The following is a 56764-nucleotide window of genomic DNA, read 5'->3' as shown; positions in this document are numbered from 1 at the left end:
GTTAAAATGCTGTGCTGCTTTTCGCACAGACATTTCATCTCGAATCATAATTTCTATGACTTTGTCTTTAAAATCTTTTGAATATCCCATATCTCTATTGTTCTATAGTTTTTAGGATTTGGCTATACTTTACTGTTACTGGCATTCATATTTGCGAACCTTCACCCCAGCGTACACCGGTTTTATATCAAGCTGGCGCTTCAGCACGCGGACAACAGTTTGCTAGTCAAAATGCGGAATGTGTTTTCATCTCGGCACCGACTCAAATTGCAGTAAAAAAACTGGCCGATGGTATTCGGCATAATTTAGTGAAAGAAGGCAAAGATCCGAATTCTGTTCTGATCTATACCATGCTGGCCATAGTGGTTGATGAGACCGATGAAAAAGCCCAAGCAAAATTCTGTGAATATCAGCAATATGGCAGCTATGATGGTGGTTTGACGCTTGCTTCGGGCTGGTCAGGTGTCGACTTTTCGCAGTTTAAACCAACAGATCAAGTGGAATACATTCAAACCGATGCCATTCAATCTATGCTGCAATCTTATGTAGAGGCAGATCCTGATAAAATTTGGACGATTGAGGAAATTGCAAAATGGACCAGTGTCGGCGGTAACGGACCTGTTATTGTCGGCTCTCCAGCAACCGTGGCAGACCGTTTACAGGAGTGGATTGAGTACACTGGTATCGATGGCTTTAACTTAGCCTACATATTGGCGCATAAGAGTTTTGAAGATATTGTGGAATACGTGGTACCAGAATTACAACGTCGTGGTGTATATCAAACAGAATATGCTGACGGAACCTTGCGTGAAAAACTCTTCGGCCAAGGCGCGAAATTGCCCGACAACCACCGTGCGGCGCAATACGATATAAAAATCACGCTCAAGTTGCGAACAAGCATCAACACCTTGAAATGGCTTAAGCCGCTTTTTTAGGCAAAAAAAAACAGCAGATGATCTGCTGTTTTTTGCTTTCAGGCTAAGCGATATAGCTGGTTTGGGCCAGTATAGAAGCTTTTACCATCTAGATTCAGGTTAAATGTCTCGCCTGTTTCTAATTCAATCATTTGCCCAACATCAACCCAAATTAAACCAGCATTGGTATTTTGTTGACGTTTCAAAGGCACCAGTTTTACATTAATTTCGTCGCCATTTACGGCTTTGGCAGTTTGCCAAGTATTTAAAATATTCAAAAGATTTACTCAACATGTGAGCTTTTTGTGACAGAACAAAGAGATTAATCAATCGGGTTTGGAATAATAATTCTGTAGTTACAAAGATATGATTCAAGTCAGAAGCTTGAATACAGATAAATCACAATCAGCTAAATAAAAAAAGATAAGCAGGAACATTACCCGCTTCGAGTTAAGCAGAAGTATACAATATTGCGCTTTGATTAGCAAAAGTAGGGCTTATATATACTCTAAGCCACTACTTTTGCTAAAATTATTGAATTAATTTTTTTAACCAACGAGTAAATTAATTACCCACACAGTAAATAATATAACCAAGGCTGTACCACTTAGTAACCACCTTCTGTTTTCATTACTTGGGTATCGGTTTTATACTTCGATAAAAGCTCTCGTAACGAATTCATGAGCACACTGGTATCGACACCCACGGCAACAAATTCTGTGCCTAACTCGATATATTTCTGAGTCACATCATGTTGTGTCGACAAAATACCTGCGGCTTTACCCGCCTTACGTATGCGCTGAATCGCATCAATCACGGTTTTTTGTACTTCAGGATGGTTCGGATTCCCTTGATAACCCATGGTCGCCGACAAATCCACTGCACCAATAAACACCCCATCGATGCCATCAATTTTCAGTATTTCATCTAAGTTTTTAATCCCTTCAACCGACTCAATCTGAATCAGTAAACAGATATTTTCATGTGCATTTTCATAATAGTCAGGAATACTGTTCCAACGTGTTGCACGAGCTAAAGCTGCACCAACACCTCGAATACCTTCAGGTGGATAACGTACTGCCTTAACCATAAGTTGAGCTTGTTCAACAGTTTCGACCATAGGGATGAGCAAGGTTTGCGCACCGATATCCAAGAGTTGTTTAATCAGTTGCACACTCCCAATTGGAGGTCGAACTACGGCTTGCGAAGGATATGCTGCAATACTTTGCAATTGCGACAATGTCGTCCGCAAGTCACTTGGCGCATGCTCACCATCAATTAGCAACCAGTCATAACCTGCATTTGCAGCTATTTCAGTCCCATAAGCATCGGCTAAACCGACCCACAAACCAATCTGCTGTTCGGTTTTTAATTTTTTCTTGAAATGATTGGTGTAATCCATCGCTGCTGTCTCATGCTTAAACTATGATTAACTACAATTAATTAAACGCCTTTTGGCAAAAACTACCAATAGCATTTATCTATCTTATGATTTTATATAACTCTAATTCGCACTTCATACAGCTTAAATCTGTTAATTTTTAGCCAATGTGTACAGCATATACGACTAAGATCTATCTTTGGAAAATTTTCTCCTTAGACCATTCGGCCGTTTATCCGCTAAACTACAGCAAACTATATCTGGAGATATTCGATGGATCTGTTAAACGTATCAAAACAACGCTATACCACGAAAGCTTATGATCCTGCTAAAAAAATTCCGCAGGAACAATTTGAGCGTTTATTACAAATACTCCGTTTAGCACCATCTTCTATTAATATTCAGCCTTGGCATTTTTTTATTGCAGATAATAATGCAGCCAAACAACGCATTGCTAAAGCCTTAGTAGGAAAATATGCCTACAATGCCCCAAAAGTTTTAGATTCATCACATACGATTTTATTCTGTACTAAAGCAGACATCACTGCAGAGCATTTAGATAATCTTTTAAATCAGGATGATCGTAGTGGTCGCTTTAAAGATGACAAAGCCAAACAAGGTCAAAAAGACAGCCGTACAGGTTATGTCGATTATTATCGTAATGTAAAAGGTGATATTCAACGTTGGGCTGAAAACCAAACATTTATTGCTTTAGGTCAAATGCTTTTGGCAGCAGGCATTGAAGGTGTGGATGCAACTCCGATTGGTGGATTTGACGAAGCGATCATCTCTGAAGAATTGGGCTTAGTTGAACAAAACTTGATTCCTTCTGTACTGATGACTTTAGGCTATCGCAGTGAAAATGATTTCAATGCGAAATTACCTAAATCACGTCTAAATGCTGAAGAAATTTTTACACATCTTTAAGCTTTCCATAAAACCGACGAAAGGGGCAATTTTGCCTCTTTTTTGTCATTTCGGGACTTATTATTTAAACAATTATCGAGTATATTCTGCTCAAAATATACTCAGGTCTCTCCCTATGCCTACAGCTATAAAATTACCCATGAAATTTCATTGCGAAGCGTGCAATACGGTTTATTTACAAAAATATGCGGGCGATATGCTCCATAGCTATCCAAACTGCCCAAACTGTAAACAACCGGGTCAGTTACAAGGCACGATTGAAACTCAAGATTTCCTAAAACACCCCGTTGCAGTGGGTAAATGTTATTTTGAAAACACCTTACAACGTTTTCAACAACTCACACGTTAACTAAGCATCTAAAACTAAAAGCCCTCAAATCGAGGGCTTTTTTAATAACGACATATTTAGCAACAATGTGAAAATATAATATTTATAAATTGGTCTGAACTTTGCTGAATAATTTGAATCAGAACAACAAATCAAGCAGAGGTGGGACATGTCATATTTACTACAAATGCCGATGAAGTTTGAATGCGGTCATTGCCATCAAATGTATCTGCATACTTATCAATATACTGATCATCACTGCCCTGAGTGTCCAACCTGTCGAGATCAAGGACTGCTCATGGGCGTGGCTGAGTGGGATGATTTGCTACAACACCCGATCGTTTTTGCTAAAAATTATCTTAGACAGACATGGCATATGCTAAGCAAACCACACTCATGATCCCTGCAATCAAACCAAATACGGTTGCGACTCTCAATTTTTCTTTAAAGATGATGAGGCCCGCAACCACACCTAAAACCACGACCAAAATATTCATTCCAGCAAACACGATTGCAGGTGTGTCTTTAAGCAACATGTGGGCTTTCACATACAGTGCGATATTAGCAAAGTTTAAGAGACCTAAGCCCAATCCAGCGAGGATATTTTTGGTCTGCCCCAAACTGCCGTGTTGTACGATGTTATAAATACTCGAAAGTATAAATGCACAAATAAACACCAAATTTAAAGTCACTGCAAACTGCATGCCCAAACCTGAAGCAAATTTTAATAACACATCAATCAGTGCATAGCCTGCCCAAACGCTCAATAAAAATAAAATCCCCTGCTTTCCATCAATGCTTCCCTTACGCTGTGAAAATAAAATCAGCAACACCGCTAGTACACCAAGTGCAATACCAATGAGCTTAATGGCATTAAAATATTCACTGAAAATAAAATATGCTGCGCTAAGAGATAGCACAACAGATAAGCGCTGAGCTAATTCGGTTTTTAAAATACCCGCCGTTTGCAGTGAGCGTGCTAAGCAATAAAAAATCGTCGGCAGTAATACACCCAAAGCCGCAATTAAAACCCACGGTGTTTTATTGATCGATATATGAGCTAGATCCGGCTTAAACCATAGAAAACATAAAATACTCGCAGATGCATAATTCCATGTGATCATTTGTGCAGGGTTAAAACCACGATCACGACAGAGTTTTAGAATTACTGAAACGAGAACACTGCAAATCGCGGCAGCAAAGATCAATTCCATGACACGCTCTTATTCTTGAGTTGTATTTAAAGCAATTTTTCTAAGTTCAAATCAAAGAAAAGCCCACTTAATTGTGGGCTTTTCTTCAAAAATAATCTATCTCAAGACAAATTATTTATAGTGACTCACCATTTTCTCTAAAGAAATTGGACGAATCTTGTCAGCATTACCCGCTGTACCAAATGCTTCATAACGATCGATACAAATTTGTTTCATTGCATCAACAGTTGCAGAGAAGAATTTACGTGGGTCAAATTCAGCTGGTTTCTCAGCCATCATACGGCGCATAGCACCTGTAGATGCAAGACGTAAGTCAGTATCGATGTTAATTTTACGAACACCGTGTTTGATTGCGTCTACAAGTTGCTCTACTGGAACACCGTAAGTTTCGCCGATGTTACCACCGAATTCATTAATTACAGCCAACCATTCTTGTGGCACAGAGCTTGAACCGTGCATTACAAGATGCGTATTTGGTAACGCAGCGTGAATTTCTTTAATACGGTCAATCGCTAAGATGTCACCTGTAGGTGGACGAGTAAATTTGTACGCACCGTGTGAAGTACCCACTGCAATTGCAAGTGCGTCAACATTGGTATCTGCGACAAATGAACGCGCTTCTTCAACTGAAGTTAAAAGCTGAGAATGGTCAAGTACGCCTTCAGCGCCTACACCATCTTCTTCACCAGCCATACCAGTTTCAAGGCTACCTAAACAACCGATTTCGCCTTCTACTGAAACGCCACACGCATGTGCCATTTGAACAGTACGACGAGTTACGTCTACGTTGTATTCGTATGAAGTTGGTGTTTTACCGTCTTCACCTAATGAACCGTCCATCATCACTGATGAGAAGCCAAGTTGAATAGAACGTTGACATACGTCAGGGCTAGTACCATGGTCTTGGTGCATAACCACAGGAATATGTGGCCATTCTTCGATTGCTGCCAAAATCAAATGACGCAAGAACGGAGCGCCTGCATACTTACGTGCACCCGCAGATGCTTGTACGATTACAGGTGAATTTGTTGCATCTGCTGCAAGCATAATTGCACGCATTTGTTCTAAGTTGTTTACGTTGAATGCTGGTACGCCGTAAGCATGTTCGCCGGCGTGATCCAAGAGCTGGCGCAATGAAATAAGAGCCATAATATCCTCCCAGGTAATGCCGCATATTCTACATGCTCAATCATTTCAATTCAGCAACAAATAACACTATTTAAAAAAAATCCCTGCATTTGCAGGGACTTTTTAAATAAAGACAACAATCTTAGTGGGCTGCTGCTGCTGAAGCGGCTGTTTCAGTGTCAGCTGTTGCTTCGTCTGCAGGTGCATTTGCAATCTCAGCAGGAACATCTTGGTTCTTTTCATCCAATACTGGTTTATCAAGTTCATCAATGGCTTTTTGTTGTTCTGGCGTTGTTTGAGCATTATCTACGGCAACAGCAGATGCTTCTGATTCCGTTGGTGCAGACTCTTTTTTAGCACAAGCTGTCAAAGTTAATGGAGCAATTAAAAGTACAGCAAGTGCAAGTTTTAAGTTCATCGTTGTTTCCTACTACTGCGAATTAGGTGTTGCGATGAATTTTATTGCAGAAATATTGCACTTTGATGACGGCAAAATGAATGGTCCATAAAAAAAGGCTGACCAAAGCCAACCTTTTTTAATACTGTATTATCTTATTGATAATGCTTCATTAAGCACGTTCAAGAAGCACAGCTACAGCAGGAAGTGTTTTACCTTCGACGAATTCAAGGAAGGCACCACCACCAGTCGAGATGTAACCAATTTTGTCTGCAACTTCATATTTATCAATTGCAGCAAGCGTATCACCACCACCCGCGATCGAGAAGCCTTCAGATTCTGCAATCGCTAAAGACAATGCTTTTGTGCCTTCGCCGAATTGATCAACTTCAAACACACCTACTGGGCCATTCCATAGAATAGTTTTTGAAGTTTTCAAAATCTCAGCAAATGCTTTGGCAGTTTCAGGACCTACATCCAAAATCATGTCGTTATCTGTTACATCTTCAACTTTTTTCACAACAGCTTTAGCAGCAGCTAATGAACCGAGGAAGTCTGCAAAATCAATTTCAGCAGCATCAGCAACAACCACATCTGTTGGAAGTGGTACAGATACTTTTGCAGCAATGGCTTTTGCTGTGTCGATCAAGTCATTTTCACAAAGTGATTTACCAACATTGAAGCCTGCAGCAGCTAAGAATGTATTGGCAATACCACCACCCACGATCAATTGATCACAGATGCCAGATAGTGAAGTTAATACATCTAATTTAGTAGAAACTTTTGAGCCTGCAACAATCGCAACCATTGGTTTTGCAGGAGTTTTAAGTGCACGGCCTAGTGCATCAAGCTCAGCAGCAAGTAAAGGACCTGCAGCAGCCACTTTTGCACAACGTGCTACGCCTTCAGTCGATGCTTCTGCACGGTGAGCCGTACCAAATGCATCCATTACGTAAACATCACAAAGTGCTGCGTATTTAGCAGATAATTCAGGATTGTTTTTCTTTTCACCCACGTTGAAACGGCAGTTTTCAAGTAAAACCACTTGACCTGGCGCAACGTCAACACCGTCCAAATAGTCAGTGATCAGTTGAACGTCCTGACCCAACGCCTCTGTTAAATAAGCAGCTACAGGTGCTAGAGACTGTTCTGCTTTAGGCTCACCTTCAACAGGACGACCTAAGTGTGAATACACCATTACAGCAGCACCTTTTTCTACAGCTGCTTTAATTGTTGGCAACGCCGCACGTAAACGTGCATCGCTTGTAATCACGCCATTTTTAACTGGTACGTTAAGATCTTCACGGATCAGAACACGTTTACCCGCCAAATCAAGGTCAGTCATACGCTGAAAGTTCATGCATTACTCTCTTTTATTGATATCAAAACGCGACGATTTTAAATGATTATGCAGAAAAACGTTAGCTTCTTTTGCAGAAAAGCTATGTAGAGCCAAAGTTTTGTTATGATAGCGAAAAGCCTTATAAAGATTCAGCGCTTATGTCGATTCATCCAGACCCAAATATTAATCGTTTAAATGTTTTAGGCGAACCCTTGGCAAGCTGTTGTTTTGATCCGATTACCGGATATTTTAGAAATGGCTTTTGCCATACAGCAACAACAGACCTTGGTCAGCATACGATGTGTGCACAAATGACAACTGAATTTTTAAACTTTTCCCAAAAAGTTGGCAATGACCTAATCACACCTTTACCCGAAGTTGGTTTTCCAGGATTACAACCTGGTGACTTCTGGTGTATCTGTGTGACTCGCTGGGTGGAAGCGTATCAAGAAGGATTTGCCCCACCTATTAAAATACAAGCGTGTCACCAAGCGGCGCTGTCTTATGTACCGCTTGATGTACTTATGGAATATGCAGTGTAATGAGTACTCCCAAAATCATTTTGGCTTCGAGCAGCCAAACCCGTAAAGACCTGATGGACCGTTTACGGATTGATTATCACTCAATCGTACCAGATATAGACGAAACACCTCGCGGTGAGAACCACGCCGATGAGTTAGCGAAGCGACTGGCATTTGAAAAAGCTTCAGCGATTGCAAACCAACACCCAGACGCGATTGTGATTGGTTCTGACCAAGTCGCATGGCGCGAAGGCGCACCAGATATTTTTATCGGTAAACCGCTTTGCGATGAAAAAGCCATCAAGCAGCTTCAAGCCAATTCTGACAAAATCGTTTATTTCAGTACTGCACTCAGTGTCCAACAAAAATCGATAGGTTTTGAACAAACCCTTGTCGAGCACTATAAAGTGAAATTTCGCAAACTAAGCTTGCCTGAAATTGAACGTTATGTTCAGGTTGAACAACCGTTACACTGCGCTGGCAGTTTTAAATGTGAAAGTTTAGGGATTAGCTTATTTGAAGAAATGATCGGGCAAGACCAAACTACACTCATGGGTATGCCGATGATTAAACTCTGCAATATTTTGCGTGAGCTTAAGATCTTAGTCCCATAATTTTAAAATTATTATCTGTTACAGCATAATAAACACATCATTAGCTCTTTATGGGCTAATGATTAAAAAGTCACTTACTTATTTATTACAACCAAGAACTGAAAACATGAAAACGTTTAATTTAATTTCATCTAGCCTCATTAGCATTAGCCTTCTATTTTGTTCGACAAACGGTCATACCAATACAGTGAATCAAACTGTGACCAACTCTCAGCAATACAATAAAAACTTAGTCAATGAATGGGTTCAATATAAATTTATCTTTGCTGAATTAGAACAACAAGGCGCTGCAATGCAGGAGCAAATCATTCAACAGCTAGGGACTAAAACCAAAACCGGTGGTAGTAGCACGCCAGAACAACAAATCAATAAACTGGTTGCTCTAGGCAAACAAAAATTTGAAAGCATTCAACCACAAACAGTTGAAGTGAAAAAACTTCTAAAACTACAAACCGAAAATGTTGAAATGATGGCAAAAGTCATGCCGAATCATTTCAAATTAATGTCTGACAAAGAAAATACTAAAATTGACACCAATGCACATTTTGAGCAATTCATGAAATTTTCAGCGACAACGGCTGCTGCCAATAGCTATGATTTGGAGGTTGAAAAATTAGTCATGCAATATCTCAAAGACAATCCTTTAAGATAGTCTCAAGTTAATCGAAATAATTTAATGAAATAGAGCCTTGCTAAAAACAGGAATCTCAAGGGACAATATATCCATTGAAATTGTATGTATTTAGCTATGGCTCATTCTCTTGACATCCTCGGCGGTATCAGCGCTGAACAATTCCTTGCCGAATATTGGCAGAAAAAACCATTATTGGTTCGTAATGCACTCCCTGAAATTGCCCATATACTAGAACCCAAAGACATTCTTGAATTGGCTTTAGAAGATAACGTCACTGCACGTCTCATCAAACAAAAAGATCGTGATCCTAACCAATGGACAGTAAAATCTTCTCCACTACTTAAAGCTGATTTTCAAAAAATGCCGAAACTGTGGACTTTATTGGTTCAAGCTGTCGATCATTATTCTTTTGACCTAGCCGAGCTTTGGAAGCAGTTTTCATTTATTCCCCAATGGCGTCGTGATGACATCATGGTGTCGTATGCACAAAAAGGTGGCTCTGTCGGACAACATTTTGATTTTTACGATGTATTCCTCGTACAAGGCTATGGTCACCGCCGTTGGCAATTGGGTCAGATGTGTGATGCAGATACAGCATTTGTCGAAGGTCAACCACTTCGCTTACTGCCAGAAATGGACGTTCATTTTGATGAAGTGCTTGCTCCCGGCGACTTACTTTATGTGCCACCAGGCCTATCACACTATGGCGTAGCTGAAGATGAATGTCTGACCTATTCATTTGGCTTCCGCATGCCAAATGTCACTGAAATGATGGATCGAGTGACAGATAAATTCACAGACAATCCTCTACTTAAAAATCCATTAACTGATATTTTACGTGACCAAATCAGTGCGATTGGCCAAGTGACTGAAAATGAACTTGAGTATTTAAAAGAAAAATTATTTGAACAATTGCAAAATTCAACCGTACTTGAAGATGCAATCATGAGCTTAATGTCAGAACCTAAATATCCTGACAATATTCCTGAAGCAGAAGAAATCGGCACTGGTGATTTAGAGGAAGCTCTAGATCAAGGCTATCAACTCATGTTAGAACCTGCTTCACGCTTACTTTACACAGAGCAAGATGGTGATATTTTGTTTTGGGCAAATGGCGAAGGAGTCTGTATCTCAGACGAGTTTGCAGTGCATTTAAAAAACATTGCCGATGGTCAAAGTCTAGCGTTAGATGAGTCTTTATATGATGCTGATATCTTAGAAGATATTGCCATGCTGTTAAATGAATCTGTACTCATGCTCGTCCCAATAGAAGCAGAATAAAATCAAAATAAAGGGAGCGTCATGCTCCCTTTTTCTACTACTAGATATCATTATTTTCGCTTTCTACGATTTAAAAAATTTTCGACTTGATCAGCTTTTTTCTCCACGATTACACGATAAACCCATACAATCAATAACACCAATCCAATAAACCAAAGATAGCGCATTACACCGTATTGACCACCTTTGCCTTGCCAAATTTGTAATTCAATACTTTGAAACTCTACATTCCTTGACTCTAACAAACTCAGTTGACTAATCATACTATTTGGGTCGTTGGCAGCATTGACTGAAAAAGGCGCACCGTCCATAACAAAAATAAATTCTTGTCCTGCATCCAATGTTTCTAATCGTTCAATCTGATCAATACCTGCATCCATTTGCATAAGATTGCTTGAGGTTTGTTGAATAGCGGCATTGTAGTTATCAATTTGAAATTTTACAGATACCTCACCACTGGTCATTGCCCTACCTTTGACCAACAAGACTGCACGATATGGGTTTTGATTGGATGTCGCCGTGTAATCCACTGCAAAATTTTTAGTGTTTAATGTATTTGTATCGCTTTGACTTTCACTGAGTAATTGCTGAATTTCTTCGGTACTTAACACCGCATGCTGGAACAAAATCTGCCCATACTCACCTGGTTTAGGCGCATGATCCTGCGAACCACAAGCTGCTATAAAAGTGACACAGCAGAACAATGCAATGCGCTTTAGATGACTTAATATCGAATTGATCATCATTTTTATTATTTCAACATATTATTTTATGCAGCTGATTTTAAATTAATTTCTGTATGAATAATCGTACAGCCTTGCTGAGAATGAATTTTGAAATTTCCGCCTATACGCTCCACACGCATTTTCATGCTTCTCATACCGATACTCATGCCATGATTTGAAACACTCTCAACATCAAAACCGACGCCATCATCTTCAATAGTTAATAACAATGCGCCATTTTCGAACTGTGACAGCGTGACATTGACATGATTTGCTTGGCTATGTTTCACAATATTGGTTAGGCTTTCTTCAATCACTCGTATTAAAGTCAGACACTGAATTGCCGTTGGTTTGATCGCCCACTGCGAAGGAATACACCATTTGGCATTCATTTCCACTTCATCCATCAACTGACTAAAGCGATGTCGAACAGGTGCGATCCAGAGCAAAGGTGAATCTGGCACTTTACTGTCTAAAGAAGATCCACTATCAATAATTTGCCTTAAATCATCGCGCAATAATTTCAACATCGACAAGAACTGTCTGTTTGGAATATTACTTTCACACTGATCAACCAAGATCATCGAGCGCACAATGGATGCGCCCAGACCATCATGCAGATCATGTGATAATTTAATCCGTTCCTGTAAGCGTACATTACTCAGTTCAAGCTGATGTTTATCATTCAAGCTACTGCATAATTCATCACTGACTTTCTGAACTTCAAATGCCAAATCATCATTATATTTTTCAATTTTCTGTATATTCCGATTGAGTCTCGCCCCCAAGATCACCACGATAAATAAGGTAATAATCGGTGAGGTAAATGGAGATAACGGTGTAAAACCATGTTTTGGAAAGAGGGCCAGTACTGTGATGTCTGCAATGACTATCACAATAATCGCAGTCAAACAAAGTGCTAATAAAGTATAATCCCTTCTTCTTTCTTTAAAACTAATCCAGCAAAGATAAATGTAAGTGATAAAAAAGAGGCTGCAATATAATAAGAAAATGAGGCTCGAAATTTCCGCATTTTGTTCAAATGGCCAAATACACACTACACCAATCAGAGATGCTGTCAGCATGGTAAATGACAGCTCAATGCGAGGAAATTTACGCCCAAGAAAGCGCAAAATATAGATGCTAAAACACTGAAAGTACAGCATTGCAAAAATCAGATTGGCTTTGGTGGAAAATATTGAATCTGGGTACGGAAAGGTTTCAGTGGTCAGTGCATTACTGAGAAATAAAATCCACAACACCGTTGAAAGCGCAAACCAGCCAAAACTAGTATCCCGACGTCGCATCAACCAAATAATGAAGCAAATTAGACCCAAGACCCCAGAAAGAAAAATATTTAATTGTAATATAGTTCGACGAGTCCAAGTGGCTTCTTCGGCCTGCTCTATTGTTGCCATGACATTGTTAAATTTCACCGGACCCAAGCCAGCATTTAGACTCGAGTAGCCATAAACATAGATCAAGGTTTCATTATGATCATGCTTGATTCCACTTATCGGTAAAATCCAATAGCGTGCAACATTCCAACTTTTAGAGACCGGTTCTTGAAGATTTTTATTGGTCCACAGCAAGTCGCCATTCAGAAAGACTGAACCCGTATTAATAATGTAATCAACATATAGTGCGATGGGTTCTGCCAAACGCGCATTTTTACAGTACCAAGACCAGTCTAATTTATACCAAGCACCACCTTGATAACCCTCCCAGTCTTTATCTTCTTTCCAACGGTCAGGTAATTGCGTGGTTTTCCATCCAGTTCTGGGTAATTCTTGATTGGATGGTGTCTTCACCCGTGAAATGCTATTCACAGTTACATTACATTGATCATTTACAGGGAAAACTTGCTCTGCATGACTCAAGCTCCCCCATACTAAACAGAGGATAAATAAGAAAAAATATCCTCCTTTACGCATTATAAAATACCCATAGATCTTGCTGTACTCACAGCTTTGGTTCGTTTCGTTACGGCTAATTTGCGATAAATATGTTTAATATGGCTTTCTACCGTATAGCGAGAAACAAAAAGCTGTTCAGCAATCTCACGGTTACTCAAACCTTGAGCAACCAAACATAAAATTTCTTTTTCACGACTGGTCAAGAGGTTCAGGTCTGCTTCATCGGCGACTGTTTGTTCTGGACTTGGCGCTTCGGCTTCGGATATTTGTTTAAGGATTTCTCGTGCAATAAATGGGTCAATCGGCGCCCCACCACGTAAAATACTCCGAATAGATAAAAGTACTTCAGCATCATCACGTTCTTTTAATACATAGCCCGTTGCACCTGCTTTAATTGCGGCAAATAAGCTTTCTTGTGTACTCCATGCAGAGACAACCAAGATCATGGTATTACTTTCGAGGGAACGTATTTTTTCAATAATTTCGATACCACTACCATCAGGCAAACCTAAGTCAACTAAGGCTAAGGATATCGGTTGGGTCTCTACGGCTTGAATAGATTCTTTAACATTTTTGGTGAAGATAAGCTCTTCACGCTTATAACCCAGCTCTGTCAAAATTTGACGTAAACGTAATTGAATAATTTCCTCATCTTCAACGACGAGCACCGGTACGGGTAGTATGACTTCTTGTGGTGACATGATTTACTTCCCCCGAAAAAATGAAATGTCTTTTACATTAATGAGTTTAATCCTTTTAGGATATCCCTATAATTAAGTAAATTTCTTATTTTTTAACAATTTATTCTAATTCAATTGATGCAGCTATGATGCATTTTTCTTCTAATTTTAAATCCATTTAACATTACAATATGTGTATAGCCATCAGTCTGACTATACACTGCACTTAGCTTAAACTTGAGTGAGATTAGCTCAAATATTGCTTCTTCAGATATTTTACAATTTTTTCAGATTCAAAAAGTTCTACACCAGTATTAGGATCTTTCAAATATGGCACTTGAATATTGTTCCCCATGATTTTTAACACTTGTTCACGCTTGCCACCTTTCAGGGGTACATATTTACCAGGTCTTAAGCGCATTACCGCTAATCCCTGATCTTGCCAACGTTCCTTAGCCACATTATGAAAGATATATGCCAATTCCATTTCAGACAATGCGCTACGTACGATACGTGTATATGGACTCGCTTCAAAACCCCATAGTTCTAAGAGTTGAGTTGGTGCATCACGATGAATGACTTTACGGTGCACCCACACGCCTTGAGCCCCATTAATTAAGGTTCCAACATAGGCAACATACGGAATTTTAGGATAATTGGCATATTTCTTAGGAGTCTGACCTGTTTTGCCATAATGTTTAAATAGATGATGAATTATTTGCTGAGATTCGTACAAACGATCCCCAGTATTGTCATCCACCAAGAAAGGGAATTGCTGTTTTCCACCTAATTTCTGTACCTCTAAACGGTACTTTTTAGCCCCTTTGGGACATGGGTAAACCTCATAATCCAAATTAAGTGTGGTCAAAACTTCACGCACACGACGGCAATACGGAGAACCTTCAAATTCGTACAGTTTAAGGGCTTTTTCAGGTTGTTTGGGATAAGGCGTCCCATTTGTACCTCGTCCGCCTTCTGCTACGCCTGAGAGCAACGCTTGCGCCACTTTTAATTGATGCAACAACATACTTTTTCCTTTCTTTTTTTATTTGGTATTTTTATACAACAGCCGAGAGTCCTCAGCTGATGTTTGTATTTTCTTTTTCACATTTATATCGTCGTGTATGAGCAAGAATTACGCTTTCATTCCACGACTAAAAATTCAAATACGCTTATAAAGCAACCAATTGCTCTTTTGAAACAACGATGCCGTTATTATCAGCATAGATAAAATCACCAGACTGAATGTTTACACCACCAAAACTTAATGGAATATCTGTTTCACCCACGCCTTTGCGGTTGCTTTTTTGTGGAATCGCAGCCAAAGCATGCACACCTAAATCAAGTTCTGCAATCGCATCAACATCACGCACGCAGCCGTAAATAATGACACCATTCCAATGATTGTTGACTGCAGATTCAGCAATCATATCACCCATCAAGGCACAGCGCATCGACGCACCACCATCCACAACCAATACTTTACCCGTACCATCGGTTGCCAATAATTCTTTAACACGAGAGTTATCTTCAAAACATTTGACCGTCACCACCTGACCGCCAAAACTTTTTCGTGCACCATAACTTTGAAAGAATTTACCATCCATTGATGGGATCACCACTTGTAATTCTTTATCTGGATAATCATCAAGTAAATCACAAGTGACGAATGGAACTGTAGACACGGTATTTCCCTCATTTAATTGTTAGTATGCATAAATTATCATAAATCTCGAACTTTTCAGTCTGAGTTTGTGCCGCCTCGACCATAGTATGAGTCACTTGCTGTGCTGTCACTGGCTTAAATTTAAAACGGTCAGGTACAAAATGCGAAAAGCGCATATAAAGTTTCTGTGTCGCATCTTCTAAACGTCGCGATTCATGACGTTCACCAAGTAGCAGCGAAGGCTTTAATATCGAAAGTTGATTTAACTTTAAGGTTTTTAAATAATATTCTAATTCACCTTTGACTCGATTATAAAAAAACGCGGAATTGGCTTCTGCACCCATAGCACTAACTATGATCAAATGGGTTTCTGTATATTCTAATAATTCAGCGAAATGCGCATTGATGCTAAAATCGATCTGATAAAAATGATCTTTAGACCCTGCTTTTTTAATGGTCGAGCCTAAACAACTAAAGGCATGACTATAATCTCGCACATCATCCTGAGTCAGGGAAAGAAAGTCACTGATCACCAATTGTTGAACTTTTGCCAGTCCATTCAGTTCATGGTCACGTTGACGTACCACAGCTGTAATATTCTTACATCCTGTATTTTGACTGAGCTGACGAACCAGCTCCCGCCCGACCAATCCTGTTGCCCCAATGACAATTGCATTCTCTATACTTTTAGTCATTTTTCATACAATCTCAATAACTTTAGACTAATCTAACGTTTTCTTTAAAATTTTTCTGCATCTAAAATGTTGTCAAAGCATGTCAAGACTTGACTTAAGCGCTTAGTTTAATCACAATATGGCACTTGTTTACGGGCTGGTGATAGTTCTTCTGATGTTGGTTTTCAGATGTAATTTCAGCCCGCCCAGACCAATCTATTTCAAGGAGTGCACGAGTGGCAAACTCTGCTCAAGCAAAAAAACGTGCTCGTCAAAACGTTAAAGCACGTCAACACAACGCAAGCTTACGTTCTATGGTTCGTACTTATCTTAAACGCACAGTAGCTGCTATTGCTGCTGGTGATTACGCTGTCGCTACAGAAGCTTACAAAAAAGCTGTTCCTGTAATCGACCGTATGGCTGATAAAGGCATCATCCATAAAAACAAAGCTGCTCGTCATAAGAGCCGTTTAAATGCACAAGTTAAAGCTTTAGCTAACTAATTTGTTGCGATGAAAAAAGCCCTTTTTAGGGCTTTTTTTGTGCCTATCGATTTTTAAAGGCAAAAAAATAAGGTCCAATAATGACCTTATTTTCTATTTACAGATTATTTATTAATCAGCTTCATATTCGTCGCTGATAAATATGTCCATAATAAGTTTTGGCTTGCTGTCAAATTTGTCCAACGTTGATTGCCACCATTGGTACAGCTATATCGAATTAAATCCGCACGATTATTCTGCAAACGTCCCGTATTTAAATCCATACATTGACCACTTTGACGAATCGTTGTAGTCGCAGGGTCCATGGTCCAAATTTGGTTGGTTTGGTTTAACACGCAACGTTCTAGCGTCACTTTAGCTGAACCACCATTGCCTGTAATACATTGATCTGGATTTGACTTGCTGTGTATACGACCAATCACATCATATACCCACTGTTCAGTTTCATCCGCAGTACAACCGCTTGGACCACTGATGTATAAATTTAATGTTCCATCAGTTAAGGTTTCAGATTTCAAACAGTTGTTACCATTTTTGATTAATGTCGCCTGCTCAAACAAACCTTCTTGAGTGACTGAAAGCTTTTTTATAAATGCTTCGAGTGCGCTTTGCGCCTCAGGTACTTGATTGTTTAGGTCTTGAGCATACACATTCATCCAACGATTTAGTCGGTATGCGGTGTTTTGTTGCGACTCATAACGGGTTAATTGCTGACGCGCCACACTATTCATTAATGACTTGTCATTTTTATATGACTCATACAGCATTTTTTCAGTTGGATTTAGTACAACAACAGCATTTGCAGCTTGCGCTTCTAAAGCACTTTCCAATTGAGGAAGTTCAATAGCACGCAAAGCACTATAACCATGTTGACGTCCAATTTTGACGGCCGGCTTGATCGCTGTGCTGTAAACTGGAATATCAATATTTGCTAATAATTTGGCTTCTTCACCTGCTTTTTTACAGTATAAATCGACATTCTGTGGTTGATCTGCCAAAGCTAAATTGACATGCAGTTTATTGGCATTACTGCCTAATCGTGCAGGTGCTAAAGCAATATTGTTGACTTTATTCGTGTATTGCACATTCAACCAACATGCAGCTTGGTCTAAGGCCGTATTGGCCGCCGTTAAATCATAAACATTACCCCAGTTTGAACGTGCCGCAGGATATAACAAACCGACTTGATTGACTGGATCATAGCCACCTAAAATGGTAATGACAGGCTGACCAAATACTCGTGGTCGTGGATAATTTTGATCTGCGTTATACCAAACCGGAGCCGTAGAATTTGGCATTTTCGGTTGTGCAACCTCCATCTCACGAGTGATTTTGTTCCACTTTTTGTAGCCGGTAGGCGAAGTTTCATCCCAGACATAACGGTCAAAGTGCGGTTGAATTTTCAGGAATGTACTGTAGCCCGTGTAATGCGTATATCGTGATACATTACTATCGGTATATCCGCCAGACATCGCATCTTTACCGTATGGGAACATATTTTTAAAATTAGGGATCCCATTGCTACCATCCCACTTCCATGTCGCCGTCCACGATAAATTACCACGCATCATATGACGGTTAGCAATATAACCCCATCCACTATCCGCATGGTGTGCAGCCCAAAATAGGTTGTCACCCACCTGACCAGGGTAATGCCCTAAACCATAGTGATGGCCAATTTCATGGCTAAATTCATTCCCTACAGAATCATAAAGTGTCAGCATACCATTACCACCACTCAGGCCATGGGTATGCACACCATTGGCATAGTTCCCCTTCGTATGATGGACAACTACTGTTTGGGTTAATTGTGGCTGACTTTGGTTGGCCATAGATGCACTAGTAATACCCCAGTTAGCAAGGTTTATACCAACACTAAAGGTTGATTTACCGACATCCTCACGCATGTCTCCTGCATAAACACCACCATCTCCGGCACTTTTACTGTCATAAATAACACCTGAAGATACCATTGCACGTGTTAACTGCATATCGTCATATTGTGCAACCGTCATTTCTGCTGCAGGAATGGTTTGGAAATAATCTGTGCCCGCTTTTTCAGGCTCTAGTAGCATATAGTGGCCTGTAGAATTTGGCTTATCTGCCAACATACCGACACGGATATTATTTAAAACCAATTCACCTGGTGCAGCAAAATCGATTTTATCCTCAGCCAATTCACCGCTGACTTTATTTGCGTCAATAAATTTTAATCTTAGACCGGGTTTAACTTCATCCCAATTGAGTTTCGTGGTCCACGCGCGTTTACTGTACCAAACATCTGGACGACCTCTTTGCCCACTCTGGTCTGAAACAGGCATTTGCGTCGGATCATCCAATGTCGCGGTACGAATTAAGCGGTTGTTTTGATAGATTTCTACTTTGAGTTGCTTGATGTTTTGCATATCAAGTGTTGGCGTCACGATAAGCAGCGCTTCTTTTTCACTGGTTAACCGTGGCATTTTCTTGGCTTCGTTCGCATTCGGATCGACGACATGACTTTGACCAAATTGAACTTGCGCTGAAAAGCTGCCGACTAAATCATTTCGTATTTCACGAACAGCATCATTGGCATCGTAGTCATAAAAGCCAATACTGGTATCATCGACAATATCTTGGGTTGGTTCTGGATAACTGGCAGTTGATGCAGAGCCACCTGAACTATTACCACCGCCTCCACCACCACAAGCAACTAACATTAATGACACAATACAAATTGATAATTTGTTATATGAAAAATCTATCACACTTTTCACCACTATTCCCCAATTAGCCACAAAAGAATCCAATAAAGAGACTTACATAAAATATATAAATCAATAATTTACAACAAAGTTAATGCTATTTTCTTTTTATTAATCATTCAATTGCCGCGTTTTGTCACTTATTAACAATTCAAATTAAATCTAAATATTTAGTATTGGCTGAATCACGATTGCTGTGACAGGTACTTCACTTATCAACTAAAATTAAGGTGTAGTCCTTTAAATACAATCATATATTCCCGACAAAAATTGTCAGGATATTTTTAGAAACTTTGTAAATAAAAATTTTTAGAAATGGTTTAATCCCATATATTTTTTATGGTATTTTAATTTTCATCCTAGGCAGCCATTGCTGTACAAATGAAAAGAGGGATAAAAATGTCGATTAACCAATTTTTGCCATCATTAGAAAAATTTGCAGAAGCAGAACATCAATATATTGAATATTTTACATCGAAAGGTGAAAAAGACATTTTAGGTAAAGTCATTTCAAATATGAAATCGACCGCTGAGATTCAAGCCTCTCAAGGCGTAGACTCATGGTTAGCATATGGCGTGTATTTACCTGCTGTAGAACGCATCTTTGCGCTACATCAAGGTGAAACAGAAGCTGAATTTTTTGAACGCACACAATATCCCGTTGAACTCGTGCAAGCATATAGCATTAAAGATCATGACATTGCGACATTGATTGCCGCTGACAAATATAGTCGAATCCACCAACAGCATCTCCCTGTTAATACTAGCCGCTGGCCATATAGTGACGACGGTTCAAGTATTGATTTAAATCAGTACCCTGCGCGAATTAAAGCCAATATTTAATTTTTTTAATGTAATATTGAAGCAGATAAAAAAGGCATCCATGTATAGGATGCTTTTTTTAAATATTTTGTCCTGCGCAATATTTCTTAGAGTTGCTGTTCAGCCTGCTGAAATTCACGAATATTTAATTCATTTAGTTCACCACGCCAGATCCATTTCAGTTTTGACTCAAGGAATACATCTCCTTCAAACCAAACAAATAAACCTTCCATCATTTTCGGCCAGTCTTCGCGTGTCACGATATTTTTACCTGAAATAATGGCAAGAATTGCAGCCAAAATCGTATCATGACTCACCGCTAGACTCAGACCATAATCATTGGTTGGATGAGTGTTGTAAATCAACTCCAAAACATCTACCACCCCATGAATGGGCTGTTTCATACCCGGCAAAGCATTATTCACAAAACTATTGATAAAGCCTAAAGCACCTTGCTTTTGAAAGTATGGTCCTGCTTTTTTAATATCGAGCACAAAACTCCCCGGCTCGACCAATAATCCTTGTTCAATGATCTCGATATGGTGGGTATTTGGCTCAATCGTGACGTTATCTGCACCTTGAATCATCAATGCTGCTGTATCCACACAGCGCTGAATTGGACTCGAAATACAGTGTTGAATGACACGATCGGTATTTTCAACCAAATAGCTGCCCCACGCTTCGGCTAAATCACGTCCTTGATGCGTCAGTTGCAAGTCATAACCAGCCAAACCCTGTCCTTGTACAACTTCACGAATGGAATGACGTGTAAACAATGTTACAGGCGTCTTTTCATCCGGCAATAAGTCTATTGCTTTCAGCATACTAGGAGGGAGCAAATCTAGGGCCATAATTGACAGTTCTTAATTGCAGGAGATTTAACGGAGTGTGCTGACACTATAGCATGAACCCGATTTAGCTCAAGTTTTGTCAGGCATGTTTGCCAAAGCATTTAAGGCCAATTCTTTCATTTCGGCATTTTTAAATGCAATAAATCCACCATTTAATAAAGTCTTGCGCTGGTTATATAAAAATGCGCGACCTTTAAAATCAACCAAACCACCACCAATACGCTCGATTAAACATTGTCCAGCGCTGGTATCCCATTCACAGGTAGGATGAAAACGCGGGTAAATATCCACTCGATCTTCTAACATCATACAAAACTTATATGCACTACCAGCATGGTAGGCCTGATAAGGACTGAGTTTTGCTAAAGCGTCTAGATAATCCGTATAAATCGGCTTATTTTTAGCACTCTGACTCAAGCCAACGTGTACGACATTCTCTACAGAGGTTTGAACATATTCATACCATGCAGTTGACTGGCTATCATATTTCAGCGGCAGTCCCGCAAAGGGGCAAATATATACGCTATATTCCCCTGGGATCGCCAATATAGCAAAAGTGGTATTGGCCCCATCTACCAAACTCAGATTAATGGTAAATTCAGGTCTTTTATGTAAAAACTCTTTGGTACCATCCAAGGGATCAAGCAGCCAAAATTTTTGCCATTGCATACGCTCAGACTTATCACCTTCTTCTGACAATACAGGCAAGTTAGAAACTTTGGATAATGCTTGGGTAATATAGCTATTTGCACGATAGTCCGCCTGCGTTACCGGTGAATCATCACTTTTACGTTCCACATCAAAATCTGCACCTGAGCAATAACGCTGATATTCTTCTCGCAAAATTTCGCAAGCTTGTGTCACAATGGGAACCAACTGCAAAATCAGTGGGTCTTGCGGTGCTGTTGTTGTTTTAAACATAGAATACCTTTATATGCCAAATTACTCAGAAAAGCCGACGATCATCTTTGATATGGACGGTACTTTACTCGATCTTGCTTATGATGATTTTATCTGGAATGAGCTGCTGCCAATTCGCTATGCTGAACAGCATCAGTGCTCACTAGAACAAAGCAAGCAAACGCTATTTAGTTTTTATCAACAGCATAATCATACCCTAAAATGGTACTCCTCTCGCTTTTGGACGTCACAAGTTGGCGTTGATGTTCTGGAAATGCAAATAGAACAAAAAGCCAAAGTAGCTAAACGCAAAGGCTGCATCGAGCTGCTTACCTATCTTAAAGAAAATGGCTATCCTATTTGGCTTGCGACCAATGCCGACTTTGCAGGCTTACAATTCAAACTCGAAGAAACCGGTCTTCGTGATTATTTTGATGTTATCGTCAGTTCAGAAACTCTCGGTCATGCCAAAGAGTTTATTGAGTTTTGGCAAATATTAGCAAGCAAACATTCCTTCTATGCAAAAAACTGTTACTTCATTGATGACACAGAAAAAGTGCTCAATGGTGCAAAACTTTTTGGGATTGAACAGCTCTATTCGATTCAGCAGCCGTCATCTGCCAAAGCGCCTCGCGAGACTTGCAATTATCCAATGCTGTCCGAATTAACAGATTTAATCCCTATTTTAGAAGCTCAAACGACTGAGCAAGTCGAGGAACAGAAAAAATATGCGTAAATCAAATCTACCCGAAGATGCGGTTGGTATGCGTATAGACAAATGGTTGTGGGCTGCACGTTTTTTTAAAACACGCTCTATTGCCAAAAATGCTATTGAAGGCGGTAAAGTTAATCATAATGGCGAACGCGTTAAAGTCTCTCGTGAAGTTCGTGTAGGCATGGAATTAACCATTGCACAAGGCCTTGAGAAAAAAACCGTGGTGGTGAAAGCACTGTCGGATGTTCGTGGGCCTGCCCCAACCGCTCAGCTGCTTTATGATGAAACTGAGGTCAGTATTGCAAAACGAGAATTGCTCGCATCACAAAGAAAGTTGCATAATCTAGCTCGGCCAGATCATCGACCAAGTAAAAAAGATCGTCGAGATATTGGTAAATTTAAAAGAGAAAATGATCAACAGTTTGACCAGCAATGGTCTTATAATGATGATTAAGTTAAAGCGTCACAACATGTCGCACCTGTTGTGATTTTCATAGAACAAAAGGATGATTTCTGTCACTATACCCTCGTGGAACAGATTTAAACTGAATACATCCACTTGAGTATATTGTTTCGTGACATCGTATTGAGGTTGTAAGATGGATGATAATAAAAGCAAGGCGTTAAATGCGGCCTTAAGCCAAATTGAAAAGCAGTTTGGTAAAAACACCGTAATGCGTCTTGGTGATAATACTGTACAGGCAGTTGAAGCTGTCTCTACGGGTTCTTTAACACTAGATATCGCACTAGGTATTGGTGGTTTACCTAAAGGCCGTATCGTAGAAATCTACGGTCCTGAATCTTCTGGTAAAACGACTATGACATTACAAGCCATTGCGCAATGTCAAAAAACTGGCGGTACTTGTGCATTCATCGATGCTGAACATGCATTAGACCCTCAATACGCACGTAAACTTGGCGTAGATATTGATAACCTACTTGTTTCACAGCCAGACAATGGTGAACAAGCACTTGAAATTGCAGACATGCTGGTACGTTCAGGTGCCATTGACCTGATCGTTGTCGACTCGGTCGCTGCACTTACCCCACGTGCCGAAATTGAAGGCGAAATGGGTGACTCACACATGGGCTTACAAGCTCGTCTGATGAGCCAAGCACTGCGTAAAATTACCGGTAATGCGAAACGTTCTAACTGTATGGTGATCTTCATTAACCAAATCCGTATGAAGATTGGTGTAATGTTTGGTAGCCCTGAAACCACAACGGGTGGTAATGCACTTAAATTCTATGCGTCTGTACGTTTAGATATCCGCCGTATTGGTCAAGTGAAAGAAGGCGACGAAATCATTGGTTCAGAAACCAAAGTAAAAGTTGTGAAAAACAAAATGGCTCCTCCATTCCGTGAAGCGATTTTCCAAATTCTTTATGGTAAAGGCGTGAACCATTTAGGTGAACTTGTTGACCTCGCTGTACAACAAGAAATTGTTCAAAAAGCAGGTGCTTGGTATTCATACCAAGGTGACAAGATTGGTCAAGGTAAAAACAATACCATTCGCCACTTAGAAGAACACCCTGAACTTGCACAAACCATTGAAAAACTGATTCGTGAACAACTTCTGACTACAGGTACAGCACCTGCAGAAGACAAAGACGAAGAAGAACCAGACTTTTTAGATGCTTAATTACAGCATGCTTTAATAGCAGACAAAAACGCCCTACGGGGCGTTTTGTTTTGCACTCAAAATTTGTATTAAAATGACCCCATGACTAAAGACCATTTTCCACTCTTGCTCGACTATGAAGCACTAAAACAACAGTTTGCAGAAGCTGAAGAACCCACCAGCGTAAATCATGCTTCACAAACTGACATCCCGCATGACAATGCTTCAGTGATCGATCACTCTGCGTTGCATTTTGATGCCAATGGTAAAGATGTTCAAGCTGAAAAAAAACCAGGACTGCGCGGCTCTCGTCTACGCTCCTACGCCTTTGCAGTACTCACACGCAAAGAATACTCAAAAGCAGATTTAATCGAGAAATTAGCACTGTATGCGGATAGTCGTGAAGAAGTCATACACTTGGTGGAAGAACTCGCACGTGAGAACTATCAAAGCGATCAGCGTGTAGCAGAAATGCTGTTGTCGAGTCAAAAGCGTAAAGGTAAAGGTCCCAACCGTATAAAGCTCGCTTTAAAAAATAAAAAAGTAGACAGTGAATTAATTCAGGATGAATTAAAAGAAACAGATTGGGTCGCCGAAGCCTACCAGCTCAAGATCAAAAAATTTGGCAAAGCTGTTGAACGTGATCCAAAACAAAAAGCCAAACAAATACGTTTTTTACAATATCGAGGATTCGATCTCGATACAATTTTTAAAGTGATTGCACGTAAAGAATTTGATGCCGAATAACAAAGATATAGATCTAAATAAAGAATTAATAAAACTAAAATAAAGAAGAATCTAGGATTAAAAAAAATGAGAGGAAGTTTAATTTATTATGATTGAAACTGGTGGCAACCCTACCAGCAAGACTTCGGCACATCATATTTCTACTACCGTTGCTACCTTCCGGTCCTGGCGGGGTTTGTAGAGTACAATTGCGAAGTAACCGGCAGGGCTACCATTGCAAGAACAGAGTATAGAGATTTTTGATAAACATGCAAGACTAAAACCAAGAATTCCTGAGTAGAAAACACTGTTTGATTATTTATAAATCAATATGATGGTCGATGATGTAGAAAACGTGAAACATCATCACTATATTTTTACTTTAATACACAACAAGATTGTAAAAGCTTATTGCAATTCAGAACTTTGGCGTTTTTAATGTGCTTATCGTTTTATCTAAAGCAGTCTGTAATAAAACTATTCAATACGGACATGCTTGCAACTACATGGAATTTTTATGATGTTTAAACAGCATGTATTGTGTGCCCTTACATTGACTTGTTCAGGTACGCTATTTGCCAATATTCCAATTGAATCTCGCGGTTTGAGTGGCGCTGATAATGGCACTGTGTATACAGCAAATAATACAGCCATTCAAACAGGTGCTGGCTCTACCCCTACACCAACTAATTTGAATTGGCAGCTCATGCAGAAAAACCAACAGCTCGAAAATGAATTGCGTAGCTTACGCGGTAAAATGGAAGAGCAAGACAATATTATCGAACAATTAAAAAGTGAACTTACAAACCGCTATGCAGATTTAGATCAACGTTTAGAGCTACTCCAACAAAAAGTAGATCCGAGTGAAGACACAGAGGCTGCGGAGGATAACCAACAAGGTACTGCACCCAGTAGCAGCTAATATAGCCCCTACACCAGCTAAACAACCTACGACCCAAGCAACATTAAGCTCATCTGCAAAACAACCTGTAAATGCAGGTGGTGACTCACTTGAGCTTGAGAAAGCAGCTTATACCGTTGCTTTAGATGCATATAAACAAGGTGGTGCGAAAAAAGCCATTGCACCAATGAAAAACTTTATTAAGAATAATCCTAATAGCGTCTACATCAGCAATGCATATTTTTGGTTAGCTGAGTTCAACCTTGCTGTTGAACCGACCAACTACGCAGAAGCGAAAAAGAACTATAGTATCGTGGTAGATCAATACCCTGAGTCGACCCGCGCGCCTAGAGCGTTATATCAACTGTATAGCATTGCAAAAGACGTCGATCGAAATAGCAGTTTAGCAACGCAGCTCAAAACCAAGCTTACCCAAAAATATCCAAAATCTGAAGAAGCAGGCTTTGTTAAAAAATAGTCCTATTTTTAACGCAAAAAAAAGACACCTTATAAGGTGTCTTTTTTTATTCGCAGCATTTAGCGTACGATACCGCGCTTAGACTGCTCAAGTGAGTCAATCAACAATTGCGCTTCTGCCACTTCAGGCAAAATTTCAGTACGAATACGCTCAATCGCTTCATTCGTCGTTAAACCATCTTTATAGATCAATTTAAAGGATTCACGTAAACCTTGAATCACATTTTTAGACCAACCTTTACGACGCATGCCTTCAATGTTCATGGCAAAAGCATGGGCTGGATTACCAGATACCATGACATAAGCAGGTACATCTTTCAAAATAAGAGATGCACCACCAATCATACTGTAAGAATCGATTTTACAGAATTGATGAATACCAGAGTTACCACCTACGATGACATAATCACCAATGTGGACATGACCTGCAACGCCGACGTTATTAGCAAAGATATTATGATCACCTACCACACAGTCATGTGCAATATGTGTATTCACCATCAATAAATTATGACTACCAACTTTAGTTAGACCCTGATCTTGAACAGTACCACGGTGTAAACTACAGTGTTCACGAATCGAGTTATGATCCCCGATTTCTAACCAAGTTTCTTCACCAGCATATTTCAAGTCTTGGCAGACTTCACCAACACTGGCAAATTGAAAAATTTCGTTATGTTGACCAATACGGGTATAACCACCCACCACAACATGTGAATGCAGTTTAGTACCCGCTCCAATTGTGACTTGAGGACCAATAATACAATATGGTCCAATTTGCACATCCGGAGCAATTACTGCTGATGAGTCAATAATGGCGGTAGGATGAATTAATTCGTTATTGCTCATGCTGTCTCTGTTTTCTGATGCGAAACCATAATTTCCGCGGTTGCTGCGACTACGCCATCTACAGTGGCAACACAATTATATTTGTAAATGCCACGCTTTTGCATCACTAATTCCGATTTTAATACAAGTTGATCGCCTGCAACGACTTGTTTTTTAAATCGAACCTTCTCTGCACCAGCAAATAAGAACAGCGAACCCGCTGAAGGTTTCTCATTATTCATGATGAAACCTAAAATACCCGATACTTGCGCCAATGCTTCAACAATCAGCACACCCGGCATAATTGGGTATTCAGGGAAATGGCCTTGTAAAAATTCTTCATTAATCGTTACATTTTTATAGCCTACAATCCCGTTGTCAGTCACTTCAACAACACGATCAACCAATAAAAACGGATAACGATGTGGCAAATATTCACGAATAGTCTGAATAGTCATTGGTAATTCAGGTTTTGTGAAAGCTGGGGTATTCGACTCTGTCATCATAATTATTTACGCAATTTAAATGTTGATTCAAGGGACTCAATTTGAGACTGCATATGATCAAGTCGTTTGACCAATTGGGTCAATGGCACATCTGCTAATTGTTTAAAGCGGATTGCTGCCTTTTTCCAAGAACCACTTTCAAGCATTGGCGTACCTGAAGAATAACTCCCAGCAACGGAAATACTTTTTGTGACCATTGACATACCGGTAATTGTCACATTATCTGCAATATTAATGTGACCTACGATACCAACAGCCCCTGCTAGCACACAATTTTTGCCAATAGTTGTACTACCGGCAATACCACATTTCGCAGCCATTGCTGTATTTGCACCAACTTTGACGTTATGCGCGATTTGCACAAGGTTATCAATAATGACACCATCTTCCAAAATTGTGTCATCTAAAGCACCACGGTCGATACTACAATTTGAACCAATACGCACATCATTCCCGATACGCACAGAACCTAATTGAGCAATACGATGCCATTTCCCTTGATAAGGTGCAAAACCAAATCCTTCACCACCGACCACCGTATTTGCATGGATACGTACACGATCACCTAACTTGGCTTCACCAGTAATCGTCACATGCGAATCAATAAAACAATCTTTACCAATTTCAACACCATGATCAATCTTCACTTGTGATTCAATGCGCGTTCCTTCACCCACCACACTATTCGCACCAATCACCACATAATGCCCAATATAAGCAGTATCAGAAATGATTGCAGAAGGATGAATTTGGGCAGTACTTTCAATTCCTGTTTCTACAGATTTTTTTTCAAAAACATGCGTCAGAATAGCGAAAGCCAAATACGGATTGGGTACAACAATAAAGTTTTGCTGTGAAGGGATTTGTGACTGCATGTCTGCAGTCACAATCAGCGCACCAGCCTGAGATTGTTGAGCTTCATTCAGATATTTATCTGCGTTTAAAAATGCAAGCTGATGCGGTTGAGCACTCTCTAAACTTGCCATTCCACTGAATTGCAAGTCTAGCTGGCCAATACATTGACCTTGAACAAGTTGAGCAAGCTTTTCTAAACTGAATTTTTGAGAATTCATTGATTATTTAATTGCATTAACCTTTTGAATCATTTTATCAGTTAAATCAAACTTAGGGTCATACGCAAGTGTTGAATTTTTATTCAAAACAACATCTAACTTATTTTCTGTGCGCAATTGTTCTGCAACTTGCTTAATTCGAGTATCCATCGTGCGATTTAAGGACTGAATATTCCCTTGAACCGAAGCTTGAACTTTTTGCTGTAAATCAGTCAGCTCTTTGAGTTTAGTTTGATACTGTTGACCCATTTGCTGCTTTTGCGCAGCAGTCAACTTATCACCACCTTGCTGAGCTTTCTGTTGCATTGCTTCCAACTCTTTAGCGAGTGATTCAATTTTAGTGGTTTGTGGTTTCAACTGCTGTTGAATTTGAGCATTTTGTTGTTTTAGATAAGCGCTTTGATCAACCACCTTTTCTAAATCAACCACACCGTAACCTGCTGCATGTACCACTGCAGAACATAACATACCCAATACCGCCAAACCAGCAAATAATTTATTCATCTTATCAACCTGTAATTTTGTTATTCCCAGAAGGGTCGTACTTAGAAGGTACGACCAATCTCGAATTGAATTTCTTTTGTTTCATCGCCAGCTTTGTCATTAAGCGGGAATGCATAACTGAGTGAAATTGGACCAATCATCGTGATCCAAGTAAAGCCTGCACCAACGCTATAACGCATATTGTTCATATCAAAACCGAAGTTATCTTTACAGTATTTGCGATCTTCACTTGACTGAGATACATCACATTGGGTATCAAATACTTGTGCGCCTTCAGCAAACAATACTGGGCGTACTTGACGCGCCCAATCCCCTTTAAATGGCACAGGTAGTGCTAATTCAGTACCAAATTGAATTAACGCATTACCACCGACTTCTTCCATATCATAATCAGTCTGATTGGTATCTTGGTAATAAACACCCGGATATTTTGGACCCAACGTACTATTGTCATAACCACGTACCGAACCAAAACCACCTGCATAGAAGTTTTTATAGAATGGCAAATCATTACCATAACCCAACTTACCATAGCCACGGACTACAAAGTCTTTACCGAGTGGGAAGTAGGCTTGGGCATCATACGTAACTTTTTGATATTCAACATCACTACCTGGTAGCGCCACTTCTGCATTCACACGATGAGACATACCTGATGTCGGGAATATTGGACGGTTTAAGGTGTTATATGACCAACCTAAATTTAAATTATAAGTTAAAAAATCACCTTGATACTCAGCACCATATGGCAATGTATTAATCACATTACCATCAGAATCCACGCAACCTTTGTCCACATTAGTTGTACCAGGACAATATTGACCTGTTTTTGTTTCCTTACCACCATGGCTCGTTAAATAATCAGCAACATATGTAGAAACATAAGGACCCGTAGTCACATCAGTTTTATCTACATTTAAACCCATACTGATACTTTGGTTTTCATCGATCGGATAACCAAAGTTGACACCACCACCAAAACTGTCAGTAACATAGTTATTAACGTTATAGTCGTCATCTAACTTGGTTTTACGGTAGTACATGTTATAACCACGACGTACACCATCAATGGTGAAGTACGGGTCAGTTACACTGAGGTTGTAGTAATCTTGAGTCTCTGAACGAGACAAATCGATAGAAACTGCATTACCTGTACCCAAGAAGTTGGTTTGACTCAAACCTGCTTGGAAAGTCACACCCCCACTTTGTGAGAAACCAACAGCTAAAGTACTTGTACCCGAATGCTGCTCTTCAACATTTACATTTAAATCAATTTGATCTGGCGTACCCGGAATACGTGCAGGTTTAACATCAACGGTTTTAAAGAAGCCTGTACGCTCTAAACGCACTTTAGACAAATCAATTTTTTCGTTACTTGCTAATGCGCCTTCCATTTGACGCATTTCACGACGTAGAACTTCATCAGCTGTTTTCGAGTTACCTGTAAAATTAATGCGGCGAACAGTGACTTGCTGACCCGGATTCACATAGTAATTTAAATCGACCAATTTGGTGTCTTTATTGATTTCAGGAACAATGTTCACTTCTGCAAAGTAGTAACCTGCGTTACCGTATTTACGAAGTAAAAGTTGTTTAACACCATTCACTTTTTCTTGTGAATATAAATCGCCATCTTTATAGAGTTTTAAAGCGTTTAAATCAGTTTGCGTATAAAGCGTATCACCTAAGAAATGAGTTTTACCAAACTTAAATTGTTCACCTTCATCCACCGAAACTTCGATAAAGACGTGTTTTTTATCTTCACTCAAATTCAGACTTGAATTGGTAATGTTAAAGTTGATGTAACCTTTGTTGAGATACATCGCACGTAAAGCTTCTAAACTCGCAGCCATCTTTTCACGTGCATAACGGTCATTACGAGAAATGATCGAGTTCCAACCACTTTCTTTTAATGCAAAAATTTGTTTAATTTCACTTTCTTTAAAGACCGTATTACCAATGATATTGATATCAAATACTTTGGCAGATTGGCCTTCTTCAAACTCGATTAAGACATTAACACGGTTATTCGGTTGAGCGGTTGTAATAACTTTGACATCAGCATCATAACGACCTTGCTGCATGTACTGTTGTTCTAATTCAGTTTCAACCGTTTGCAAAGATGATTTCTTTAAAACTTCACCTTCGGACAGACCCATTTTCTTTAAGCCTTCTTCCAAGGCTTCTTTAGGAATAAGTTTATTGCCTTTTAGCTCAACTTTAGAAATAACTGGACGTTCAACCACTGTATATACAAGGGTATTACCGACTTGTGTAGACTTCACATCATCAAACAAACCCGATGCAAACATGCTACGAATTGAGTTTGAAATGATTTGATCATTGACACGATCACCAGCGGAGAATGGGATCATTCCGGCTACATTGTCAGGAGTTAAACGCACTAAGCCATCAACACGAATATCTTGTACTACAAAATCATCTGCTGCATATACTTGTTGTGCTACGGCCATAGCACTAACCAGTGCCAATGGCATAAATAAATGTTTGTGCTGCATGCCAGTCTTTTCCGCTGTTAATTTATTTCGTATAACGTTCTTATAAACGCATAATGTCATTGAATAGAGCCAGTAGCATCATGCTACCCAGCAATACCATACCAATTTTTAATCCAACCAATTGTATTTGTTCAGAAACAGGTTTACCACGAATTAATTCAATAAAATAGTAAATTAAATGACCGCCATCGAGCATAGGAATTGGTAGTAAATTTAAAATACCTAAACTCACACTCATCAGTGCCATAAATGAAATGAAGGTTTGCCACCCCATTTCAGCACTTTGTCCAGCCACTTTCGCAATGGTAATCGGACCAGATAAATTATCCAAACCCACCAAACCACGCACCATTTTTACAATAGAATTCAGGATCATACTAGAGATCTGACCTGTTTTTTCTACCGCTTTTCCCATCGCCTCTACAGGCGTGTATTGAATGGTTTGTTTGTATTCGGCTGGAATATTGACTTTACCCGGATCGCTTTGTACACCTAAAAGCCCTGTGACTTTACCCATTTGGTCACGCTTACCTTGCGGCATCACGTTTAAATGCACAATTTTATTTTGTCGTAAAACATCAATTTTAAGTAACTTTTCTGGAGAAGCTTGTACAACTTGTACAACATCAAACCAGTCTTTCATTTTTACGCCATCAATCGAAACAATTCGATCACCCACTTGCATCCCTTGGCGAATCGCTGCGCCATCTTCACTGAGTTTTGAAACCACTGCAGGAATTTCAGGACGATATGGCGTAAAACCAAGAACATCGAGTGGTGACTGAGTTTGATCGCGTAAAAAACTCTGAATCGGTAAACTGAAGTTTTGAATTTGCCCTGCACGTTCAGCTTGAATTTGAATGTTGCCAGTTTCACCCACACGATCAACCAAGGCATAATTCAAGCGCTCCCAAGTGGATACTTGAGTGCCATCTACGGCAGTAATTTTATCACCAGACTGCATTTGCGCAGCCGCTGCTGGTGTATTTGGTAAAATTTTACCTACGCGCGTATTCAGCTGTTCCTGTGCAGGTAAAAATAAAATCCAAAACAACACCACAGCAAAAGCCAAGTTGATGAGTGGCCCTGCCGCAACAATTGCAATACGCTTCCAAGGGTGTTGTCGGTTAAATGCTTTTGGTAAGTCTTCTGCTGCGACATCACCTTCTCGTTCATCCAACATTTTGACATAACCACCTAGTGGTAATGCAGACAGTTGATATTGAATACCCGACTTCTTTGACGTCCACTTAAGTAGTGTTGGGCCAAAACCAATCGAATACACCAAAACCTTTACGCCCAGTTTACGTGCAACGAAATAATGCCCAAATTCATGAATCGCTATCAGCGGTCCAAGTAGCAATATTGCTGCAATAATCATAAACAAGGCATTCATGTCTTAACTTCCTGAATTCAATACTGCTTTTTCAGCAACCATACGTGCCGATTTATCTGCATGCAAAATAACATCAATATTATTTGCAGCTGAGTTTTCAACTTGCCCCAACACATGTTCCACAATTTGAGGGATTTGAGTAAAGCCAATTTTCTCATGCAAAAATGCTGCCACGGCGATTTCATTGGCTGCATTTAAAATCGTAGGAGCTAAGCCCCCAGCCTTCATGGCTTGACGTGCTAATTTTAGTGCTGGGAATCGCTGTATATCAGGCTGTTCAAAGTTTAACTGTGTATGAACAAATAAATCTAATGGAGGCACATGTGTTTGAATACGCTTTGGCCACGCTAATGCATGAGCAATAGGCGTACACATATCAGGATTACCCATTTGCGCCAAAGTCGAACCATCTACATATTGAACCATTGAATGAATGATACTCTGTGGATGGACAACAACTGTTACAAATTGTTCTTCAACTGCAAAAAGATGACAGGCTTCGATCAATTCCAAGCCTTTATTCATCAGCGTTGCAGAATCAACAGAAATTTTTTGCCCCATCGACCAGTTTGGATGCTTACAGGCTTGAGCAGGCGTTACACTTTGTAATTGTTCTAAACTATGATGTAAAAATGGACCACCAGATGCGGTGAGTAAAATCTGTTTGACACCCAATTTTGGCTGACCATGACGCTCACCTTGTAGATAAGTTTCAGGCAAGCACTGGAAGATTGCATTATGTTCAGAATCGACCGGCAGTAACAAAGCATTATTTTCACGTGCGGTCTGAATCATGATGTCACCCGACATCACCAGCGCTTCTTTATTTGCAAGTAAGACACGTTTACCCGCTTTCGCAGCAGCCAATGTCGGTAGCAACCCTGCTGCACCCACAATAGCGGCCATGACCACATTAACTTGTGGATGTTCTGCTACTGCGATTAATCCGGCTTCATCATGCAAGATTTCAATATCAGTTAATTTTTCAGCTACGAGTAATTGGCGCAGTTCATCCACTTTATTGAATGGAACAACTGCGATTTTCGGTCGATATTGTTTGCATATTTCGACAAGTTCTACAATTCGGCTATGTGCAGTGACTGCAAAAACTGAATACTCTTCGGGGTGCTGTTGCAGAATCTTTAAAGTACTTTGACCAATGGATCCTGTTACACCCAATATACAAACAGATTGTGACATCTATAAATCTACGCCAATTAATTTTAAAACATACATACCTGCTGCAAAGATAGGTGCTGCAGCAAGCAACGAGTCAATACGATCCAGCACACCACCATGTCCGGGAAGAATACGACCAGAATCTTTGATCCCTGCACGACGCTTGATCATCGATTCAAATAAATCACCAAGTACTGAACTAAATACTGTTATTACTGAAAGTATTAAAAATAAAATATGTTCAGCGATGCTTAAATCAAGATAAATAATTTCAACAACAATAACAATTAGCATTGCAGTGAATAGACCGCCATATAAACCTTCGATCGATTTATTTGGGCTCACATCTGGTGCAAGTTTTTTCTTACCAAATTTACGTCCCACGAAGTATGCACCACTGTCTGCACCCCATACCAACAGGAACAGATACATGAGCCACCACGGTGAGTTCATCCACACAGAAAAAATAGCAGTTACCGCAGCAGGAACTAAGACTAAACCAATACCACTCAGACTCGGGTTATACCAGTTATCGTAATCAGGATAAGACTTCACCCAATAGACACTTAAGATCCAAGTAAAGATCGAAGCCGCCCAAAGCAGTAATGCAACATCTGTAAAATGCAATGCTAGTGCTGAAAGAATAGCAGTGACTAGACCATAGCCCCAAGCGAAAGGTTTAATCACATTTTGTGTATTACGCGGCATGAGTTTGAACCACTCATAACCCGCGACAGCTGATGCAATAATCATCAGCACAAGCATTGGGTATTTAGACTCGGTTGCAAACATGCAACTCAGTACAACTGAAACCAGTACCAATGCGGTTATTATCCGCTCTAACATTTATTTATTCTCAAACTGCTCTTGTTGAATCTGCTCTGAGGTCTTACCAAAACGACGTTCACGACCACCAAATACTGCTAGTGCGTCGTCAAATTCTTCAATGGTAAATTCAGGCCATAATGTCTGGGTAAAATAAAGTTCTGCATACGCAGCTTGCCAAAGCAAGAAGTTCGAGAGACGGAAATCACCACCTGTACGAATTAACAAATCTACCGGAGGTAGATCACTTAAACTGACATATTGACCAAAGACTTCAGCATCCACTGCTTCAAGATTTATTTTGTTAGTTAAAACATCTGCTGCGATTTTTTTTGCAGCCTGTGTCATATCCCACATACCACCGTAACTAATTGCAATAGTTAAAGTCATGCTATCGAAATTAGCAGTCCTTTGTTCAGCTTGCAACATTAAGTCACGTAAGTTAGGAGATAAGCGAGAACGATCACCAATAAAACGTAGGGAAATGTTAAATTTTTCCATGCGTGGCAACTGTTCATGAATGGTTTCTTCAAGAAGAGCCATCAACAAATCAACCTCAAACTGAGGACGATTCCAATTTTCACTCGAAAAAGCAAAAACCGTCAGTGCTTGGATATTTCTTTTACGACAATGTTCAACGATGGGATCTAGGATGTCCTTTCCAGAACGATGCCCTTCACCTTTTTGCATTTGATTCTTTTTGGCAAAACGATTGTTGCCATCCATAATGATGGCAACATGTTTTGGAAGACGGGAAGTTTCTTCAGATGAGGTCATTAAAACTTAGACCTTCATCAATTCAGCTTCTTTTGCAGCCAGACGTTTTTCAACTTCAGCAACGAATTTGTCTGTGATTTTTTGAATGTCATCACCCGCGCGACGCTCATCATCTTCAGAAATTTCTTTTTCTTTTAACAATGCTTTGATATCACCCAAAACATCACGACGGATGTTACGGATCGCAACTTTTGCATTTTCAGCTTCGTTACGTGCAACTTTCTGCATGTCTTTACGTGTTTCTTCTGTTAATGCAGCCATAGGAACACGAATAGCATCAGCAGTAATCGGGTTTAAGCCCAAGTCAGATTCACGAATTGCTTTATCAATTGCAGCAACCATTGAACGTTCAAAAGGCTGAACAAGTAGAGTACGAGAGTCTTCTACACCCACGTTCGCTACTTGGTTTAATGGCACATCAGAGCCATAGTAAGGAACCATAACACCATTTAAAATTGATGGGTGCGCGCGGCCTGTACGAACTTTGGCAAAACCATGCTCTAGAGAATCTAGAGATTTGTTCATACGGTCTTCTGCGTCTTTTTTAAGATCGTTAATCATGTGATCTTCCTTACTTAATTCGAAAAGATGTAAATTCTAAAATAGCTTGTAGTATAAAGAGCTTTAGGGCCCACGTACATTAGTTCGTAACGTGAGTACCCTCTTTTTCACCCATTACCACTGAAAGTAATGAACCTGATTTGTTCATATCAAATACTTGAAGTGGAACGTTGTGGTCACGGCATAAGCAGATCGCAGTTAAATCCATCACACCCAGTTTTTCATCTAAAACTTGGTCAAATGTTAATGCATCGTATTTCACTGCATCTTCATATTTGCTTGGATCTTTGTTGTATACGCCATCAACCTTAGTCGCTTTAAGGATAAGATTGGCTTCAATCTCAATACCGCGTAAGCATGCTGCTGTATCTGTCGTAAAGAATGGGTTACCCGTACCTGCAACAAATACACAAACTTCGCCACGAGTTAAATGACGAATTGCATCACGGCTAGAATATGATTCAACTACAGCACCAATAGGTAAAGCTGACATTAGACGAGTTTTGATATTACGACGCACCAAAGCATCACGAAGTGCCAAACCGTTCATTACAGTGGCCAACATACCCATTTGATCACCTGTTACACGGCCAACCAAACCATCTTTTTGTAATTGGCTACCACGGTAAAGGTTACCACCGCCGACAACGATCCCCACTTGAACACCTAAACCAACAAGGTGCGCAATTGCGAGTGACATTTGATCGAGCACTTGTGCATCGATACCCATCTCTTTATTGCCCGCTAAAGCTTCACCTGAAAGCTTAAGCAGGATGCGACCAAAACGTGGTTTTTTAGAATCAAGCATCATCAACTCCGAATTATTTAATTTCAATTATTTTTAATGAATCGTTTAAGCAGACTTAACCGAGATCAGTTTTGCAAATAAGTCATATTCATCTGCATCTGTGATTTCTACTTCAAGTAAATCACCTGCTTTAATCACTGACTTATCGATATCTTCAACAAAAACATTACCGTCAATTTCAGGTGCATCTGCATAAGAACGCGCAACAGCAACTGGGAACTCTTCCTCAAGATCATCCACAAGTACTGTCATTTTTTGACCGATACGACTTTGCAATTTCGCAGCAGAGATTTCTTGCTGAACTTGCATGAAACGTTCATAACGCTCTTGTTTGATTTCTTCAGGCACATGATCTGGCAAATCATTTGCAGTCGCACCTTCAACTGGTGAGTAAGTAAAACAACCCACACGATCAAGCTGCGCTTCTTTTAACCAATCAAGCAACATTTGGAAGTCTTCTTCAGTTTCACCCGGGAAGCCCACAACAAATGTAGAACGAATCACAAGATCAGGACATTTCTCACGCCAAACTTTTAAACGCTCCAGTGTATTTTCACTGTGCGCAGGACGCTTCATGAGTTTTAGAATCTTAGGACTTGCGTGTTGGAATGGAATATCCAAATACGGCAAAATTTTGCCTTGTGCCATTAAGTCAATCACAGCGTCTACATGTGGATATGGATATACATAGTGCAGACGCACCCAGATACCCAATTGACCCAATGCTTCACACATGTCATAGAATTTGGTTTTAACGGGCTGACCGTTCCAGAAGTCCAATTTGTATTTGGTGTCTACGCCATAAGCCGATGTATCTTGAGAAATCACAAGGACTTCTTTTACGCCTGCTTTTTTCAGCGCTTGAGCTTCAGTCAATACTGAACCTACTGGACGAGAAACCAAATCACCACGCATGCTCGGAATAATGCAGAATGTGCAACGATGGTTACAACCTTCTGAAATCTTCAAATAAGCATAATGTTTTGGTGTTAATCGAATACCTTGTTCAGGTACTAGATCAATAAACGGATTGTGTTTCGGTGGCTCAGACACGTATTCGTGCACAGCTTCCATCACTTCTTGATATGCCGCAGCACCTGTCACTTTTAAGACATTTGGGTGCATTTGGCGAATTTTGTCTTCGTCTTTACCTAAACAACCAGTCACAATTACGCGACCGTTTGAACTCATCGCTTCACCAATGGCATCTAGCGACTCTTGTACTGCAGATTCAATAAAACCACAGGTATTTACAACTACTAAATCGGCACCATCATAATCTGATGCTACATCATAACCTTCAGTCTTTAACTGAGTTAAAATTCGTTCGGAATCTACCAATGCCTTAGGACAACCTAAAGAAACAAAACCGACTTTGGGGGATTTCATGAATCTGCGCTCCACTATAATCCGCGTATTGTATGTCTTTTCAAAACATAAAAACAGGTGAAAAGGTCACTCTTTATATCACGCACCAAAATAAAGCTATAAATTCATCCATATAATTTCATTTGCACCATTTTAATGCATTTTAGATTTACAGCCTGTTTTTAATCAGCTATACACTTTATTTAAAGTCTTAAATAAGCGCATTTATTCAAATAAGCATCAAAACTTAGCGTATTTCTGAAATAGTTGGCTTATATCTTGCATAACTTGCATCAATTCGAACCTTATTAGATTGAACGATTTGCTTTATGAAGATGCCATTGCGCCATTTTAAGACAGGAACCTCTCGCTAATGGATCAGACTATGACGATTGATTACCGGCTTTTAGTGGATAATTTAACCACTGCCATTTTATTGGTCGATAGCAACCTGAATATTTTTTATTTAAATTCATCTTGTGAAGCGCTTTTTGACATCAGCTTACTTCGTGCATCAGGTCAGCCTGTATTAAATTTACTTCATATGCCCGATGATGAATTCAATACGCATGATGCATTAATGAATACATTAACTTCTGGTCAACACTATACGCGCCGAGAAGCAACGATTAATGTCAACTTTAAAGACATTCATGTCGATTACACCGTGTCACAGCTCAACTCAGGTAAACCCTACCACCCTTTGCTATTGATTGAGCTCAATCAAATCGACCGGATGTTAAAAATCTCTAAAGAAGAAAACCTGATTCAACAGCATCAAGTCGCACGACAACTGATTCGTGGTGTTGCCCATGAAATTAAAAATCCACTCGGTGGTATCCGTGGGGCGACACAACTTTTAGCGCGTAGCTTAAATGATCCGAAGTACAGCGAATTCACCGACATTATTATTAGTGAAGTAGACCGATTACGTAATCTTGCTGACACTATGCTTGGTTCAAGACAATTACCAAGTTACGAACCAGTCAATGTCCATGAACCCCTTGAACGTGTTCGTTCACTGATCGTCAACCAAACCAAAAAGAAAATTAAGATCACTCGTGATTACGACCTTTCTTTACCGGATGTTCTGGCAGATCGTGATCAATTGATTCAGGTCATGCTGAATATCAGTGTTAATGCTGTTCAGGCGATGACTGAAAATAAAGAGTTCTTTGTTGAGCATCAACCAGAACTCACCTTGCGCACACGTATTCAACGGCTAGTCACCATCAACGGTGTATTAAAACGTTCTGCGGTACGCATTGACATCGAGGACAATGGACCAGGTGTCCCACAAGAAATATTAGAATCCGTATTTTACCCTTTAGTGACAGGACGAGCGAAAGGCACAGGTCTCGGCCTGAGCATTGCACAAAATATTATGCATCAACATAACGGAATGATTGAATGCCAATCAGTTCCTGGAAAAACAGTATTTAGCCTATATTTACCTTGGGAGTCAGATCATGTCGCGTAATAAGATTTGGGTCATCGATGATGATCGCGCCATGCGTTGGGTGCTGGAAAAAACATTCAAAGAAGAAGGTTTTGATGTTACCAGTTTTGAAGAAGCACAATCCGCTTTAGATCAGTTAAGTGTCGATGCGCCAGATGTTATTTTGACAGACATCCGTATGCCGGGTATTGATGGACTGACCTTTTTAGGTAAAGTCAAAGGCAACTACCCTGACTTACCTGTGATCATCATGACCGCTCATTCAGATTTAGAATCTGCTGTGTCGAGCTATCAAACGGGTGCATTTGAATATCTACCAAAACCTTTTGATATTGATGAAGCCTTAGCGCTTGTAAACCGTGCAATTTTGCATATTGCCAAATTACAACAACAAGAATCTGCTAAAACTGTTCAACCGATTCAATCTACTGAGATTATTGGTGAATCACCTGCTATGCAGGAAGTCTTCCGTGCCATTGGTCGTCTTTCTCAATCACACATTACCGTATTAATTAATGGTGAATCAGGCACGGGTAAAGAATTAGTTGCGCATGCATTGCATAAGCATTCACCACGTGGCAACAAGCCTTTTATTGCCCTCAACATGGCGGCAATTCCAAAAGATTTGATCGAAACTGAATTATTTGGTCATGAAAAAGGCGCGTTCACCGGTGCCAACACACAGCGTCAAGGGCGTTTCGAACAAGCCAATGGCGGGACTCTTTTCCTTGATGAAATTGGCGACATGCCATTTGAAACTCAAACACGTTTACTGCGTGTTTTAGCGGATGGCGAATTCTACCGCGTTGGTGGTCACATCCCAGTCAAGGTGGATGTCCGTATCGTTGCGGCAACACACCAAGACTTAGAAAAGTTAGTACATGAAGGTCGCTTCCGTGAAGACTTGTACCACCGTCTAAACGTCATTCGTATTCATATTCCAAAACTTGCACATCGTAGTGAAGATATTCCGATGCTTGCACAGCACTTCCTAGCAAGTGCAGGCAAAGAACTTGGGGTAAGCCCGAAAATTCTGCGTCCTGAAACGCAAGAATACATGCAAAAACTGCCGTGGCAAGGTAATGTGCGTCAGCTTGAAAATACCTGTCGCTGGCTCACCGTGATGATTACAGGACGTGAAGTTTATCCAGAAGATTTACCGTCTGAATTAAAACAGATTCCAATTCAAGGCACAGATGGCAACCCTGCTGCTCAAGGGATTGATCGTATTGGTGTGCATCATTGGGATGAATTACTTGGTCAATGGGCTGTGCAAAAACTTAAAAATGGTGAGATGAAAATTCTCGACATTGCCACACCAATGTTTGAACGCACCCTCATCAATGCAGCACTACAGCAAACACGTGGGCGTAAGCGCCATGCAGCAGAACTTTTAGGTTGGGGTCGTAATACCTTAACCCGTAAACTTAAAGAACTCGGTATGGACAGTGCCGAAGATGATGTCGAAGAAGAATTAGAAAGTTAATTTTCTGGTTTACATTAAAAAAAGCCAGCCACTTGACTGGCTTTTTTTATTTTAAGATTTTTTAGCAATGTTTTATGCCGTAAAGCCGACATAGCGTGAATAACCTTCCACACCTAAATCAGACTTATAAATCAGAAACTCAGGGAAACTTGAGGCGGTAATTTCAGTAAACATATGATACTGATCATCATTGGCATGCAAGTCATCGACTGTATGCTGCATGGTTTGCTCAAATTCATCTGTAATAAACTCAAAACCAATATCCATTGCAATAAACAGCACATGCTCACATGGCTGCACATACTGCTCTTCTGACCAATCAATCACTTGCTGCTGGCAATGTGGACACTGAATGTTATCTGAAGGAGAAATATCAAGTTCGATCAATTGATAAGACATAGAAGTAAATTTATTCATAAATATTAGATTTATTCTAACAAAACTTAGTTTCAGCTAAAGATATTTATTCAATAAAAAAGGAGCCGTAGCTCCTTTAAATATGACTGATTTCGATTATTTCTTGAGGGATGACTTATAGGCTGACAATGCAGCCACCGCGATAGCCGACAAAGCAATACCCGGCGCACTTGCAATTAAAATACCTGTCGTTCCTAGACCTAGCGCCAAAATCTTACCTGTGAGTAATGGACCTGTCATTGCTCCCAAACGCCCCCATGAAATCGCACTCCCCACACCTGTTACTTTCCCAGCTGGTGTATAGAAAATTGGAGAGATCCCATACAAAATAGATTGACCACCTGTAGAGAAAATCCCGCCCATGATGCCTGCTGCGATGAGTACAGGAATGGAATTTGTTGTAAACAGCACAAATAATGCTACAAACAAACCTGAATAGATAATCACTGCCATTTGCCATAATTTTAGGCGATCAAGCAAGTAGCCTAAACCGAGCGTACCAATTACTGCGCCCACTTGGAACATCAACATGATCATAAAAGCTTGTTGCTTTTCCAACCCTTGTTCCATAAGCAAGTTAGGCAACCAACTGATCAGAATATAGTTCACCATTAAGGTAAAGAAGAAACTCAACCAAAGCGGCAAGGTATATTTATAACGCTGTTCAGCAAAAAGGATTTGCCCCATCGGTGGAACCGCTTCTTTGCTTTCTGCCTGAACTTTTTCAGTACGCTTATCTTTTAAGATAATCGCCATGAATGGAATTAGAATTAAAGGCGTTAAACCACCAATTAAAAACAGTGTATGCCAAGAGATATCTTTAAAAATAATACCCAAGCCAGCAACAAAGATTGCACCTACAGGTAAGCCGCAGTACATCAAACTATTTAAGCGTCCACGGTTAGCATCCGTCGCTTCATCACCCACCACCGAGATCATCGTTGGCATCGCAGCGCCCAAACCTAAACCTGTAAAGAATCGTGCGATATATAAAATTTCAATACTTGGTGCAACTGCCGTGATAGACATAAATACACCGAAGATAAAAATCGACAACATTAGGACTTTCTTCTGCCCCAAATAGTCAGCGACACGCCCCCCAAAGAACGCGCCAAATAACATACCAAATACACCCAAGCTAAACACATAGCCCATTTGCACCTGATCTAAGGAAAATGTCGCTGCGATTCCTTTTGCTGCGATACCGGGTGCTTGTAGGTCAAAACCTTCAAAAAATGCCACCCAGAAACACAAAAATACTGTTAGAATTTTTTGCATTTTTCCCGATTGTTGATTTGCCATAATCGAACTCCATTCATGTAGCGTAAACCCACTTGTACGCCATGCCCTGAAGTTTCGGCTTTATTGGGTAGAATAAATACCACTACAAAGGTCGGAATTCACACGACCAAAAGCCCACCATTAAGACCTAAAACTTTGTATATCAATAGTTTTTAGATCTCATTTTTTGTATTTATAATTAATTATCAATCACTTAGGTTTATGAAAGATTTTAATAATCAAACCATAGCTAAAACTAATGATGATCAAAATATTCATTTAATCCGATCAAATAGCAACAGCCAATAATTTATTGGCAATAAAAAACCCGCAACTGAGCGGGTTTTTTATTTAACTCAAAATCTTATGCAGATTTTTTCGCTTGGTTATTCTTACGAATCGTAATCATCACCAATTGAACAGCCGCAGGTGTTACACCTGGAATACGACTTGCTTGTGCCAATGTTTCAGGCAATACATTTTTCAGCTTCATGGTGATTTCACGTGAAAGACCAGAAACTACATCGTAATCAAAATCAGCAGGAATACGTGTATCTTCCAAACGTTTCATTTGCGCAACGTCTTCTTGCTGACGGTTAATATAACCCGCATATTTCACTGCAATTTCAATTTGCTCTCCAACAAATGCTGAAACTTCTGAACCAGTCAATTCAGCAATTTGCGCAAAGTTGATATTTGGACGTTTGAGCAAATCGATCGCATTGGTTTCTTTAGACAGGTCATCACCAGTCATTTCAACGAATTTTTTGCCTAGTGGATTGTTTGGCGCTGCCCAAAGGTGTTGTAAACGACCTTTTTCAGTTTCAACTGCTTCCATTTTTTGGCAGAACGAATCCCAACGCGCATCATCCACAAGACCCATTTCACGGCCAATTGCTGTTAAACGCTGATCTGCATTATCTTCACGCAACATCAATCGGTATTCCGCACGTGACGTGAACATACGGTATGGTTCTTTAGTACCGAGAGTAATCAAGTCATCAACCAACACGCCCATGTACGCTTCATCACGTTTTGGTGTCCATTGCTCTTGATCCCATGCACGACGTGCTGCGTTTAAGCCTGCAAGCAAACCTTGCGCACCCGCTTCTTCATAACCCGTTGTACCGTTAATTTGACCTGCAAAATACAGGTTATTAATCGATTTGGTTTCTAAAGAGAATTTCAATGATTGTGGATTGAAATAATCGTACTCAATCGCATAACCTGGACGCAAAATGTGCGCATTTTCCATACCACGAATCGAGCGAACCAATTCAAATTGAACGTCGAATGGTAAAGAAGTCGAAATACCGTTTGGATAAAGCTCATGTGTGTCCAAACCTTCGGGTTCCAAGAACACTTGATGCGAATCTTTATCGGCAAATTTATGAATTTTATCTTCAATCGATGGGCAGTAACGTGGCCCCACACCTTCAATCACACCGGTATACATTGGTGAACGGTCTAAGCCGCCACGAATGATATCGTGAGTTTTTTCATTGGTATGTGTGATATAGCAATTGATTTGCTCAGGATGCATCGATGCATCACCCATGAACGACATAGTCGGAGATGGGAAATCACCCGGCTGTGGCGTCATCACAGAGAAATCAACTGATCGTGCATCGATACGTGGCGGTGTACCTGTTTTTAAACGACCTACAGGTAAGTTCAATTCACGAAGGCGCGCAGCCAATGAAATTGAAGGAGGATCGCCCGCACGACCGCCTGACGCATTATTTAGACCTACGTGGATTACACCACCCAAGAATGTACCTGTAGTCAATACAACAGTTTTCGCATCAAAGCGAATACCCATCTGAGTAACCACACCTTTTACAGTATCGCCCTCAACGATTAAGTCGTCAGCTGCTTGTTGGAAAATATCCAAGTTCGCTTGATTTTCTAAGGTTTCACGAATCGCAGCTTTATAACGAATACGGTCAGCCTGTGCGCGAGTCGCACGAACAGCCGCACCTTTACGTGAGTTTAAAATACGGAATTGAATACCACCTTTGTCGGCAGCCAATGCCATTGCACCGCCAAGCGCATCAATTTCACGTACTAAATGTGATTTACCAATACCACCAATGGCTGGATTACAGCTCATCTGCCCTAAAGTCTCAATATTATGAGTTAAGAGTAAAGTCTGTCGACCCATACGTGCCGCAGCAAGAGCTGCCTCAGTACCCGCGTGACCGCCGCCGATAACAATGACATCGTAAACTTTAGGATAATGCATAGTGGTAAAGGAGATTAAAAAAGGATGACGGAAGATTATAGCAAAAATTCACCGATAAGTTGACTGATTAACTCGATTTTATTGTTATTGACTACTGTTTTATGCCTATATATTTCTTTATGAACATACATACTTTGCATATTCCACATAAAAATATACATTTCTCAAGCAAATGTTACTCGAAGATTGTTGTTTTATTCTGATGATTTTTTATTCTGTTATAGATCCCATGAGAATCATAAGGACCATAAGCATGAATAAGAATATTTTGCTATCCACGGTTTTATGCGGTTTATGTTTATCACCACTTGCTGCCTCAGCCAATGATAAAGTTGAGAAAGTGTATGATGCACAGCGATATCAACAAGTCTGTAAAGGTAAAAGCCAAGGCGCTCAAGTTTCATTTGCCTATCGCGGTATTATCTGGAATGGTACTTGCGAACCACAATTTTTTAGCTCGTCCAAAAATGCAAATCTTCATGGCGAAGAAGCCGAATTATTAAGCACATGTAGTGCAGATGCAAAAGCCACTACTGCAACGATTAATGGACAAGAAATTAAAGGAAAATGTGCTTTAGGGTTCACTCCCCCTCGTCCTAAATAAACAGTTGTCAATGAAAATATCGACCAATTAACAGATCAAAAATAAAGCGGGTAAAACATCAGTTTTTACTCGCTTTTATTTATTGCTTATTTATTAAACTGAGATAAACTCAAAAAATACTATAAGGATAAAAATATCAGGAAATTCCATGGATTCGGGATTATTTGCATTTTTTCTGCCCATTGCTTTAGCCATCATGATGATGGGTTTGGGGCTTGAACTATCAGTCAAAGACTTTTTACGCGTTGGACGCTATCCAAAAGTTATTTTCATCGCTTTATTTACTCAGCTTATTCTACTGACCAGTATTGCTTTTTTCCTGTGTAAGTTGCTTGAGTTACCCCCTTTACTCGCGGTCGGGCTCATGTTGCTTGCGGCTTCACCCGGCGGCCCCACTGCTAACCTTTTTAGCTACCTATATAAAGGTGACGTTGCATTAAACATTAGCTTAACGGCCATTAACTCAGTTGTATCGTGCTTTACGCTGCCTTTTATCGTCAATCTATCCATTTTGCATTTTGTTGGTGAAAGTACCAGCATTGGTATGCCTATCGATAAGATCACCCATGTATTTCTGATTATTTTGATACCGGTATGTTTCGGTATGTTTATTCGTAACTCCTTTCCGACCATTGCATATCACATCAACAAGCCGATGCGATTGTTGTCTATTTTCTTATTAATTCTTATCTTTACACTCGCAGTTTTGCGTGAACAATCCAACATCATTACGTATTTTGCCAGCGTCGGCATTGCGACCTGTTTACTCTGTTTCAGTGGCTTATTTTTGGGTTACCTAATTCCGTTCCTCGCAGGTGTGCCGGAAAAGCAGGCGCGTGCGTGTACCTTTGAGATTGGCATTCATAACACCAGTATCGCCCTAACCATCGCACTGAGTGTGCTTGAAAACACCACAGTGGCGATACCTGCCGGTGTTTATTCTATTTTTATGTATTTATTGGCGACCTTATTTGGTTTTATTTTGACGCGCCGTGGCAGTCATCTGATCCAACAAGTGAAAACCTAAACTATTTTTCAAACGTAATCACCATAAGGACTTTGGTGAAAAACTATTAAATATGCTCAAGGAGAATAAATAATATGGATTCTGAAATTATTACGGTTCTTTTGCCATTAGCACTGGCCTTTATTATGATCGGGCTTGGGCTAGAACTTACCCCCAAAGATTTCGCACGTGTCACCAAGCACCCTAAAGCCGTGTTGATCGCATTATTTTGCCAGCTCGTGTTGCTTGTCGGTATCGCCTTTCTACTATGTAAACTGCTAGCATTACCACCACTGCTTGCTGTCGGCTTGATGCTACTTGCAGCCTCACCTGGTGGTAGTACAGCGAACTTATTTAGCTATCTATTTAAAGGTGACTTGGCTTTAAATATTACCCTGACCGCCATCAACTCAGTCATTGCAGCATTAACCCTTCCATTGATCGTGAATTTTTCGATCATGCACTTCATGCAAGAAGGGCAACAAATCAGTCTGCAGTTTGGAAAAATCCTCCAAGTTTTCGGCATCATTATCATCCCCGTCTGTATAGGCATGCTGCTTCGTCACTATGCACCTAAACTGACTGAGAAACTGCATAAACCACTCCGCATCTTTGCTGTGGTCTTTCTCATCTTAATTATTATCGGTGCTATTTACTCTGAACGACATAATATTGCGGCTTATCTAACCCAAGTTGGCTTAGCTACGGTTCTATTCTGTATTTTCAGCTTATGTATCGGTTATTTTGTTCCAAGACTGTTCGGCATCAATAGTGCTCAGGCACGTGCTTGTGCATTTGAAATCGGTATTCATAACAGTACGTTAGCCATGACCATCGCCTTAACGGTGATGGCAAGCTCTGCTGTAGCAATGCCTGCGGCGGTATATTCAATCTTTATGTACATCTTTGCCGCTGTATTTGGCTTCCTAATTACGCGTTTTGCACCAATCTCGACAACTACAACCGAAACAATTAAAAGTTAAGTCATTGAAAAATTAAAAGGATGCTACGTGCATCCTTTTATTTTTTGTCAATTTTGATAATCGCTAGCTGCAAGTTGCCGAGTTCCGTTACAATAGCTTTTTATAAAACTCATTTAGGTTATGTCCGTGAAGTGGTTACAAATTCATATTACTGTTGAAAAAGCTCAAGTTGATTACACTGAAACGCTGCTCAGTTCTTTAGGTGCAGTCAGTGTCACGCTAGATGATGCAGAAAATCAGGATTTACTTGAACCACTTCCAGGTGAAACACCACTTTGGAATAAAGTGATCGTTACTGGTATCTATGCACAAGAAGATGATGAAGAAATTGATGTTGCTGCATTAGAAACATTTATTAAAGCTCAACTTCCTGAAGCACCAATGCGTAGCGAATTCATTGAAGACCAAGAATGGGAACGCACATGGATGGATGCTTACGAGCCTATTCAAATTGGTGAAAAATACTGGATCGTCCCTGAATGGATGGAAGCGCCAGTAGCAGACGCCGTAAACATCAAACTAGACCCAGGTCTTGCTTTTGGTACTGGTAACCATGCATCAACATTCTTATGCCTACAATGGTTAGGTAAAGTTGACCTTAAAGATAAAATCGTAATCGACTACGGTTGTGGTTCTGGTATTTTAGGTGTTGCAGCTTTACTTTTGGGTGCCAAAAAAGTTTATGCCACTGATATTGACCCACAAGCGGTTTTAGCAACACAACAAAATGCCGAATTGAATGGTGTATTGGAAAATCTGTATGTAGGCCTACCTGAAGAGTTCAACCAAGAGCTCGCTGGACAAAAAGCCGATGTGTTTGTTGCCAATATTCTTGCAGGCCCTCTAATGGCCTTGGCTGCAGAATTCTCAACTTTAATTAAATCTGAGGGAGAGTTCGCACTTGCAGGTGTAATTGAAGAGCAAGTTTCTGATGTTTCTAGTGTTTATTCTGATTTTTTTGATATATTAGACGTAGAAAAACGTGACGAAACATGGTGCCGAATTTCGGGTAAACGCCAACAGTATTAAAATTTAAAATGTGTACTTATGAGCGACAAATTAACTAACTGCCCTACTTGTTTTACAACATATAAAGTAACTGTTCCGCAGCTTACTGTCGCTCAGGGCATGGTTTGTTGCCCAAAGTGCTCTACATCTTTTAATGCTCTGTCTCATTTGGTGGTAGATATAGCGTTGTCTTTTTCTACCCCTGAGCAAGAAAATGCGCCGCAAAAAAACACCAATACTATTATTAATGTCAGCGAATTTAATAATACGCTTACGCCAGTGACTGTTGAAGAAACACCAACCCACCATTTATTAAAACTATTTGATCAAAAAGTCGAAAACTCTAATATCGATCTAAAAACTTATTTAAATAACTTAAATTATTTCAGCACCGAACCGATCGGCAACCTTCCTGCTGTAAATTGGGCAGAACAGGCTGAAAAGGATAAAAAACGTACACCACTCAACTATTTTATGTGGTTCTGTATTAATGCCTTCTTATTTGGTGCACTTATATTCCAGTTTTTCTGGTTCAATCCACAATATTTAAAAAACAGCCCAGTAATGGGTGCAGCATTTACTGCGGTCTGTGATGTATTCAATTGTTCACGTCTTGAGGAGCACTACAGTTTAATTAGCACCAAAAAAGTTAAAATTCGTAGCATTGGAAATAATGAAACACGTTTTACTGGTGAAATGATCAATTTTCATGACCGTAGCCTTGCCTTACCCAATATGAAAATTTCACTAAAAGAAAATGGTGCTGAAATAGCAAACTATACGCTTTTACCTGAAGAGTATTTGGATAAAAGTCTGCATGGTATCCAACGGATCCCAAAAAGTAGTCCTTTTAAATTCCAATTTAGCTTGCCTATTGCACGCAAAAGCTTCGATAATTATTCAATTGAGTTGATTCGCCCCTAATATTGGAAAAAACTATTAAAAAACTAAAAAAAACATAAAAAAAATGCAGTTTTCTTGCTCACTTTTTCCTAGACAATGGTATGATACGCGCCACGAAAGCTTTGTGCTGCAAACTCCTCGCTAATTTTTCACAACAAATACAATCCCAACCGTGCGCTTTAATATTTATTGCGTATTGAGTAGATTTTTTGTTTGTTTTTTAGGCTGTAACAATTATTAATCTATTGTTACGCTTATTTTTCGAACAATTTTGCGAGTTGTGTCAAGCTACAAGTAATGTACAAGTTTTAGAACTCCGCATTAGGAACTAAAACGGAGTTCATTCAAGTTTATAGACCACTTTTAACAAATCACTTTACCCAAGTGATATTTGATTTTTCGGATTAATTCGCATGAATAGCAAATCTCCTATTTTTACTGCACAATCTGATGTCGCTCTTCGTATTCACGTAGATCGCGCAGTTCGCCATTACTTTGCACAATTGCAAGGCGAGCAACCATCTCAGGTATACGATATGGTGCTGGCGGAAATGGAGAAGCCTCTTCTATCTGTAGTTCTTGAATATACACGTGGTAATCAAACCCGTGCTGCTGAGATTCTCGGCTTAAACCGTGGTACTTTACGTAAAAAGTTGAAAGCTCACGGTTTAATGAGTGAATAAATGATAAAATGCTTGCGGCTTCCGCAGGCATTTTTTTTAACCTGCATTTTGCTAATTTTGTTTTAATCTGTTCCTTGAAAACTGTGACGAAGATCATGACTATTAAACGCGCTTTAATCTCTGTGTCTGACAAGACTGGAATTGTTGAATTTGCACAAGAACTTGCTGCTCTAGGGGTAGAAATTTTATCTACTGGCGGAACATACAAATTGTTGAAAGACAATAATGTTGCCGTAGTTGAAGTTTCAGAGCACACAGGTTTCCCAGAGATGATGGACGGCCGTGTAAAAACGCTACATCCGAAAATTCATGGTGGTATCTTAGCTCGTCGCGGTCTAGACGAAGCTGTGATGGCTGAACACAACATCGATGCAATCGATCTTGTAGTTGTTAACCTTTATCCGTTTGCTGCAACTGTTGCAAAACCAAACTGCTCACTTGCTGATGCGATTGAAAACATCGACATCGGTGGTCCGACTATGGTTCGTGCTGCTGCGAAAAACCATGCATCGGTTGGTATCGTGGTAAATGCTGCTGACTATGCAACTGTCGTTGCTGAGCTTAAAGCTGAAGGTTCACTTTCACATGCAACTCGTTTTGACCTTGCGGTTAAAGCATTTGAACATACTGCTCAATACGACGGTATGATCGCTTCTTACTTAGGCGCTCGCGTAGGTAAAGATGAAGGTCAAGCTGACAAATTTGCACGTACATTCAACACGCAATTAAATAAAGTTCAAGATCTTCGTTATGGTGAAAACCCGCATCAATCTGCTGCTTTCTATGTAGAAGACACAGCAACTGAAGCATCTGTTTCTACTGCGAAACAGCTTCAAGGTAAAGAACTCTCTTATAACAATATCGCAGACACTGACGCTGCACTTGAATGTGTGAAATCATTCGCTAAACCTGCTTGTGTAATCGTTAAGCACGCAAACCCATGTGGCGTTGCAGTTTCACTTGACGGCATTCAAGCTGCTTATGACCTTGCATACGCAACTGACCCTGAATCTGCATTCGGTGGCATCATTGCATTCAACCGTGAATTAGACGTTGCAACTGCACAAGCCATTGTTGACCGTCAATTCGTTGAAGTTATCATTGCTCCTAGCGTTGCTGAAGGCGTGCTTGAAGTGACTGGTGCGAAGAAAAACGTACGCGTACTGGTATGTGGCGAACTTCCTGCAATCACTGAACGTAAAGCTCAGTTAGATTACAAACGTGTGAATGGCGGTTTGTTGGTTCAAGACCAAGACTTAGGCATGATCACGAAAGATGACCTTAAAGTTGTGACTAAACGTGCGCCAACTGAAGCAGAAATTGATGACTTGATCTTTGCTTGGAAAGTTGCGAAATACGTTAAATCTAACGCGATTGTTTATGCGAAAGGCCGTCAAACCATTGGTGTGGGCGCAGGTCAAATGAGCCGCGTTAACTCTGCTCGTATTGCTGCGATCAAAGCTGAACATGCTGGTTTAGTCGTTGAAGGCGCTGTAATGGCATCTGACGCATTCTTCCCATTCCGTGATGGCATTGATAACGCTGCAAAAGCGGGCATCAAATGCATTATCCAACCGGGTGGTTCTATGCGTGATGAAGAAACAATTGCTGCAGCTGATGAAGCGGGTATTGCAATGGTCTTCACTGGCATGCGTCATTTCCGTCACTAAGTTGGCAACGTGATCATGACAATTAAGCACAGTTTTTTGCTTAATACACTAGATTTATAATCTTGCATAAAGTCCTCTCCTGCTTTCAGGTTGAGGACTTTATGTCATTTTCGATTCATGGAGTATGAACCGATGAATATTTTAGTTTTGGGTAATGGCGGTCGTGAACATGCATTAGCATGGAAAATCGCACAAGATGACAAAGTCGCAAAAGTATTTGTAGCACCGGGTAATGCGGGTTCTGCAACTGAAAATAAATGCGAAAATGTTGCGCTTAACATTTTAGACAATGCAGCGATTATCGACTTTGCAAAAAACAATGCAGTTGATTTAATCGTGGTTGGTCCTGAAGCACCGCTTGTAAATGGCGTTGTGGATGCTTGCCGTGAAGCAGGTGTAAAAATTTGGGGTCCAACTCAATTTGCTGCACAGCTTGAAGGCTCTAAAGCATTTGCAAAGCACTTCTTAAAACGCCACAACATTCCAACTGCTTTCTATGATGTATTTACAGAAGTAGATGCGGCTAAAGCATTTGTTGAAAAAAATGGTGCGCCAATTGTAATCAAGGCTGATGGTCTTGCTGCAGGTAAAGGCGTAATCGTTGCAATGACCAATCAAGAAGCATTTGATGCGATTGATGACATGCTTGCAGGCAACAAATTTGGTGATGCTGGCTCACGTGTAGTAATCGAAGAATTTCTTGCAGGTGAAGAAGCTTCTTTCATTTGTATGATTGATGGCGACAACATTTTGCCAATGGCAACGTCTCAAGATCACAAGCGTATCTTTGAAGGCGACCAAGGCCCAAACACTGGCGGTATGGGTGCTTACTCTCCTGCTCCTGTTGTGACTGCTGACGTATTTGAAAAAACCATGAATGAAGTGATGCGTCCTACCGTTGAAGGTATGAAAAAAGACGGTCATGTTTATACAGGTTTCTTATACGCAGGTTTAATGATTGATGAACAAGGTCAGCCTAAAGTGATCGAGTTTAACTGTCGTTTTGGTGACCCTGAAACTCAACCAATCATGATGCGTTTAAAATCATCTTTAGTTGATTTAGTTGAAGCGGGTATTGCGGGTAATTTACCTGCGAAAGCGGAATGGGATGAGCGTAAAACTGTAGGTATCGTTCTTGCGTCACGTGGCTACCCTGAAACTTCTAGCAATGGTGATGTGATTTCTGGTTTAGACACTGAAATGGCTGATGCGAAAGTATTCCATGCTGGTACTAAAGCACTTGAAAATGGTGAAATTGTAACTGCTGGCGGTCGTGTACTTTGTGTGACTGCGCTTGGTAACACCATTGGTGAAGCACAAGCGAAAGCTTTAGAGCTTTGCCAAAAAGTGACTTTTGATGGCGTTCAATACCGTAAAGATATTGGTTACCGTGCAATTGCGCGTGAAAATGCTTAATTTGATTTAAGTATTTAAAACCCCGCTGAATGCGGGGTTTTTTAATTTATAATTTATTTTTTACGATATATGCAAGTAATTCTTTCCCCTTATCAGTAATTATCACTTTACTCGCCGTACTTGTATTAGTTAATTTCTGCTGTTCCATTAAATTATGGATTATTAATTTTGGTGCTAAATCATAAAAAATAAACATATCAAAATCAGTCGAATTCATAGAGTTTTTTGCGCCAACTACAATTTTTTCTTGAAAGTGTTTCATTGCTTCTAATATTGTTATCTCATCGGGTAATTGATTTTCATCAGTTTGCAAACGCTTAAGGCTAATCTTCGATTCAGAGAATAATCCTATCAGTTCTGTCATTTCTTCTTCTGACGTATTGTTACTCGTTTTCTTCCGTTTTAATACAATATTTTCTTGTTGCAACGCTCTATTTTCTTTTTGTAATTCTAAAATTTGATCTAAATATTCCTGAGGATTCTGTACAGAATCGGCTCTAATCCAACCAACAACCTGATTCTCTTTTTCTAATTGTCCAATACTTTCATGTACTGCTAATTTAATATCTTTATGATCTTCAAAAAAGGAACACATATATAATGTGACCTTACATTTAAAGTCTTTCAACTTAGCTGGATTCTCAAGTTCTAAAATACTTGATCCATCTACTTTAACTTTTGCTTGAAGTGCCACATCCTTCATGACTACAGCAAACAAAGGTTTGTTTTGTTGCAAAGCATAATTATATTCTAATTCAGTATAGCTTAACCCCGATTCAGGCTCGATAGAACCATATCGACCACCTAAAATCAGCATGTAAATATCTGACTCGTCAATCCATTTTTTTATGATGTCCCACTGACTCTTATTTGAAGCAGTAAATAACTCCATACCAGCTGGAATATGACCAGCTTTTAAAATCGCTTCTACAGCCGCTTGTCTTTCATCGATTAAATCTAAGTATGTAGATGATATGAAAACTTGATATTTTTTCATTAATTTTTTTTAACAAAGTAATTTAACAACCATTGTAATATAGTTACATAAGTTTACAAACAAAGATTTTTAAATCAGATTTACTTTATCCATGACAAATATCCAAACCCCTCGCCTGATCCTCCGCCAATGGCAACACTCCGACACTGCCCCATTTATCCAAATGTGCGCAGACGAAGACGTCATGCGCTATTTCCCCAAAAAGCTGAGTGCTTCTGAAGCCACTGCGTTTATGCAGCGCCTACGTGATGCAATAGAAACACGTGGTTGGGGTTTATATGCCGTCGAGCTTAAAGCCACAGGCGAATTTATTGGCTTTATCGGCTTACACGTACACCCACCTGAGTTTGAAATAGCCGATGCACCTGAAATCGGCTGGCGACTACTACCGCAATATTGGCATCAAGGTTATGCCACCGATGGAGCAAAAGCTGTACTCAAACATGCTTTTAGAAACTTAAGACTAGATAAAGTTATTTCCTTCACTGCAAGTTTGAACACACCATCAGAACGTGTCATGCAACGCATAGGTATGCATAAAGTACGCGAGTTTAATCATCCGCTTGTACCAGCAGAACACCCATTAAACCGTCATGTGCTGTATGAAATACAGCGTAGTGATTATTTGCACATCCCCTTTTGCTAATTCAATATTTATTCACGGCAAAACTAAAGTACATTAACTCTGCCAAACAGTGGCTATAGATGATGTTAAAAAGCTTAATTTTAGTCACCGCAGGATTTCGTATAAGACAGCAAAATCATTCATGTAATCATATAAAAAACCCCGCTAAATGCGGGGGTTTAAACTCTAAACAGATCAATTACTATGGCTTTGGAAGTAAAAATCATAAGTCACAATGCTAAAGCAACTCCAAACTGTTTAAGCATGCTCAATCAAAATGGCATACATAATCAATGACATCAGTACATTGCACTTTAAAAATAGAATCTTGTGGAACAATAAAGCTTTCGCCTGACGTATATTGAACAAACTCGCCCTGCTCGCCAATTTGCACAACACACTGCCTCGATGTGATTTCAACACGTTCTTTCACATGCGCCTCAAACGTCATGGGTTGCTCTGATGGCAAAAATACACCGATGGTTTTTTGACTACCATCTTCCATTTTTAAAACATGGCTCACTGATCTACCGCCATAATGAACCGTAGGCTTTTTTACAAATGAGACGAAATCAAACTGATTTGACATAGCGTGCCTCACATAGCAATTTATTATGATCAATTATTAAGCAGTTTATATTAAACAATATAGCGGATTCAATCTTCCTCAGATTTAGATCTAAGATTTTGAAAAACCATGAATTAGAGTTGAACTTCAAATATATCAATAAAGATTTCAATGCAGATTAGATTGAAGCACTTCGTTATTTTCACATATGAATGTTACAAATTTTGTGTATGACAGGACTTATTTCATTTTTATCATTTTTTCAGCAATACATTTTAAAATTTGTTATATAGACCTAAACTTATACAAATGACGTACTTAAATAGTTTAATTATAAATAATAGATTTCTTTCATAAGTCATTTTTCACTCAGCTCTAAGTTATAAATTCCAGCAATTAGATTGAATCTCAATGCTAGTCTTTTGCCTCGATTGCGATATCGCTCAGCAAGAATTTTGAAGGTTTT

The 56764-nt window shown here is 39.8% G+C and carries 55 protein-coding genes, 1 other RNA gene and 3 pseudogenes; 25 read left to right on the top strand and 34 right to left on the bottom strand.

The features are described from left to right. Nucleotides 1–125: 125 nt before the first annotated feature. A pseudogene (locus FTU38_RS10265) lies at nt 126–935 on the top strand (LLM class flavin-dependent oxidoreductase); the annotation flags it as partial. A 38-nt stretch (nt 936–973) separates the two neighbouring features. On the opposite strand, the gene FTU38_RS10260 reads toward FTU38_RS10265, so the two are convergent. Next, entirely contained in the window at nt 974–1192 is a 219-nt protein-coding gene (locus FTU38_RS10260; RefSeq protein ID WP_111883736.1) for a transposase, read from the bottom strand. A gap of 329 nt (nt 1193–1521) precedes the next feature. After that, the gene (gene hpaI / locus FTU38_RS10255) at nt 1522–2316 is read right to left on the bottom strand and encodes a 4-hydroxy-2-oxoheptanedioate aldolase (RefSeq protein ID WP_180065075.1); all 795 of its coding nucleotides are present in this window, start codon (nt 2314–2316) and stop codon (nt 1522–1524) included. Between the two features lie 252 nt (nt 2317–2568). On the opposite strand from hpaI, the gene nfsB reads away from it, so the two are divergent. Both nfsB and FTU38_RS10245 read left to right on the top strand, forming a co-directional pair. After that, nucleotides 2569–3222: an oxygen-insensitive NAD(P)H nitroreductase gene (gene nfsB / locus FTU38_RS10250; protein ID WP_180111099.1), complete on the top strand. Its 654-nt coding sequence runs from the start codon at nt 2569–2571 to the stop codon at nt 3220–3222. A gap of 115 nt (nt 3223–3337) precedes the next feature. Further along, nucleotides 3338–3571 (top strand): hypothetical protein, encoded by a 234-nt coding sequence (locus tag FTU38_RS10245; protein ID WP_078188692.1) that lies wholly within the window; start codon nt 3338–3340, stop codon nt 3569–3571. Nucleotides 3572–3909: 338 nt separating this feature from the next. Here FTU38_RS10245 and FTU38_RS10240 read toward each other — a convergent pair whose 3' ends face one another. From FTU38_RS10240 to FTU38_RS10225, 4 genes are all read right to left on the bottom strand, one after another. After that, nucleotides 3910–4764 (bottom strand): EamA family transporter, encoded by an 855-nt coding sequence (locus FTU38_RS10240; protein ID WP_168379676.1) that lies wholly within the window; start codon nt 4762–4764, stop codon nt 3910–3912. 111 nt (nt 4765–4875) lie between these two features. Next, on the bottom strand, nt 4876–5913 hold the full coding sequence (fba, locus tag FTU38_RS10235; RefSeq protein ID WP_078188695.1) for a class II fructose-bisphosphate aldolase: 1038 nt from the start codon (nt 5911–5913) through the stop codon (nt 4876–4878). Between the two features lie 121 nt (nt 5914–6034). Further along, nucleotides 6035–6310 (bottom strand): hypothetical protein, encoded by a 276-nt coding sequence (locus tag FTU38_RS10230; RefSeq protein ID WP_180111098.1) that lies wholly within the window; start codon nt 6308–6310, stop codon nt 6035–6037. A 151-nt stretch (nt 6311–6461) separates the two neighbouring features. Beyond that, on the bottom strand, nt 6462–7649 hold the full coding sequence (locus FTU38_RS10225) for a phosphoglycerate kinase (RefSeq protein WP_180111097.1): 1188 nt from the start codon (nt 7647–7649) through the stop codon (nt 6462–6464). 140 nt (nt 7650–7789) lie between these two features. Here FTU38_RS10225 and FTU38_RS10220 point away from each other — a divergent pair, with 140 nt between their 5' ends. The 4 genes from FTU38_RS10220 (at nt 7790) to FTU38_RS10205 (ending at nt 10681) form a co-directional block, all read left to right on the top strand. Then, the gene (locus FTU38_RS10220) at nt 7790–8173 is read left to right on the top strand and encodes a DUF2237 family protein (protein WP_180111096.1); all 384 of its coding nucleotides are present in this window, start codon (nt 7790–7792) and stop codon (nt 8171–8173) included. After that, a complete protein-coding gene (locus FTU38_RS10215) occupies nt 8173–8766 on the top strand; it encodes a nucleoside triphosphate pyrophosphatase (RefSeq protein WP_180004636.1) in 594 nt (197 codons plus the stop codon). Before FTU38_RS10220 ends, FTU38_RS10215 begins: the two co-directional genes overlap by 1 nt. A 106-nt stretch (nt 8767–8872) precedes the next feature. After that, nucleotides 8873–9418, top strand: a complete 546-nt coding sequence (locus FTU38_RS10210) for a hypothetical protein (RefSeq protein ID WP_180111095.1) — start codon at nt 8873–8875, stop codon at nt 9416–9418. A gap of 96 nt (nt 9419–9514) precedes the next feature. Further along, nucleotides 9515–10681, top strand: a complete 1167-nt coding sequence (locus tag FTU38_RS10205; protein ID WP_180111094.1) for a cupin domain-containing protein — start codon at nt 9515–9517, stop codon at nt 10679–10681. 50 nt (nt 10682–10731) lie between these two features. On the opposite strand, the gene FTU38_RS10200 is transcribed toward FTU38_RS10205, so the two are convergent. The 6 genes from FTU38_RS10200 to FTU38_RS10175 all read right to left on the bottom strand — a co-directional run bounded on the left by FTU38_RS10200 (nt 10732) and on the right by FTU38_RS10175 (nt 16363). Next, entirely contained in the window at nt 10732–11427 is a 696-nt protein-coding gene (locus FTU38_RS10200) for a hypothetical protein (RefSeq protein ID WP_180111093.1), read from the bottom strand. A 23-nt stretch (nt 11428–11450) separates the two neighbouring features. After that, nucleotides 11451–13286 (bottom strand): ATP-binding protein, encoded by a 1836-nt coding sequence (locus FTU38_RS10195; protein WP_257225705.1) that lies wholly within the window; start codon nt 13284–13286, stop codon nt 11451–11453. A gap of 53 nt (nt 13287–13339) precedes the next feature. Continuing rightward, nucleotides 13340–14023, bottom strand: coding sequence for a response regulator transcription factor (locus FTU38_RS10190; RefSeq protein ID WP_078188703.1), 684 nt, complete (start codon nt 14021–14023; stop codon nt 13340–13342). 226 nt (nt 14024–14249) lie between these two features. Next, entirely contained in the window at nt 14250–15029 is a 780-nt protein-coding gene (locus FTU38_RS10185; protein ID WP_180111091.1) for a glutathione S-transferase N-terminal domain-containing protein, read from the bottom strand. 145 nt (nt 15030–15174) lie between these two features. After that, a complete protein-coding gene (gene rraA, locus FTU38_RS10180; protein ID WP_180111090.1) occupies nt 15175–15687 on the bottom strand; it encodes a ribonuclease E activity regulator RraA in 513 nt (170 codons plus the stop codon). Nucleotides 15688–15697: 10 nt separating this feature from the next. Beyond that, on the bottom strand, nt 15698–16363 hold the full coding sequence (locus FTU38_RS10175) for an NAD(P)H-binding protein (RefSeq protein ID WP_180111089.1): 666 nt from the start codon (nt 16361–16363) through the stop codon (nt 15698–15700). A gap of 215 nt (nt 16364–16578) precedes the next feature. On the opposite strand from FTU38_RS10175, the gene rpsT reads away from it, so the two are divergent. Then, the gene (gene rpsT, locus FTU38_RS10170) at nt 16579–16845 is read left to right on the top strand and encodes a 30S ribosomal protein S20 (protein ID WP_078188707.1); all 267 of its coding nucleotides are present in this window, start codon (nt 16579–16581) and stop codon (nt 16843–16845) included. Between the two features lie 104 nt (nt 16846–16949). Here the strand turns inward: rpsT and FTU38_RS10165 are convergent, their stop codons facing one another. Next, on the bottom strand, nt 16950–19544 hold the full coding sequence (locus tag FTU38_RS10165; protein WP_180111088.1) for a M66 family metalloprotease: 2595 nt from the start codon (nt 19542–19544) through the stop codon (nt 16950–16952). A gap of 444 nt (nt 19545–19988) precedes the next feature. On the opposite strand from FTU38_RS10165, the gene FTU38_RS10160 reads away from it, so the two are divergent. Beyond that, nucleotides 19989–20432: a hypothetical protein gene (locus FTU38_RS10160; RefSeq protein ID WP_078189203.1), complete on the top strand. Its 444-nt coding sequence runs from the start codon at nt 19989–19991 to the stop codon at nt 20430–20432. Nucleotides 20433–20518: 86 nt separating this feature from the next. On the opposite strand, the gene FTU38_RS10155 is transcribed toward FTU38_RS10160, so the two are convergent. Further along, on the bottom strand, nt 20519–21262 hold the full coding sequence (locus FTU38_RS10155; protein WP_078188709.1) for a histidine phosphatase family protein: 744 nt from the start codon (nt 21260–21262) through the stop codon (nt 20519–20521). Nucleotides 21263–21331: 69 nt separating this feature from the next. After that, entirely contained in the window at nt 21332–22183 is an 852-nt protein-coding gene (locus tag FTU38_RS10150; protein WP_180111087.1) for a 3'(2'),5'-bisphosphate nucleotidase CysQ, read from the bottom strand. Nucleotides 22184–22196: 13 nt separating this feature from the next. On the opposite strand from FTU38_RS10150, the gene FTU38_RS10145 reads away from it, so the two are divergent. The 4 genes from FTU38_RS10145 to FTU38_RS10130 all read left to right on the top strand — a co-directional run bounded on the left by FTU38_RS10145 (nt 22197) and on the right by FTU38_RS10130 (nt 25246). Continuing rightward, a complete protein-coding gene (locus FTU38_RS10145) occupies nt 22197–22898 on the top strand; it encodes an HAD-IA family hydrolase (protein ID WP_180111086.1) in 702 nt (233 codons plus the stop codon). After that, complete coding sequence (locus FTU38_RS10140; protein WP_180111085.1) at nt 22891–23331, top strand: RNA-binding S4 domain-containing protein; 441 nt, start codon at nt 22891–22893, stop codon at nt 23329–23331. The genes FTU38_RS10145 and FTU38_RS10140 overlap by 8 nt, the downstream gene beginning before the upstream one ends. Nucleotides 23332–23476: 145 nt before the next feature. After that, nucleotides 23477–24520 carry a recombinase RecA gene (gene recA, locus FTU38_RS10135; protein WP_180109129.1) on the top strand — a complete coding sequence of 348 codons (1044 nt, stop codon included), beginning with the start codon at nt 23477–23479 and terminating at the stop codon, nt 24518–24520. A gap of 81 nt (nt 24521–24601) precedes the next feature. Then, nucleotides 24602–25246 carry a regulatory protein RecX gene (locus tag FTU38_RS10130; RefSeq protein WP_180111084.1) on the top strand — a complete coding sequence of 215 codons (645 nt, stop codon included), beginning with the start codon at nt 24602–24604 and terminating at the stop codon, nt 25244–25246. 108 nt (nt 25247–25354) lie between these two features. Here FTU38_RS10130 and ffs read toward each other — a convergent pair. Beyond that, nucleotides 25355–25451, bottom strand: an RNA gene (gene ffs, locus FTU38_RS10125) — signal recognition particle sRNA small type. A gap of 291 nt (nt 25452–25742) precedes the next feature. On the opposite strand from ffs, the pseudogene FTU38_RS10120 reads away from it, so the two are divergent. Next, nucleotides 25743–26604: pseudogene (locus FTU38_RS10120) on the top strand (YbgF trimerization domain-containing protein). Between the two features lie 59 nt (nt 26605–26663). Here FTU38_RS10120 and lpxA read toward each other — a convergent pair. The 12 genes from lpxA to rimO form a co-directional block, all read right to left on the bottom strand. Beyond that, a complete protein-coding gene (gene lpxA / locus FTU38_RS10115; protein ID WP_168377606.1) occupies nt 26664–27452 on the bottom strand; it encodes an acyl-ACP--UDP-N-acetylglucosamine O-acyltransferase in 789 nt (262 codons plus the stop codon). After that, nucleotides 27449–27934 carry a 3-hydroxyacyl-ACP dehydratase FabZ gene (gene fabZ / locus FTU38_RS10110; RefSeq protein ID WP_171263789.1) on the bottom strand — a complete coding sequence of 162 codons (486 nt, stop codon included), beginning with the start codon at nt 27932–27934 and terminating at the stop codon, nt 27449–27451. Before fabZ ends, lpxA begins: the two co-directional genes overlap by 4 nt. Nucleotides 27935–27939: 5 nt before the next feature. Next, nucleotides 27940–29010, bottom strand: coding sequence for a UDP-3-O-(3-hydroxymyristoyl)glucosamine N-acyltransferase (gene lpxD / locus FTU38_RS10105; protein ID WP_180111083.1), 1071 nt, complete (start codon nt 29008–29010; stop codon nt 27940–27942). A 3-nt stretch (nt 29011–29013) separates the two neighbouring features. After that, on the bottom strand, nt 29014–29514 hold the full coding sequence (locus FTU38_RS10100; RefSeq protein ID WP_180111082.1) for an OmpH family outer membrane protein: 501 nt from the start codon (nt 29512–29514) through the stop codon (nt 29014–29016). Between the two features lie 41 nt (nt 29515–29555). After that, nucleotides 29556–32033 (bottom strand): outer membrane protein assembly factor BamA, encoded by a 2478-nt coding sequence (gene bamA, locus FTU38_RS10095; protein WP_180111081.1) that lies wholly within the window; start codon nt 32031–32033, stop codon nt 29556–29558. A gap of 40 nt (nt 32034–32073) precedes the next feature. Continuing rightward, nucleotides 32074–33429 (bottom strand): RIP metalloprotease RseP, encoded by a 1356-nt coding sequence (rseP, locus tag FTU38_RS10090; protein ID WP_180021708.1) that lies wholly within the window; start codon nt 33427–33429, stop codon nt 32074–32076. 3 nt (nt 33430–33432) lie between these two features. Continuing rightward, nucleotides 33433–34629, bottom strand: a complete 1197-nt coding sequence (ispC, locus tag FTU38_RS10085) for a 1-deoxy-D-xylulose-5-phosphate reductoisomerase (RefSeq protein ID WP_180111080.1) — start codon at nt 34627–34629, stop codon at nt 33433–33435. Then, nucleotides 34630–35454, bottom strand: coding sequence for a CDP-archaeol synthase (locus tag FTU38_RS10080; protein WP_078193533.1), 825 nt, complete (start codon nt 35452–35454; stop codon nt 34630–34632). Continuing rightward, complete coding sequence (uppS, locus tag FTU38_RS10075; RefSeq protein ID WP_180041113.1) at nt 35455–36210, bottom strand: polyprenyl diphosphate synthase; 756 nt, start codon at nt 36208–36210, stop codon at nt 35455–35457. It lies immediately after the preceding gene. A gap of 6 nt (nt 36211–36216) precedes the next feature. After that, a complete protein-coding gene (gene frr / locus FTU38_RS10070) occupies nt 36217–36771 on the bottom strand; it encodes a ribosome recycling factor (protein WP_078188724.1) in 555 nt (184 codons plus the stop codon). A gap of 79 nt (nt 36772–36850) precedes the next feature. After that, nucleotides 36851–37579 carry a UMP kinase gene (pyrH, locus tag FTU38_RS10065; RefSeq protein ID WP_078193535.1) on the bottom strand — a complete coding sequence of 243 codons (729 nt, stop codon included), beginning with the start codon at nt 37577–37579 and terminating at the stop codon, nt 36851–36853. Between the two features lie 45 nt (nt 37580–37624). Next, entirely contained in the window at nt 37625–38968 is a 1344-nt protein-coding gene (gene rimO, locus FTU38_RS10060) for a 30S ribosomal protein S12 methylthiotransferase RimO (protein WP_180007767.1), read from the bottom strand. Between the two features lie 352 nt (nt 38969–39320). Between rimO and glnL the strand changes: the two genes are divergently transcribed. Both glnL and glnG read left to right on the top strand, forming a co-directional pair. Then, nucleotides 39321–40427 carry a nitrogen regulation protein NR(II) gene (gene glnL, locus FTU38_RS10055; protein ID WP_078188727.1) on the top strand — a complete coding sequence of 369 codons (1107 nt, stop codon included), beginning with the start codon at nt 39321–39323 and terminating at the stop codon, nt 40425–40427. Beyond that, the gene (glnG, locus tag FTU38_RS10050) at nt 40417–41892 is read left to right on the top strand and encodes a nitrogen regulation protein NR(I) (RefSeq protein ID WP_168377613.1); all 1476 of its coding nucleotides are present in this window, start codon (nt 40417–40419) and stop codon (nt 41890–41892) included. The genes glnL and glnG overlap by 11 nt, the downstream gene beginning before the upstream one ends. A 72-nt stretch (nt 41893–41964) precedes the next feature. Here the strand turns inward: glnG and FTU38_RS10045 are convergent, their stop codons facing one another. The 3 genes from FTU38_RS10045 to mnmG all read right to left on the bottom strand — a co-directional run bounded on the left by FTU38_RS10045 (nt 41965) and on the right by mnmG (nt 45835). Beyond that, nucleotides 41965–42291, bottom strand: a complete 327-nt coding sequence (locus tag FTU38_RS10045) for a hypothetical protein (RefSeq protein WP_078193710.1) — start codon at nt 42289–42291, stop codon at nt 41965–41967. A 114-nt stretch (nt 42292–42405) separates the two neighbouring features. Then, nucleotides 42406–43611 carry a 3-(3-hydroxy-phenyl)propionate transporter MhpT gene (gene mhpT / locus FTU38_RS10040; protein ID WP_180109131.1) on the bottom strand — a complete coding sequence of 402 codons (1206 nt, stop codon included), beginning with the start codon at nt 43609–43611 and terminating at the stop codon, nt 42406–42408. A gap of 343 nt (nt 43612–43954) precedes the next feature. Next, nucleotides 43955–45835, bottom strand: coding sequence for a tRNA uridine-5-carboxymethylaminomethyl(34) synthesis enzyme MnmG (gene mnmG / locus FTU38_RS10035; RefSeq protein WP_180003879.1), 1881 nt, complete (start codon nt 45833–45835; stop codon nt 43955–43957). Between the two features lie 253 nt (nt 45836–46088). On the opposite strand from mnmG, the gene FTU38_RS10030 reads away from it, so the two are divergent. The 8 genes from FTU38_RS10030 (at nt 46089) to purD (ending at nt 54108) form a co-directional block, all read left to right on the top strand. Continuing rightward, a complete protein-coding gene (locus FTU38_RS10030; RefSeq protein ID WP_078188731.1) occupies nt 46089–46439 on the top strand; it encodes a hypothetical protein in 351 nt (116 codons plus the stop codon). Nucleotides 46440–46587: 148 nt separating this feature from the next. After that, on the top strand, nt 46588–47466 hold the full coding sequence (locus FTU38_RS10025; RefSeq protein ID WP_180111079.1) for a bile acid:sodium symporter family protein: 879 nt from the start codon (nt 46588–46590) through the stop codon (nt 47464–47466). A 74-nt stretch (nt 47467–47540) separates the two neighbouring features. Further along, nucleotides 47541–48428, top strand: a complete 888-nt coding sequence (locus FTU38_RS10020; protein ID WP_180111078.1) for a bile acid:sodium symporter family protein — start codon at nt 47541–47543, stop codon at nt 48426–48428. A 126-nt stretch (nt 48429–48554) separates the two neighbouring features. Next, entirely contained in the window at nt 48555–49457 is a 903-nt protein-coding gene (prmA, locus tag FTU38_RS10015; RefSeq protein WP_180088450.1) for a 50S ribosomal protein L11 methyltransferase, read from the top strand. An 18-nt stretch (nt 49458–49475) separates the two neighbouring features. Continuing rightward, on the top strand, nt 49476–50360 hold the full coding sequence (locus FTU38_RS10010) for a DUF3426 domain-containing protein (RefSeq protein WP_180088452.1): 885 nt from the start codon (nt 49476–49478) through the stop codon (nt 50358–50360). A 392-nt stretch (nt 50361–50752) separates the two neighbouring features. Continuing rightward, a complete protein-coding gene (gene fis / locus FTU38_RS10005) occupies nt 50753–51022 on the top strand; it encodes a DNA-binding transcriptional regulator Fis (RefSeq protein ID WP_001086304.1) in 270 nt (89 codons plus the stop codon). Between the two features lie 95 nt (nt 51023–51117). After that, on the top strand, nt 51118–52692 hold the full coding sequence (gene purH, locus FTU38_RS10000; protein ID WP_078189205.1) for a bifunctional phosphoribosylaminoimidazolecarboxamide formyltransferase/IMP cyclohydrolase: 1575 nt from the start codon (nt 51118–51120) through the stop codon (nt 52690–52692). A 132-nt stretch (nt 52693–52824) separates the two neighbouring features. Next, entirely contained in the window at nt 52825–54108 is a 1284-nt protein-coding gene (gene purD / locus FTU38_RS09995) for a phosphoribosylamine--glycine ligase (protein WP_180111077.1), read from the top strand. A 46-nt stretch (nt 54109–54154) separates the two neighbouring features. Here the strand turns inward: purD and FTU38_RS09990 are convergent, their stop codons facing one another. Then, nucleotides 54155–55105, bottom strand: coding sequence for a DUF4062 domain-containing protein (locus FTU38_RS09990; RefSeq protein WP_180111076.1), 951 nt, complete (start codon nt 55103–55105; stop codon nt 54155–54157). A 91-nt stretch (nt 55106–55196) separates the two neighbouring features. Between FTU38_RS09990 and FTU38_RS09985 the strand changes: the two genes are divergently transcribed. After that, the gene (locus FTU38_RS09985) at nt 55197–55751 is read left to right on the top strand and encodes a GNAT family N-acetyltransferase (RefSeq protein WP_180111075.1); all 555 of its coding nucleotides are present in this window, start codon (nt 55197–55199) and stop codon (nt 55749–55751) included. A gap of 247 nt (nt 55752–55998) precedes the next feature. Here the strand turns inward: FTU38_RS09985 and FTU38_RS09980 are convergent, their stop codons facing one another. Together FTU38_RS09980 and FTU38_RS09975 are read right to left on the bottom strand one after the other, a co-directional pair. After that, complete coding sequence (locus FTU38_RS09980) at nt 55999–56319, bottom strand: pyrimidine/purine nucleoside phosphorylase (protein ID WP_180111074.1); 321 nt, start codon at nt 56317–56319, stop codon at nt 55999–56001. 337 nt (nt 56320–56656) lie between these two features. After that, nucleotides 56657–56764, bottom strand: a pseudogene (locus tag FTU38_RS09975) (IS5/IS1182 family transposase); the annotation flags it as partial.

It is taken from the genome of Acinetobacter sp. YH12098 (assembly GCF_013419235.1).
GTDB lineage: Bacteria > Pseudomonadota > Gammaproteobacteria > Pseudomonadales > Moraxellaceae > Acinetobacter > Acinetobacter amyesii.
This window is presented reverse-complemented; position numbering and strand designations above follow the sequence as displayed.

Bases quoted from the DNA above. Each gene is read 5' to 3' on its own strand.
- FTU38_RS10215 (WP_180004636.1), top strand. From the start codon at position 8,173: ATGAGTACTCCCAAAATCATTTTGGCTTCGAGCAGCCAAACCCGTAAA.
- FTU38_RS10145 (WP_180111086.1), top strand. From the start codon at position 22,197: ATGCCAAATTACTCAGAAAAGCCGACGATCATCTTTGATATGGACGGT.
- rimO (WP_180007767.1), bottom strand. From the start codon at position 38,968: ATGAAATCCCCCAAAGTCGGTTTTGTTTCTTTAGGTTGTCCTAAGGCA.
- glnL (WP_078188727.1), top strand. From the start codon at position 39,321: ATGGATCAGACTATGACGATTGATTACCGGCTTTTAGTGGATAATTTA.
- glnG (WP_168377613.1), top strand. From the start codon at position 40,417: ATGTCGCGTAATAAGATTTGGGTCATCGATGATGATCGCGCCATGCGT.
- fba (WP_078188695.1), bottom strand. From the start codon at position 5,913: ATGGCTCTTATTTCATTGCGCCAGCTCTTGGATCACGCCGGCGAACAT.
- FTU38_RS10160 (WP_078189203.1), top strand. From the start codon at position 19,989: ATGTCGATTAACCAATTTTTGCCATCATTAGAAAAATTTGCAGAAGCA.
- lpxA (WP_168377606.1), bottom strand. From the start codon at position 27,452: ATGAGCAATAACGAATTAATTCATCCTACCGCCATTATTGACTCATCA.
- FTU38_RS10045 (WP_078193710.1), bottom strand. From the start codon at position 42,291: ATGTCTTATCAATTGATCGAACTTGATATTTCTCCTTCAGATAACATT.
- pyrH (WP_078193535.1), bottom strand. From the start codon at position 37,579: ATGCTTGATTCTAAAAAACCACGTTTTGGTCGCATCCTGCTTAAGCTT.
- FTU38_RS09980 (WP_180111074.1), bottom strand. From the start codon at position 56,319: ATGTCAAATCAGTTTGATTTCGTCTCATTTGTAAAAAAGCCTACGGTT.
- frr (WP_078188724.1), bottom strand. From the start codon at position 36,771: ATGATTAACGATCTTAAAAAAGACGCAGAAGACCGTATGAACAAATCT.
- FTU38_RS10240 (WP_168379676.1), bottom strand. From the start codon at position 4,764: ATGGAATTGATCTTTGCTGCCGCGATTTGCAGTGTTCTCGTTTCAGTA.
- FTU38_RS10010 (WP_180088452.1), top strand. From the start codon at position 49,476: ATGAGCGACAAATTAACTAACTGCCCTACTTGTTTTACAACATATAAA.
- FTU38_RS10080 (WP_078193533.1), bottom strand. From the start codon at position 35,454: ATGTTAGAGCGGATAATAACCGCATTGGTACTGGTTTCAGTTGTACTG.
- FTU38_RS10190 (WP_078188703.1), bottom strand. From the start codon at position 14,023: ATGTCACCACAAGAAGTCATACTACCCGTACCGGTGCTCGTCGTTGAA.
- hpaI (WP_180065075.1), bottom strand. From the start codon at position 2,316: ATGGATTACACCAATCATTTCAAGAAAAAATTAAAAACCGAACAGCAG.
- FTU38_RS10230 (WP_180111098.1), bottom strand. From the start codon at position 6,310: ATGAACTTAAAACTTGCACTTGCTGTACTTTTAATTGCTCCATTAACT.
- mnmG (WP_180003879.1), bottom strand. From the start codon at position 45,835: ATGCATTATCCTAAAGTTTACGATGTCATTGTTATCGGCGGCGGTCAC.
- FTU38_RS09985 (WP_180111075.1), top strand. From the start codon at position 55,197: ATGACAAATATCCAAACCCCTCGCCTGATCCTCCGCCAATGGCAACAC.
- recA (WP_180109129.1), top strand. From the start codon at position 23,477: ATGGATGATAATAAAAGCAAGGCGTTAAATGCGGCCTTAAGCCAAATT.
- FTU38_RS10210 (WP_180111095.1), top strand. From the start codon at position 8,873: ATGAAAACGTTTAATTTAATTTCATCTAGCCTCATTAGCATTAGCCTT.
- ispC (WP_180111080.1), bottom strand. From the start codon at position 34,629: ATGTCACAATCTGTTTGTATATTGGGTGTAACAGGATCCATTGGTCAA.
- fabZ (WP_171263789.1), bottom strand. From the start codon at position 27,934: ATGACAGAGTCGAATACCCCAGCTTTCACAAAACCTGAATTACCAATG.
- FTU38_RS10175 (WP_180111089.1), bottom strand. From the start codon at position 16,363: ATGACTAAAAGTATAGAGAATGCAATTGTCATTGGGGCAACAGGATTG.
- FTU38_RS10205 (WP_180111094.1), top strand. From the start codon at position 9,515: ATGGCTCATTCTCTTGACATCCTCGGCGGTATCAGCGCTGAACAATTC.
- FTU38_RS10165 (WP_180111088.1), bottom strand. From the start codon at position 19,544: ATGTTAGTTGCTTGTGGTGGTGGAGGCGGTGGTAATAGTTCAGGTGGC.
- FTU38_RS10100 (WP_180111082.1), bottom strand. From the start codon at position 29,514: ATGAATAAATTATTTGCTGGTTTGGCGGTATTGGGTATGTTATGTTCT.
- fis (WP_001086304.1), top strand. From the start codon at position 50,753: ATGAATAGCAAATCTCCTATTTTTACTGCACAATCTGATGTCGCTCTT.
- FTU38_RS10020 (WP_180111078.1), top strand. From the start codon at position 47,541: ATGGATTCTGAAATTATTACGGTTCTTTTGCCATTAGCACTGGCCTTT.
- FTU38_RS10200 (WP_180111093.1), bottom strand. From the start codon at position 11,427: ATGATGATCAATTCGATATTAAGTCATCTAAAGCGCATTGCATTGTTC.
- FTU38_RS10150 (WP_180111087.1), bottom strand. From the start codon at position 22,183: ATGTTTAAAACAACAACAGCACCGCAAGACCCACTGATTTTGCAGTTG.
- lpxD (WP_180111083.1), bottom strand. From the start codon at position 29,010: ATGAATTCTCAAAAATTCAGTTTAGAAAAGCTTGCTCAACTTGTTCAA.
- bamA (WP_180111081.1), bottom strand. From the start codon at position 32,033: ATGCAGCACAAACATTTATTTATGCCATTGGCACTGGTTAGTGCTATG.
- uppS (WP_180041113.1), bottom strand. From the start codon at position 36,210: ATGACCTCATCTGAAGAAACTTCCCGTCTTCCAAAACATGTTGCCATC.
- FTU38_RS10140 (WP_180111085.1), top strand. From the start codon at position 22,891: ATGCGTAAATCAAATCTACCCGAAGATGCGGTTGGTATGCGTATAGAC.
- rseP (WP_180021708.1), bottom strand. From the start codon at position 33,429: ATGAATGCCTTGTTTATGATTATTGCAGCAATATTGCTACTTGGACCG.
- FTU38_RS10225 (WP_180111097.1), bottom strand. From the start codon at position 7,649: ATGAACTTTCAGCGTATGACTGACCTTGATTTGGCGGGTAAACGTGTT.
- FTU38_RS10030 (WP_078188731.1), top strand. From the start codon at position 46,089: ATGAATAAGAATATTTTGCTATCCACGGTTTTATGCGGTTTATGTTTA.
- purH (WP_078189205.1), top strand. From the start codon at position 51,118: ATGACTATTAAACGCGCTTTAATCTCTGTGTCTGACAAGACTGGAATT.
- FTU38_RS10130 (WP_180111084.1), top strand. From the start codon at position 24,602: ATGACTAAAGACCATTTTCCACTCTTGCTCGACTATGAAGCACTAAAA.
- FTU38_RS09990 (WP_180111076.1), bottom strand. From the start codon at position 55,105: ATGAAAAAATATCAAGTTTTCATATCATCTACATACTTAGATTTAATC.
- FTU38_RS10220 (WP_180111096.1), top strand. From the start codon at position 7,790: ATGTCGATTCATCCAGACCCAAATATTAATCGTTTAAATGTTTTAGGC.
- nfsB (WP_180111099.1), top strand. From the start codon at position 2,569: ATGGATCTGTTAAACGTATCAAAACAACGCTATACCACGAAAGCTTAT.
- purD (WP_180111077.1), top strand. From the start codon at position 52,825: ATGAATATTTTAGTTTTGGGTAATGGCGGTCGTGAACATGCATTAGCA.
- FTU38_RS10155 (WP_078188709.1), bottom strand. From the start codon at position 21,262: ATGGCCCTAGATTTGCTCCCTCCTAGTATGCTGAAAGCAATAGACTTA.
- FTU38_RS10185 (WP_180111091.1), bottom strand. From the start codon at position 15,029: ATGTTGTTGCATCAATTAAAAGTGGCGCAAGCGTTGCTCTCAGGCGTA.
- FTU38_RS10245 (WP_078188692.1), top strand. From the start codon at position 3,338: ATGCCTACAGCTATAAAATTACCCATGAAATTTCATTGCGAAGCGTGC.
- mhpT (WP_180109131.1), bottom strand. From the start codon at position 43,611: ATGGCAAATCAACAATCGGGAAAAATGCAAAAAATTCTAACAGTATTT.
- FTU38_RS10025 (WP_180111079.1), top strand. From the start codon at position 46,588: ATGGATTCGGGATTATTTGCATTTTTTCTGCCCATTGCTTTAGCCATC.